The organism is Kitasatospora sp. NPDC090308, from assembly GCF_044769485.1.
Classification (GTDB): Bacteria; Actinomycetota; Actinomycetes; order Streptomycetales; family Streptomycetaceae; genus Kitasatospora; species Kitasatospora fiedleri.
In genome coordinates, this window is sequence record NZ_JBIVXY010000010.1 from 186233 (window position 1) to 242742 (window position 56510).

Below are 56510 nucleotides of genomic sequence, written 5' to 3' on the forward strand. Positions count from 1 at the left end.
AGTTCCGCGGCGGCGGCCCGGCCGCCCCCGGCGTCGGTCTCGCCGTGCACGTGCAGGGCGGGGTCGGGGGTGATGCCCGCTTCGGCCAGCACCTGCAGGTAGCCCTGGTGCCGCAGCCCCGAGGCGACCACGCCCGCGCCCCGCGGGGCGTCGAGGTAGGCGATCCGACGGTGCCCGGCGGCCACCAGCTCCCGGGTCGCCGCCACCCCGCCCTCCCGGTCGTCCGGCACCACGGCCGGCCAACTCCCCTGCGCGGGGCGGCAGTCCAGGAAGACGCTGCCCTCGGCGAGGCCGGGCGGGGCGTCGACGACCTGGTGCCACATCCGGGCGTAGATCATCGCGTCGACCCGCTGTCCGGTCAGCGCCTCGACCGCCTGCCGCTCCTGCGCCCGGTCGCCGTCGGTGTCCACCAGCACCACCAGGTGGCCGTGCTCCCGGGCCGCGTCGTTCGCTCCCGCGAGCATCCGGCCGGCGAACGGGGTGGTGGCGATGGTGTCCGAGATCAGGCCGATCATCCGGGTGCGCCGGGTGCGCAGGCTCCGGGCCACCGAGTTGGGCGCGTAGCCGATCGCCTCGGCCGCCTCCCGGACCTTCGCCTGGGTCAGGGCCGAGATGCGGTCGCTGCCCGCCCCGCTGAGCACCATCGACACCGTCGCCGTCGACACGCCCGCCGCGGCGGCGACATCGGACATCCGCACCCGCGTCATCGCCGCTCCCACCTCGCTCCCCGCTCTGTTTAATCGATTAACCGCCGGGAAGCGAGTATGCAATCACGCCGTTACCCGGTCAAGGGGTGGCCGCGGCAGCGTTACCTCACCGCAATGCGGGCCGGACCTGCGCCGGAGCGCGGGGGCGGTGCGCGGCGCGCGCGGGGGCGGTGGCGGCGGGGGGTGCGCGGATCTGGGAGGGTGGCGGGTGCCGGCACACGTGCCCGTGTGCGTACCAGACACCAGAGGAGCAGCCGTGATCTTCATCGCTGTGAAGTTCACCATCCGGCCCGAGCACAGCGCGGACTGGACCGAGCGGGTCGGGGAGTTCACCTCCGCCACCCGCGCCGAGGAGGGCAACGTCTTCTTCGAGTGGTCCCGCAGCGTCGACGACCCGCACCAGTACGTGCTGCTGGAGGCGTTCCGGGACGGCGAGGCGGGTGCCCGGCACGTCGAGTCGGAGCACTTCAAGACCGCGATGGCCTGGATGCCGGACTCGATCGCCCGGACCCCGGAGATCATCAACGTGGAGGTCCCCGGCAGCGGCTGGAGCGCGATGGCGGAACTCAGCCCGCGCGGCTGAGCCCGTCGCCGCCGGGCGGCCGGGCGGGCGGTGTCCGACGAGCGGTCAGGCGCCGGCCGCCCGGTCCCGTCGGCGGGAAGCCAACAGGCTGGCCGCGGTGGTGACGACCAGCACCACCACGATGAAGCCCAGCGAGAACGCGATGCCGATCTCCGGGACGTGCACGCCGCTCTCGTGCAGCGCGTGCAGGATCAGCTTGACGCCGATGAAGCCGAGGATCACCGACAGCCCGTAGGACAGGTAGACCAGCCTGGTCAGCAGGCCGCCGATCAGGAAGTACAGCTGGCGCAGGCCCATCAGCGCGAAGGCGTTGGCGGTGAAGACGATGTAGGCGTCCTGGGTCAGGCCGAAGATCGCCGGGATGGAGTCCAGGGCGAACAGCACGTCGGTGGTACCGATCGCCAGCATGACGGTCATCATCGGGGTCATCAGCCGACGGCCGTCCACCCGGACGAACAGCCTGGTGCCGTGGTACTCGTCCGTGGACGGGACGCGCCTCTTGATCAGCCGCAGCAGCCGCCCCTCGTGGTACTCCTCCGCCTCCTTGTCCTGCCCGGCCTCCAGCAGCAGCTTGACGGCCGTCCAGACCAGGAACGCGCCGAACAGGTAGAACACCCAGGAGAACCGCTCGACCAGCGCCGCGCCGCCCGCGATGAAGACCGCCCGCAGCACCAGGGCGACCACCACCCCGAACATCAGCACCCACTGCTGGTAGATCCTCGGCACCGCGAACTTGCCCATGATCAGGATGAACACGAACAGGTTGTCGACGCTCAGCGACTTCTCCGTGACGTACCCGGCGAAGAACTCCACCGCCGACCGCGACCCGGCGTACCCCCACACGAAGCAGCCGAACAGCCCCGCCAGCACCACCCACACGGCGGTCCAGACCCCGGCCTCCTTGATCGAGACCTCGTGCGGCTTGCGCCCCCCGATGAAGAAGTCGGCCACGATCAGGGCGATCAGCACCGCGATGGTGCCGGCCCACAGACCCGCGGACACGTCCAAGGCTGCTCCTCGAGGTCCCGTCGAAAGCACCATCCTGACCGGCCGGAACCGCCCCGCCCGCACGACACACCCGGACGCCCCGGACGGAGGGCGGGTGGGGACCGGGGGCGGGAACTGCGGACGGGAAGTGCGGACGGGAAGTGACCGGTGCGGTCCGTAGCGTGGCGGTAGGCGAGCCATTCGACGGGAGAACCCGGGCGGGTGGACCTGGGGCCGCTGCTCGCGGACGGGCGGCTGGTGCGCTCCCTGTCGCTGCGCGGCACCCGGCACCTTGTCCGGCGGGGCGGACCTGCCGCAGTGGCGGACGCTGCTCCGGCCGGTGCTGGAGCGCCTCTCCCGGGCCCGGTGCTTCGCGGTGGCGACGGAGGGCCTCGACCCGGACGGGATCGCCCTGGCGGCAAGGGAGCTGCTGGCCGCCGGGCCCCTCCCCCGGCGGGCCCTCGGGCAGGCGCCAGCGCGGCGCCGTCCGGGGCGGGACGGGCGGCTGCCGGCGGGCGTGGCGGAGCTGCGGGTGCCGATGGCGCACGGGCCGGAGTCCTCCGCCTGGGGTCCTGGGGCACCCGTCCGAACGTCGCCCTGGCGCTCGCCGGGGAGCCGGCCGGCGAGCTGCCGGGGGCCGCGGCGGTGCTGCGCCACCTGGCCGCGTTCGGGCCGGCGGGGGTGCGGGACTTCCAGAGCTGGTCCGGGCCGACCCGGACCCGCGCGGCGTTCGAGGCGCTGCGGCCCGGGCTGCGGGTGTACCGCGACGAGCGGGGCACCGAGCTGTTCGACCTGCCGGACGCGCCGCTCGCCGACCCGGAGCGGCCCGTCCCGGTGCGCTTCCTGCCCGCCTACGACAACCTGCTGCTCGGGCACGCCGACCGGACCCGGGTGGTCGCCGACGCCCACCGCCCCCTGGTGATGCCGGGCCGGGCCCTGGTCCGCCCGACCTTCCTGCTGGACGGCTCCGTCGCGGGCACCTGGGCGGTCGCGGGAGCGGAACTGCGGATCTCCCCGTTCGCCCCGCTCCCCGCCTCCCGGGCCCGGGCGGTGACGGCGGAGGCCGAACGGCTGGCCGCCTTCCTCGGGCCGGAGTGGCGGGTGGCGTTCGCGGCGGAGTGACGGTGCGTCAGGTGCGCCCTGCGGTCCGGGCGCGCCGGTGGCCACCGCACCCCGTCCGCCGACGGGGTGCGGTGGCGCTCGTGGCGGACCGTCAGAGGCCGGTGTTGTAGTAGCCGCCGACGGTGCGGCGGTACTCGGGGTCCAGGGCGTGCGACTCGTGGTGGTACTCGGGGGCGTTCTTGATCTCGTCCTTGGTGCTGCCCACCCAGACGGTGCGGGCCTCCTCGTCGATGCGGCGGATGGTGCCCGCCGGGAGGAGGACGCTGCGGCCGAAGATCCACGGGCCGGTGTCGACGACGATGTGGCCGTCCTCGGCCTCGTAGGAGTGCTTGTCGACCTTGCCGATGTGGCCGTCGGCGGCCTCGACCCGGAAGCCGGTCAGATCGACGCCCGGGTTGTAGCCCTCCGCCTTCTCGTAGCCCCACATGCCGTTGCTCACAACTGCCTCCTTGGTGAGGGGAGTTCGTCGTTCTGCCGGTTCGGCTGCCCGGTTTCCGGGCGGGCATGCGCGGCTTTTCGGCGGATTTGGCGGCTTACGCGCGACGGGGGACGGCGGCGTCGGCGGGACCGGCGGCGGGGCGGGTGGCGGGGCGGGTGGCGGCGGGGCCGGTGGCGGCGGGACGGGTGGCGGCGGGGCCAGCGGTCTCGGCGGGTTCGAGGCGGGCGAGCCGGCCGGTGCGCGGGGTTTCGGCGGTCGGCCGCGGGTGCGCGTTTCCGGGTGTGCCGACGGGGCGTCAACTCGCGTTCATGACAGGTGGATGACAGTTCCGTGGCGGGGCGCGCGGGACCCCTACCGGGGGGTCACCGCGCGGACTAGCGTGCGCCCGGATTCCGATACCCGCTGTCAGGAAGAGGCCCAGGTGCCCGCTGCCCCCGTTCCCCGCCGACTGCGTTCGGCGGCCCTCGCCGTGCTCACCTCCGCCGCGCTGCTGTTCGGCGCGCTCACCGCCCAGCCGGCCGCCGGGGCCGCCGCCGGGCCCGCCCCCGCCGCCGGGGACCCGTGCCTGGGGCAGTGCCAGGACATCCTGACGGCGGGCGAGAACGGCCACGCCACGCTGGCCGGGATCCTGCTGCACCAGACCGTGGGGACCCGTCCGGCGCACTCCGCCGACCAGGTCGACGCGTACGACGCGCTGCTGCACGACTACAGCGGCCTGACGCCCGACCAGCTGTCGAGCTACTTCGACGACGCCTCGTTCGGGGTGCCCGCCGGGCAGGTGGAGAGCACCACCACGCCGCGCGCCGGGGTGACCATCACCCGGGACAAGGCGACCGGCACGCCGCACGTGAAGGGCGTGACCCGCTCGGACACCGAGTTCGGCGCGGGCTACGCGGCCGGGCAGGACCGGCTGTGGCTGATCGACGTGCTGCGGCACGTGGGGCGCGGGCAGCTGTCCTCGTTCGCGGGCGGCGCGGCGGGCAACCGGGCGCTGGAGCAGAGCCTGTGGGCGGTGGCCCCGTACACCGAGGCGGACCTCCAGCAGCAGGTGGACCGGGTGAAGGCGGCCGGCCCGCGCGGGGCGCAGGCCTGGCAGGACATCCAGGACTACGTGGCGGGCCTGAACGCCTTCGCGGCGGCCGACGTCGCCGCGAACACCTACCCGGGCGAGTACGTGCTGACCGGCCACGGTTCGACCATCGAGCCGTTCACGGCCACCGACGTGGTGGCGATCTCCTCGGTGATCGGGGCGATCTTCGGCGGCGGCGGGGGCGGCGAGGTCGGCAACGCGCTGGCCCGGCTCGCCTTCCGCCAGCAGCTCGGCACCGAGGCGGGCGACCGGGCGTACGCGGCCTGGCGGGCCGAGGACGACCCGGAGGCGACGCCCACCGTGCACGACGGCAGCAGCTTCCCGTACGCGGCCTCGCCCGCCGCGCCGGTGGGCACCGCGCTGCCCGACCCGGGGTCGGTGACCGAGCTGCCGCACGCCGCCAACGGCACGGGCACCGGGGCGAGTTCGGCCGCACCCACCACCGCGTCCGCCACCACGCCCACCGCCGCCGCGTCCAGCGCCGAGGGCGTGCTGCCCGCCGACCTGATCACCGCGAAGAAGGGCATGTCGAACGCCCTGCTGGTGTCCGGCGCGCACACCGCCTCCGGGCACCCGATCGCGGTCTTCGGCCCGCAGACCGGCTACTACGCGCCGCAGATCCTGATGGTGCAGGAGCTGGACGGGCCCGGCCTGCGCAGCCGGGGCGCGTCCTTCCCGGGGCTGAGCTTCTACGTGGAGATCGGCCGCGGCCTGGACTACTCGTGGAGCGCGACCTCCGCCAACCAGGACATCACCGACACCTTCGCGGTCGACCTGTGCGAGCCGGGCGGCGGCACCCCGAGCACCGCCTCCACCGGCTACCTGCTGGACGGGACGTGCACCCCGTTCGAGCGGCTGACCCGGCACAACGCCTGGCAGCCGAGCACCGCGGACTCCACCGCGGCGGGCTCCTACGACCTGGTGACGCTGCGCTCGGCGTACGGGCTGGTCACCCACACCGGGACGGTCGGCGGGCGGCCGGTGGCGTACACCGCGCTGCGCTCCACCTACCGGCACGAGGCGGACTCGGTGATCGGCTTCCAGCAGTTCAACGACCCGGCGGCGATCACCTCGGCGGCGGCGCTCCAGCGCGCCGCGCAGGACATCGGCTACACCTTCAACTGGTTCTACGCGGACGCCGACCACACCGCGTACTACAACTCCGGCGCCGAGCCGCTGCGCGCGCCCGGCACCGACCCGGACCTGCCGATCCTGGCGCGGTCCGCCTACCTCTGGCAGGGCTGGGACCGGACCGCGAACACCTCCGCGGTCGAGCCGCCCGCCCGGCACGCCCAGTCCACCGACCAGGACTACTACGTCAGTTGGAACAACAAGCAGGCCCCGGGCTTCACCTCGGCCTGGGGCAACGGCGCGGTGCACCGGGCCGACCTGCTGGACTCCCGGGTGAAGGCGCTGACGCAGCGCGGCGGCGTCACCCGCACCGACCTGGTCAAGGCGATGGAGGACGCCGCCAACGTCGACCTGCGGGCCGAGCGGGTGCTGCCCGAGCTGCTCGCGGTGCTGGACTCCGCGCCGGTCACCGACCCGGCGGCGGCGGCCGCGGTCGCCGAGCTGCGGGCCTGGGCGGCGGGCGGCTCGCACCGCCGGGAGGCGAGCAAGGGCGCGGGCGTGTACACCGACGCGGAGGCGATCCGGGTGCTGGACGCCTGGTGGCCGCTGCTGGTGGAGGGCGAGTTCCGGCCCGGCCTGGGCGACGGGCCGTGGCGGGCGCTGACGGCCGTCGCGCCGATCAACGAGACGCCCTCGGGCGGGCAGTTGGGCGGGACGTCCGGCGGCAGCGACATCGCGGCGGGCGAGGCGCACAAGGGCTCGGCGTTCCAGCACGGCTGGTGGTCGTACGTCGACAAGGACCTGCGCACGGTGCTCGGCCGGTCCGTGACCGGCCCGCTGGACCGGGCGTACTGCGGCGGCGGCACGCTCGGCGCCTGCCGGCAGGTGCTGCTGACCACGCTCGCCCAGGCGGTGGCGACCCCCGCCGCCACCACCTACCCGGCCGACAAGTACTGCGCGGCGGGCGACCAGCTGTGCGCCGACTCGATCGTGCACCGGGCGATGGGCGGCATCACCGTGCCGCGGATCGCCTGGCAGAACCGGCCCACCTACCAGCAGGTGGTGGAGTTCCCGGCCCGGCGCACCGACGACCTGACCAACCTGGCCCGCGGCGCGACCGCGACCGCCTCCGACTACCAGGACGCGATCGTCGTCTCCTACCCGCCCAAGCAGGCCGTGGACGGCAACCCCGGCACCCGCTGGGCGTCCAAGACGGTGGCCACCGCCTGGCTGAACGTCGACCTGGGCGCGGTCCGCAAGGTCGGCCGGGTGGTGCTGGACTGGTCCGACCAGTACGCCACCTCCTACCGGATCGACGTCTCCACCGACGGCGCCGCCTGGCGCACCGTCTACTCCACCACCACCGACCGCGGCGGCCTGGAGAACCGCTCCTTCACCCCGGTGGACGCCCGGCACGTCCGGGTGGTGCTGCTGGCCCGCGGCACCGACAACCGCTACTCGCTCAACGAGGTCGGCGTGTACGGGAAGTGACCCGCCGCGCCGGGCCCCGGACGGACGGCGTCCGGGGCCCGGCGCGCGTTCAGTCCGGGTAGTGGCAGGCGGCGGTGTGGTCGGTGCCGGGGGCGGCCGGGACGGGGCGCGGCGGTTCGGTGGCGCAGCGGTCGCGCTGGGCGGGGGCGAGGGTGGGGTGGACGGGGCAGCGGGTGCGGAAGGGGCAGCCGAGGTGGCGTTCGGCGGGTGAGGGCGGGTCGCCGGCCAGCAGGCGGCGGGGGCGGGCGCGTTCGGCGGGCGGGTCGGGGAGCGGGACGGCGGCGAGCAGGGCCCGGGTGTAGGGGTGGCGGGGGTGGGTGAAGACGCGTTCGGCGGTGCCGGTCTCGACGGTGCGGCCGAGGTACATGACGGCGACCCGGTCGGCGAGGTGGCGCACCACCGACAGGTCGTGCGAGACGAACAGGTAGGCGAGGCCGAGTTCGGCCTTCAGCCGCTGGAGCAGGTTGAGCACCCCGGCCTGGACGGAGACGTCGAGGGCGGAGACCGGTTCGTCCAGGACCAGCAGGTCGGGGCGGACGGCGAGGGCGCGGGCGATGGAGATCCGCTGGCGCTGGCCGCCGGAGAACTCGTGCGGGTAGCGGTCGGCGTGCGCGGGGTCGAGGCCGACCTGGCGCAGCAGCTCGGGGACGCGGCGGCGGGCCTCCGCGGTGGGGGTGCGCTGGGCGAGCAGCGGTTCGGCGAGCACGTCGCCGACCGGCATCCGGGGGTCGAGGGAGGCGGCCGGGTCCTGGAAGACGATCTGGACCCGGGAGCGCAACCGCCGGACCGCGGCCCGGTCGAGGGTGGCGGTGTCCTGGCCGAGGAGTTCGATCCGGCCGCCCTGCGGGGCGGCCAGCCGGAGGATCTCGTACAGGGTGGTGGACTTGCCGGAGCCGGACTCGCCGACCAGGCCGAGCGTCTCGCCCCGCCGGATGTCGAGGTCGACGCCGTCGACGGCGTGCACCTCGCCGGCCCGGCGGCGCAGCAGGCCGCCGCGGTGGCGGGGGAAGCTGCGGGTGAGGCCGTGGACGGCGAGGACGGGCTCGCGTTCGGCGCGCGGGCGGGGGACGGTGGCGGCGGGCGGCAGCTCCGGGAGGGGGTAGACCTCGGCGGGGGCGGGCCGGGCGGCGGCGAGGTGGTCGGCGCGGACGCAGGCGGCGAGGTGGGCCGACGGGGGCCGGCCGGTGCCGGTGAGCGGCGGCTGCGCGGTGCGGCAGCGCTCCTCGACCAGCGGGCAGCGGTCGGCGAACGCGCAGCCGGGGCCGGTGAGTTCACCGGCGGCGGGCGGGGAGCCGGGGATCGGGACGAGTGGTCCGCCGCGGCCGTCGAGCCGGGGGACGGCGCCGATCAGGCCGAGCGTGTAGGGGTGCCGGGGGGCGGCGTACAGCTCGTCGACGGGGGCGGTCTCGACGATCCGTCCGGCGTACATGACGGCGACCCGGTCGGCGCTGCCGGCGATCACCCCGAGGTCGTGGCTGACCAGGACCAGGGCGGCGCCGCTCTCCCGCTGGGCGGTGCGCAGCACGTCGAGGACCTGGGCCTGGATGGTGACGTCGAGGGCGGTGGTGGGTTCGTCGGCGAGCAGCACGTCGGGGTCGTTGGCCACCGCCATGGCGATCATGGCGCGTTGGCGCATGCCGCCGGAGAACTCGTGCGGGAAGGCGTCCAGGGCGCGGGCCGGGTCGGGGATGCCGACCAGGTCGAGCAGGTCGGCGGCGCGCTTGCGGGCGGCGGTCCGGCCGAGGTCCTGGTGGATCCGGACGGCTTCGGCGATCTGGTCGCCGATCCGGTAGACCGGGGTGAAGGCGGACAGCGGGTCCTGGAAGACCATGGCGATCCGGCGGCCGCGGACCTCGGCGAGCTGCCGGGCGGGCAGGCCGACCAGTTCGCGGCCGTCCAGCCGGACCGAGCCGCCGGTGCGGGCGGTGGCGGGCAGCAGGCCGAGCACGGCGAGCGCGGTGACGGACTTGCCGGAGCCGGACTCGCCGACCAGGCCGAGCGTCTCGCCCCGGTGCAGGTCGAGGTCGACGCCGCGGACCGCCGGGCGGCCGTCGAAGTCGACGGTGAGGTCGCGGACGGTGAGCAGCGGCGCGGTCGGCGGCGTGGCGGTCGGCGGCGTGGCTGGCGGGGTGGTCACGGGGTGCTCCGGCGCGAGGGGGTGGTGGTCGGACGGCGGCGGCGGGGTCGCCGGGCGGGGCGGCGGCGTCCGGCGGCGGCCGTCGGGTCGAGGGCGTCGCGCAGGCCGTCGCCGACCAGGTTGACGGCGAGCACGAACAGCACCAGCAGTCCGGCGGCGAAGTAGAACAGCCAGGGGAAGACGGGGGCGTCGCCCGCGCCGGCGGCCAGCAGGGTGCCGAGCGAGACGTCGGGCGGGCGGACGCCGAAGCCGAAGTAGGAGAGCGCGGCCTCGCTCATCACGGCGCCGCCGACGGTCACGGTGGCGTCGATGATCAGGAACGAGGAGACGTTCGGCAGCACGTGCCGCCAGATGATCCGGAACGGCCCGACGCCCATGTACCGTGCGGCGGCGACGAATTCGCGCTCGCGCAGCGAGCGGGTCATCGAGCGGACCACCCGGGCGGTGATCATCCAGTTGAACACGGCGAGCAGCAGCACGAAGGCGATCCAGCCGCTGCCGCGCAGCCGGGGCGAGAGCACGGCGATCACCAGGAAGGCCGGGAAGATCAGCAGCAGGTCGACCAGGAAGGTCAGCACCCGGTCGGTCCAGCCGCCGAAGTACCCGGCGCAGGCCCCGACCAGCGAGGCCAGGCCGGTGGAGAGCACCGCCACCAGCAGCCCGATCACCAGCGACTTCTGCAGGCCCCGGACGGTCTGCGCGAACACGTCCTGACCGAGCCCGTTGGTGCCGAACCAGTGCGCGGCGGACGGGGGTTGGCGCAGGTTGGCGTAGTCGGGCGCGGCGTAGTCCCAGGGCGTGAGGTAGGGCCCGACGAAGGCCAGCAGGAACAGCAGCACCAGCACGACCGCCCCGGCCACCGCCCCGCGCGAGCCGGCCAGCCGGGCGGCGGCCAACCGCACCCGGCCGCGCGGCGCGAACGCCTCGGCGGAGGACGGCTGCTCGGCGGCGAGGACGAGTTCGGCGCTCATCCCGCCACCGCCCGAGCGGACGCGGCGAACGCGGCCGCCAGCCGGGGTGCGGGCGTCAACCGGGACGCAGCCGTCGACCGGGGTACCGCCGCCGACCGGGGTGCGTCCGCCGACCGGTCGGCGGGAGAGGCGAGTTCGGTGTTCATGCGGCCCTCACCCGGGGGTCGAGCGCGGCGTGCAGGGCGTCGGCGAGGAAGCCGGCGGCGAGGACGACCACGGCGGCGAACAGGTTGACGGCGACGACCGAGTTGACGTCCTGCTCGTTGACGGCCTGGATGAACCACTCCCCCATGCCGTGCCAGCCGAAGATGGTCTCGGTGAAGGCGGCGCCGGTGAACAGGCCGAGGAAGGCGTAGGCGAACATCGTGGTCATCGGGATGATCGCGGTGCGCAGGCCGTGCTTGAGCAGGGCCCGGCCGCGGGTGAGCCCCTTGGCCTCGGCGGTGCGCAGGTAGTCCGCGCCGAGGACGTCGAGCATGGTGGCGCGCTGGTAGCGGCTGTAGGTGGCCAGGCCGCCGAGGGCGAGCGAGAGGGTGGGCAGCAGCAGGTGCAGCCCCCAGTCGGCGAGGTGGGTGCCGAGGCCGCCGGCCAGGTTGGGCGTCTCGTAGCCGGTGAACGGGATGACGTCGTGTCCGGCGGCGTCCTTGGCGGCGATGGCGCCGTTCTTGAGCAGCAGGGCGAGCAGGAAGACGGGTGTGGAGAGCAGCACGAAGGAGAGCACGGTCAGCAGCCGGTCGGAGAGCCGGTACTGGCGCACCGCGCTCCAGGCCCCGGCGGCGACGCCGAGCAGCATGCCGAGCAGGCTGCCGACCAGCAGCAGCCGGAGCGAGACCCAGATCCGGCGGCCGAACTCGTCGTTGACGGCGGTGCCGTGGATGGTGCGGCCGAGGTCGCCGTGCAGCAGGCCGTCGGCCCAGGTGCCGAAGCGCTGGACCACGGGGGTGCGCTCGTTGAGGTTGAGCGCGGTGAGCTGCCGGTCCACGGACGCGGCGGAGGGCCGGGGCTGCTTGGCCTCGAAGTAGGCGCGGGGGCCGAGTGCGGTGGCGGTGAGGGCGTACGACAGGAACACCGCCGCGGTCAGCAGGGCGGCGTAGTAGCCGAGCCGTTGGGCGAGGTATCGCGTCACGGCCTGCCTCCGGTGTGGTTCGCACACCTGGGGAACATGGTCATTTGCCTTCGCTAGTACGGGTTTTGACGCACTTTCGGGCAGCAGTTGTACGCCACACCGGACGGTCCGTCCAGGGCCCGCCGCGCCGACGGGTCCACCCGGTCCGGGGAACCCGCTGGTCACAGCTGATCAGACGGGTACGGACGGCGTGTTGCCACAGTGTTGCCCCGCGTTTCACTTCGATCAGTTCTGCACGCCCACCCCTGGTGGGGTGGCTGACGGGCTGTTACGTTCGCCCCGTCGGCACCGACTTGGCTGCCCACCATCAAGTGCCGCCACACCTGGCGGCCCCCCACTCTTCGAAACCCGAGGACTCCCCCGATGCGCACACCGCCCGCCACCCGCCGGATCGGCCGCACCGCCGCGGCGGCCCTCGCCGCCCTCCTCGCCGCGACCGCCTGCAGCTCCACCGGCGGGTCGACGGGCGACGTGGCCAAGACCGTCTCCCCCACCGTGGACGCCGAGGACGACAACCCGCAGCCGCTGGACAACATCAAGGACGGCGGCGAGCTGCGCCTGCCGCTCCAGCAGTGGATCACCCAGTGGAACCCGTACCAGGTCGACGGCAGGTACGGGGACGCGGTGGAGATCATGTACTACACCGAGGCCAAGCTCTTCCAGGTCGACGCCAAGGGCGTCTACCACCCCGACCCCTCGTACCTGGTCTCCGCCGAGGTCACCTCCACCTCGCCGCAGGTGGTGACGTACAAGCTCAACCCGAAGGCGGTCTGGTCCGACGGCACCCCGATCGGCTACCGCGACTTCGAGGCCGTCTGGAAGGCGTCCAACGGCAAGGACCCGGCGTACAACCTCGCCGACTCCTCCGGCTACGAGCAGATCTCCGCCGTCGAGCAGGGCGCGGACGCCGGGGAGGTCAAGGTCACCTTCGCCCAGCCGTACGCCGACTGGCAGAACCTGTTCAACCCGCTGCTGCCCGCCTCCGGGATCTCCACCCCGCAGGACTTCAACGACGGCTGGGTGGAGAAGGTCCCGGTCTTCGGCGGCCCGTTCGTGGTCTCGAACGCCGACAAGACCGCGCAGACCATCACGCTCACCCCCAACCCGCACTGGTGGGGCCCGAAGCCCAAGCTGGACCGGATCACCTACCGGGTGCTGGACGCCGCCGCGATCACCCAGGCGTTCCTGAACAACGAGGTCGACCTCGCCTCCGCGGGCACCGCCACCGCGTACGGCCAGCTCAAGGACGCCGCCGGCGCGGCGATCCGCACCGGCACCCCCTGGGACGAGGTGCACATCTCCTTCGGCGGCAACGGCCCGCTCGCCGACCAGAAGGTCCGCCAGGCGCTCGGCCGGGCGATCGACCGCGCCTCGCTGATCAAGATCGCCAACAAGGGCGTCCCGGTGGAGTTCAAGCCGCTCGACAACCACCTGTTCATGACCAACCAGAACGGCTACCGGAACAACGCCGGGGACTGGGCCTCCTACGACCCGGCCACCGCGAAGAAGTGGCTGGACGAGGCCGGCTGGAAGGACGCGGGCGGCACCCGCAGCAAGGACGGGCAGCCGCTGGAACTGCACTACGTGCTGAGCGACGGCTCCACCCAGGCCCAGACCGACCTGGCCACCGCCGTGCAGAACATGCTCCAGCAGGTCGGCGTCAAGCTGACCCTCGACAAGGTCTCCAGCAAGGAGTACTTCACCAAGTACATCAACCTGGGCAAGTTCGACCTGGCCAGCTGGCGCAACACCGACTCCTTCCCGCTCTCCCAGACGGTGGCGATCTACCGCGCCCCGCAGGGCGACAACGTGTTCGGCAACTACTCGAAGCTCAGCACCCCCGAGATCGACGGCCTGCTGCGCAAGGCCGCCGCCACCCTCGACCCGGCGCAGGCCGACGAGCTGTACAACCAGGCCGACGCGAAGATCTGGGAGCTCGGCCACACCCTGGAGCTCTACCAGCGCCCCAGCATCGTCGCCGTCCGCAAGGGCCTGGCCAACTACGGCGCCGGCAGCCTGGCCAGCACCGTGATCACCTCGGTCGGCTGGCAGAAGTAGCCCGCCCGGTCCGGTGCCCCCGCCCCGGGCGGCACCGGGCCGCCGACACCGGACCGCCGGCCCCGGCCCGCCGGCCTCGACTCGGCGGCCCGGTTCAGCGGCCCCGGCTCAGCGGTCCTTGAACTCCTCCAGGGCCTCGAACACCGTCCGCCGCATCGCCTCGCCGCCGACGTGCCCGGAGTCGTCGAAGACGTGCAGCCGGGCGTCCGGCCACGCCTTCGCCAGCTCCCAGGCCGTCCGCACCGGGCAGCCCAGGTCGTACCTGCCGTGCACCAGCACGCCCGGGATGCCAGCCAACTTCCCGGCCTCGCGCAGCAGTTGGTCCTCCGCCAGCCAGGCGCCGTTGCTGAAGAAGTGCGCGCAGATCCGGACGAACGCGATCCGGTCGTCCGCCGCCCGGGCGCTGTACATGCCGGGGATGCCATGGGGCTCGTCCGAGATCACCGCGTCCTCCCAGGCCAGCCAGGCGTCGGCGGCGGCGGCCCGGACCGCCCGGTCGGGGTGCTCCGTCCGCCGCGCGTAGGCGGCCAGCAGGGCGTACACGTCGCCGTCCCAGGCGTGCTCGGGGGCGGCGGCCAGGAAGCGGTCCCACGCCTCGGGCTTGAAGGCGGACACCCCGTGGTAGAGCCAGTCGGTCTCGGCCCGGCGGGTGGTGGTCACCGCCTGGAGGACGATCTCGCTGACCCGCTCCGGGTGCTGCTGCGCGTACGCCAGGATCAGCGTCGAGCCCCAGGAGGCGCCGTCCAGCAGCCAGCGCTCGATGCCGAGGTGCGCGCGCAGCCGTTCCATGTCGTCGATCAGGTGCTGCGTGGTGTTCAGCGCCATGTCCGCCGCCGGGTCGCTCGCGTGCGGGGTGCTGCGCCCGCAGTTGCGCTGGTCGTAGCGGACCACCCGGTAGCGCGCCGGGTCCCACGCCCGGGTGGGCCGGTCCGGCGTGCCCGCGCCGGGCCCGCCGTGCACGTACAGGGCGGGCTTGCCGGCGGGGTTGCCGAGCTGCTCGTAGTAGATCCGGTTGCCGTCGCCGGTGTCGAGGAACCCGCGGTCGTAGGGGACGGTCGGCGGGTGGAGGAGGTCGTCCAGGGGGGTCGGAGGCATGACGGACGATCCTAACCGCCCTCCTCCGTGCGGCAACTGAATAACCGTCACCCCCGGCGGGCCGCCGGGGGTGACGGTCCGCGCCGCGCCTACTGCTGCCAGAGCTGGAGTTCGGAGAGCTGCCCGGCGGGCCAGCCGGTGTTGCCGGTGACCTGGACCCGGACGTAGCGGACCTGGGCGGCGGGGAAGGCCAGGGTGACGGTGTTGTCGGCCGCCGGGTCGAAGAGGTAGGCGGAGGAGGACTTCAGCGGGGTGAAGGCGGTGCCGTCGGTGGAGCCGAGCAGGGTGAGGGTCTGGGTGCGGGCGCCCCAGCCGGCGGGCAGCCGGAGCACCGCGCGGGAGACCTGCCGGGCGGTGCCGAGGTCGACCTGGGCCCACTGCGGGAGGGCGTTGTTGGCGCTCTCCCAGTAGCTGTTCCGGTTGCCGTCGGTGAGGTTGCCGGAGCCGTAGACGTCGGCGTGCGAGGACTCGGCGGTGGGCCGACCGGCCGCCAGGTCGGTGGCGGGCGGGGTGGAGGTGCCGGCGAAGCGCAGGTGGTTGAGGTTCCAGCCGCCGGTGTCCTGGACCAGGGTGAGCACCTGGCGTCCGGCGGGCAGGGTGAGGCGGGCGGTGGCGTCGCCCCAGGTCTGCCAGTCGCCGGTGGCGGGCAGGGTGACGGCGCCGGTCAGGTCGGCCCCGGTGCCGTTCGCCAGGTGCAGGGCGCCGGTGACGGCGGCGGGCGCGGCGTACCGCAGGGTGACGGTGTACGTCCCGGCGGTGGCGACGTCCACGGTGTAGCGCTGCCACTGGCCGCCCGAGGTCCAGCCGAGGCCGTAGCCGCCGCCGGTGTCGGTGACGACCTCCAGGTCGACGCCGTCGGCCCGGTAGCCGTTGGCGGTGCCGTTGACGGTGTTGACGAAGTAGCCGGTGCCGGGGCCGCCGGTGTCGTAGTCCTCGGCCTGCACGGTGCCGGGGATCGCGGCGGGCGAACCGCCGTACGGGGCTTCGGGGTTGCCGGTGCCGCTGCCCCAGCTGTTGCCGCTCGCGGTGACGGTGAAGGCCGGCGAGTTGTTGCGGTACGCGGTGGCTCCGGCGGCGCTCAGGCCGGTGACGGTGTTGTCGGTGAGGGTGGCCGAGCCGGTGGGCGCCGGGTAGAACGGCGGGGCGACCACGAAGCCGTTGCGGCCGGGCGCGGTGACGGTGTTGCCGCGCATCAGGGTGTTGGTGGACGCGGAGAGGCCGACGCCGTCGTACAGCGCGTTCAGCACGGTGTTGCCGGTGACGGTGACGTGGTCGACCACACCGGTGTTCTGGCCGTCGCCGCCGTTGCCGACGTGCAGCGCGGGCTGGCCCTGGCCGTAGCCGTTGCCGCCGGAGCGGACCACGGTGTTGGCGTTCAGGGTGGCGCCGAGCAGGTCGCTGCCGTTGACGCCGAAGCGGCCCGCGCCGAGGCCGATGTAGCGGGCGGTGTCGGAGACCAGGTTGTGCTCGATCAGGTGGCCGCTGCCGCCGTAGACGCCGATGCCCTTGCCGCCCCAGGGCGCGACGATGGTGTTGTGCGTCATGGTGATCCGGGCCATCGGCGTGTAGTACGTCCGGTTGCCGTTGCCGTCGGTGTTGTAGTTCACCGAGTTGACGGCCATGCCGTCGTCGCCGGTGCCCCGGACGAAGTTGTTGTCGGCGGTGATGTCGCTGCCCACCGAGTTGCCGAGCGAGACGTTGTTGACGTTGATGCCGTCGGCCCAGACCGCGGTGACCCGGGCGTTGCGGACGCTGCCGCCGGTGCCCGAGGCCCAGTAGCCGGACTCGACGTGCTGGCTCCAGATGCCGTCGGCGCTCCAGTTGGTGCCGGTGGTGTCCATCGCCCCGCCGCCGCCGTCGACCGTCTCCCGGCTGGTGGAGTTGGAGTCCAGGTGGAAGCCCTGGACGTGGGTGGAGGTGAGGTTGAACAGGGCGGCCAGCGGGGTGCGGTTGGGCAGCGGGATGTCGCGGTAGACCGTCGAGTACCACTGGCCGGCGCCGACGATGGTGATGTCCCGGGCGGTCAGGCCGGTGGTGCCGCGCAGGTAGAAGGTGCCGGGCGGGATCCACAGCGTGCGCTGTTGGGCCTGCGCCTGGTCGATGCAGGACTGGATCGCGGCCGTGGAGTCGACGGCGTCGGGCACGGCCGAGCCGTTGGTCGGGGCGGTGCTCGCGACGGCCCCGCAGTCGGTGATCGACAGCGACCCGGCGGGCCGGGCGGCGGGCGGCGGCGGGTTCTCCGCGTCCAGTACGTCGATGTCGTAGTACGCGGCGGTGTTGGCGGCGTCCTTGCGCAGTTCGACGGTGCTGCCGGGGGCGATCGGCGCGCCGGTGACGAAGGTGTGCGCCTCGTCGAAGAAGTCCCGCGGGTCGCCGTCGGCGGCGTTCTGGTTGCTGCCGTTGTAGTGGCCGTCGCCGCCCTCGTAGAACCAGCTCTGCCGGGAGTTCAGGTTCAGCGCCTGGCGGAACACCCCGTCCACGTACAGGTTCAGGGTCGCGGTGGTGCCGCCGCCGGTGGCGGAGTCCGGGATGCTCTCGCGCACGTTGATCGCGCTGACCGGCCCGCCGGTGCCGTTGGTCCAGCGCACGCCCTGCCCGGTGGCGGCCAGGTGGACGTACGCGTGCCCGGACGCCTCCAGCGCGGCGCTGGAGTACGGCGTGGTCGGCGCGGCGGTCAGCGCGACGACGGCCGCGCCGCCGGTGGGCGTGCCCGCCTCGGCCTCCCACGGGGCGAACGGGAGGGTGGCGCCGGCGGTTCCGGCGTCCGCGGCTCGGGCGCCCGCCGCGCCGCGGGTGTCCGCCGCGGTGGCGACGGTGGCGGCCGCGGGTGCGGCGAGCGCGGCGGCCAGCAGCGCGGTGGTGGCGAGCAGGGCGGTCCGGGCGCGCGGGCCGGCGCCGGGCAGAGGTCGTCTCATCGAGTCCCTTCCTGGGCGTGCGCGAGGCGCGCTCCGCGGAGGCGCGGGCGCGCTGAGCGAGGAGCGGGGAGCGGTGGAGCGCGGGCGGGGCAGCAGCGAACGTAACCTCGTTGACATGAATCCGCAATGCCTGCACCGGATCGCGCAAAATCCCAACTCCACTCGCGCACACCGCAGTCAGGGACTCGGGCGGGACGGAGGGCGGGCCCGTGGGGCCGCGACGGGACGGGGTCGACGGGTGTCGACGGGCCAGGGGCGGGGGCGGGGGCGGCGGCACCGTCCCGGTGGTCGGCCCGGACGGCCGCCGCCCGCCGCTACCCCAGGCCGAGGGCGGCGCGCAGCCGTCCCCGGGTGGCCGCGGCGGCCTCCCGGGTGACGGGGTCGTCGCTGCCGAGGGCGTCGCCCAGCAGCAGGTCGGCGGCGGCGACCACGGCGGCGGGGAGGACGATCTCGCGCAGGCCGAGCAGCTGGGCGGCGGCCTGGTGCCCGATCGTCGGGGGGCCGGAGGGCCGGTCGTGGGGTTCCGCCGGTTCGGGGACGCGCGGGGGCGTCGCCATGGGGTGCCCGCCCTGCGGGCGGCGCGGTTCGTTGATCACGGGCATGCTCCGTTCAACGGGCCACGGCCCACGACGGTTACGCGGTCCGCGACGTTCGAGTGGCCCGCCACCGCCCGGCCCGGCTCCGTCGCCTGCCGCCGTGGGCCGTTGTGGGCCGCCGTGGGCCGCTACCGCCCGGTCAGGAGGCGTGCCGGTCCGCGACGGCGGCGGGCCCGGACCCCGGCGCGGGCGCAGCCCTGGCCCCGGGCCCGGAGGCGGGCGCGGAGGCAGAGGCGGAGGCGGACGTGGACGTGCCGAGAGCGGGCCGTTCGGGGCGCGGGGCGAGCGTACGGACCCCCGCCGGCAGCGGGGCGGTGGCGGCGGCGGTGTGCGCGGCCCGGATCCACCGGGCCAGGGCGTGGGCGAACTCGGGGCCGATCGCGGCGGCGTGCTGCAACTGGTCCAGATCGCCCGGTCGGAGCGGGACACCGGCCTCCGAGAGGGCGGCCAGCAGGGGTTGCAGCAGCGTCCACTGGAGGCGGACGGCGGGCAGCGGGCTGGTATGCGCAGGCTCTGTCACGTCCGGTCCAACTACCCGTCCCCGACGGGGACACGGCCCGTTCCCCCGGTTCCACCCCAGGGTGCAACCCGGCTCCGGACCGCGTGCCGCACCCCGCCGGAAGGCCCGTCCGGTGGTACCGGCGGGGGGACCGAGAGGGGACCGACGGCGTCGGCGGGGGGGCTCAGTCGAGGCGCAGCCGTGCCAGTCGGCGCAGGGCGAGGGCGGCCAGCAGGGCGGTCGCGGCGGCGAGCAGGGCGGCGGCGAGGGGGTGGGGCCCGCCCGCGCCGGCCCACAGGGCGCCGACGGCGGTCGCGGTGGCGAGCAGGGCGACGGCCGCGACCAGCAGGACGGGGCGGTGGCCCAGGCGGGCGGCGGGGCCGGGCGGGCGGTCGAGCCGGCGGTCCAGACGGGGGTCGGTCCGGCGCAGGTGCTGTTCGATCTCCGCGAGCAGGAGGCGTTCCTGCGGGGTCAGTCGGGTGTCCATGGGTCTGCCGCCTCTCGGGGAGGGGGGTGCGGGTGTCGTCGGGCGGGCACGGCGGTGGCGGCCGGTGCGCCGCGCGGGTCGGATCGCCGTCCTCCTCTCGGTGCGGCGGGCCGCGACCATCGCGGGTACCCCTTTCCGGGAAAAAGTCCCGCCGCCGGGCGGTCGGTGCCCACCCGCAGCGCTGGTGCAGCGTTTCGGCCCGGGGCGTCCGGGGCGTCCGGAGCGTCCGGGGCTTCGGGGCGGCCGGGGTCTCCGGGGTCTCCGGGGTCTCCGGGGTCTCCGGGAGATCCGCACCCGGCGGCGCGCCGCTCCGCGCCCCCGCACCCATCCGGATCGGGCCCGGCTCCGAACCCCGTGGACACTCCATGGACGTCCCTGTCGACGTCCCGACGGCCGAGGAGGCAGCGATGATCGAGGTGGTGCGGGAGATCCCGGTCCGCCGTCCGGCGGGTGAGGTGCTGGACTACCTGGCGGATTTCGCGCACGCCGCCGAGTGGGACCCGGGCACCGAGCAGTGCGTCCGGATCGACGCGAGCGGGAGTGCGGGTACCGGCGGGAGCACGGGCGCGCCGGGGCCGGGGGCGCGGTGGCGGAACGTCTCGGTGTTCCGGGGGCGGCGCACCGAGCTGGTGTACGAGCTGGTGGACCGCGGGCCGGACCAGGTGCTGTTCGTGGGGCGCAACCGCACCGTCACGGCCTCGGACGAGATCACCGTCAGCCCGGGTCCGGGCGGGGCGGGGTCGGTGGTCCGGTACCGGGCGCGGCTGCGGTTCCACGGGCTGGCGCGGCTGGCGGAGCCGTTCCTGCGGCGGGACTTCGAGCGGCTGGCGGACGCGGCCCGGCAGCGGATGCCCGAGGTGCTGGACGGCGGCTGAGCGCCCGGCCGGGCCGATCCCCCGTTCGGAGCAATCCGCGGACCCGGTGCCTCCGAATGAGGGGCGCAAGGGCCGCCGCGGGCGGCCGGGACCAGTGGGGAGGATCGACGTGACGACACTCGGCACCGTTTCCGCCGGAGGGTTCGTCCCGCCGTCGCGCGAGGGGCGGCCCGTGCGGCGGGTGGCCGTGGTGGGTGCGGGGGTGGCGGGGCTGAGCGCGGCGTACGCGCTGGCGCGGGCCGGGGCGGCGGTCGAGCTGTTCGAGGCGGCGGACCGGCTCGGCGGGCACGCGCACACCCAGCGGATCACGGCGGCGGACGGCCGGGAGTTGGCGCTGGACACCGGCTTCCTGGTCCACAACACCCGGACGTACCCGGAACTGGTGGGCCTGTTCGACGAGTTGGGCGTACGGACGCAGGACAGCGACATGAGCATGTCGGTGCACTGCGAGGGCTGCGGCCTGGAGTACGCGGGGGCCCGCGGCCTCTCGGGGCTGCTGGCCACCCCGGGCAACCTGGTCCGGGGCCGGTACCTGCGGATGCTCGGCGAGGTGCCGCGCTTCCACCGCCTGGCCCGCCAGCTGCTGGCCGCGCCGGAGCCGGCCGACCCGGAGCCGGGCGCCGCCGCGGCCGGGGCGGACGCGGACGCGGCGGACGCGGCCGACCCGAGCCTGCGCGCGTTCCTGGCCCGGCACGGCTTCTCGCCGTACTTCACGCAGCACTTCATCACGCCGCTGGTCTCCGCGGTGTGGTCCTGCGCGCCCGACCTGGCCGGGGACTACCCGGCCCGCTACCTGTTCGCGTTCCTGGCCAACCACGGCCTGCTGAGCGTCACCGGCTCGCCGACCTGGCGCACCGTGGTCGGCGGCTCGGCCGCGTACGTGGAGCGGATCGCCGCGCACCTCACCGCGCACTCCGGCACCGTGCACCGCTCCGCGCCGGTGCGCGCGGTGCGGCGGCACCCGGACGGCGTCACGGTGGCCACCGAGGACGGGCGGTGGACCCGGGCGGACGCCGTGGTGGTGGCCGTCCACCCCGACCAGGCGCTGCGGCTGCTCGCCGACCCGACGCCCGCCGAGCGGGAGGTGCTGGGCGCGTTCGCGTACTCCCGCAACCCGACGGTGCTGCACCGGGACGCCTCGGTGCTGCCCCGGGCCGCCTGGGCGCGCGCCTCCTGGAACTACCGGATGCCGGACTGCGACGCGCCCTCCGACCGGGTCCGGGTCAGCTACCACCTGAACCGGCTGCTGCGGCTGGGCGGCGCGGAGGACTACCTGGTCACCCTGAACGAGGACGACCGGCAGCCGGTCCCCGAGCCGCTGGTGGTCTCCCGCACCGTGTACGAGCACCCCGTGTACACCGCCCGCACGGTCGCCGCCCAGCGCCGACTGCCCGAACTGGCCGGTCCCCGCACCACGTTCGCCGGGGCGTACCACGGCTGGGGGTTCCACGAGGACGGCTGCCGCTCCGGCCTGGCCGCCGCCCGCCACCTGCTCGCGACGGTCGCGCCGTGAGTGCCGTCCGCGCGGCGGGCGCGCCGGGCGCCGCGCCGCCCGTGCCGCGCGTGCTGCCCGGCCCGTGGGGCGCGGTGCTGTACGAGACCCGCACCACGCACGTCCGGGCCGAGCCGCGCCGGGTGTTCCGCCACCGCGGCTACCTGTGGCTGGTCGACCTCGACCACCTGCCCCGGCTGCCCCGGGCGCTGCGTCCGCTGGCCCGCTTCCTGCCCCGCGACCACGCCCTCGCCCCCGGCTCCGGCTCCGACCCCGCGAGCATCCGGGAGGACCTGGCCCGCGAGCTGGCCGCGCACGGCCTGCGCCCGGACCCGGCCGGGCGGGTGCTGATGCTGACCCAGGCCCGCTCGCTGGGGTACGTGTTCAACCCGCTGACGGTGTACTGGTGCCGGGACGCGGCGGGCGCGCCGCTGTGCACCGTCGCCGAGGTGCACAACACCTACGGCGAGCGGCACCGCTACCTGCTGTTCCCGGACGGGGCCGGGCACGCGCGGACGGCGAAGGAGTTCTACGTCTCGCCGTTCCTGCCGGTCGACGGCCACTACCGGATGCTGCTGCCGGAGCCGGACGCCCGGCTGCACCTGACCGTGCAACTGGAGCTGCCGGGCGGGCGGGCGTTCACCGCCACGGTGGCCGGCACCGGCCGCCCGGCGGGCCCGGCCGCGCTGCTGCGGGCGGTGCTGCGGCACCCGTTCGCGACCTTCGCCGTCAGTGTGCGGATCCGCTCCCAGGGCATCCGCCTGTGGCTGCGCGGCCTGCCCGTCCACCCGCGCCCGCGCCCGGGAGTCGAGCCCGAGGCCGCCGCCGGCCCGTGCCCCCGCCCGGAGGCCGACCCGGGAGCCGGGTCCACCGCCGGCCCGTGCCCCCACGGGCGGCCGGGACCCGGCCCCCGCACCGGCCCGGAGACCGTCGCCGCCCGTCCCCTCCCCCTTCCCCGCACCCGCCACCGTTCCCGTTCCCGTTCCCGTTCCCGTTCCGGAGAGGCACCCCGTCGATGACCACCACCGTCCCGTTCCCGACCGCCGTCGACCCGCTGCGCTGGCCGGACGTCGCCCGGGTGCCGCACGCCCCGCTGCGGGCCGCGGCGGCCGGGCGGCTGCTGCGCCGGGCGGCGGCCCACCGCGGCCTGCGGGTCGAACTCCCGGGCGGGCGCCCGCTGCTGGCCGGCCCGCCGCAGGCCCCGGTGCTGCGGCTGCACCGCCCGGAGGCGTTCCTGCACCGGGTCGGCGCGGGCGGCCTGATCGGCTTCGGCGAGTCCTACCAGGCGGGCGACTGGGACAGTCCGGACCTGGCCCGCCTGCTGACCGCGCTGGCCGCCCGCCCCGAGACCCTGGTGCCGCCCGGCACCGGGTGGCTGCGCCGGCTGTACGTGCGGCGGCCCCCGGCGGCGGAGCTGTCCACGGCCGCCAACGCCCGGCGCAACATCCACCGGCACTACGACCTGTCGAACGAGCTGTTCGGGCTGTTCCTCGACCCGACCATGTCGTACTCCTCGGCGGTGTTCTCCGCCCCCTCCCCCGCCACCCGCTGGGCGGACCTCGTCCCGGCCCAGCACCGCAAGATCGACCGGCTGCTCGACCTGGCCGCCGTCGGCCCCGGCACCCGGCTGCTGGAGATCGGCACCGGCTGGGGCGAACTCGCCCTGCGCGCCGCCGCCCGGGGCGCCCGGGTGGTCACCCTCACGCTCTCCGCCGAGCAGCTCGCGCTGGCCCGCCGCCGGATCGCCGACGCCGGGCAGTCCGAGCGGGTCGAGGTCCGGCTCTGCGACTACCGCGAGGCCCGGGGCGAGTTCGACGCGATCGTCAGCTGCGAGATGATCGAGGCCGTCGGACGCCCGTTCTGGCCCGCCTACTTCGGCGCGCTGGACCGGCTGCTCGCCCCCGGCGGCCGGGTCGCCCTACAGGCCATCACCATGCCGCACGCCCGGATGCTGGCCAGCAGCAGCACGTACACCTGGATCCTCAAGTACGTGTTCCCCGGCGGGCAGATCCCCTCGCTGCGGGCGATCGCGGACACCGCCGCCGCGCACACCCGGCTGCGGGTGGACAGCGCGGACGCGTACGGGCCGCACTACGCCGAGACGCTGCGGCTGTGGCGGGAGCGGTTCACCGCCCGGGCCGGGGAGGTCGCGGAGCTGGGCTTCGACGAGGTGTTCCGCCGGATGTGGGAGCTGTACCTGGCGTACTCGGAGGCCGGGTTCCGCACCGGCTACCTGAACGTCCACCAGGTGCTGCTGAGCCGGGACGGCCTGCGGTGAACGCCGCCGCGTTCGGCGTCGGCGCGGCCTGCACCGCCGGCGCGGCCCTGGCCGTGATGCTGCTCGCGTTCGCGGTCGGGGTCCGCACCGGCCGCCACCGGGGCGTCGACGTGGCCTGGGGCCTGGCGTTCACCGCCGTCGCGCTGACCGGCTACGGGCTGTCCGCCGGGTACGGCGACGGCGGGCGGCGGGCGCTGGCCACCGTCCTGGTGGCGGTCTGGGGCCTGCGGCTGACCGCCCACCTGTGGTGGCGGGCCCGCGGCCTGCCCGAGGACCCGCGCTACGCCCGGATGCTGTCCCGCGCCCCGGAGGGCCCGGCCCGCGCCCGGTACGCGCTGCGGACCGTCTACCTGCTCCAAGCCGTCCTGGTCTGGTTCGTCTCGCTGCCGGTGCTGGCCGCCCAGTACCTGCCCGACCGGCTCGGGCCGACCGCCTGGGCGGGCGCGGCCCTGTGGGCGGTCGGCCTGTTCTTCGAGGCGGTCGGCGACGCCCAGCTGGCCCGCTTCAAGGCCGACCCGGCCCACCGCGGCCGGGTGATGGACCGGGGCCTGTGGCGCTACACCCGGCACCCCAACTACTTCGGCGACGCCTGCGTCTGGTGGGGCCTGTTCCTGCTGGTCGCGCACGCCCCGATCGGGTGGGCCTTCGTCGCCAGCCCGCTGCTGATGACCTGGCTGCTGGCCTTCGGCAGCGGCAAGCCCATGCTGGAGAAGCACCTCTCCTCCGGCGAACGCCCCGGCTGGGCCGAGTACACCGCCCGCACCAGCTCCTTCTTCCCGCTCCCGCCGCGCCGCCGCTCCCCGCCGGCGGGCGGCTGAGGCCCGGGCGCTCCCCCGAGCGGCGGTCCGGAATCCGGCCGCCGCTCAGGCCCGGCCGTGCGGTTCGGCGGTGGCGTCCGGGTAGCCCGCCGCCTGCATCACCGCCTCGGCCACCAGCCGGGCCTGTTCGGGCGTCAGGCCCTCGATCGCGTGGCGCAGCGGGCCGGTCCGGACCCCGGCCAGGCCGGCGGCGACGGTGAGGACGGCCTTGGCGGGCTCGCCGAGGCCGTCCCGGGCGGAGGTCCGTCCGGCCTGCCGGGGCCGGCCGAGGCGGTCCATCGCGTGGCGGAAGTCCACGGCGGCGGACGGGCCGTCCGGGCCGTCGGCGGTCGGCACGAAGCCGTTGCGGACCAGCCAGTCGCGGACCTCCGCGACCTGGAAGGCCAGCCGGACGGCCGCCTGCACCGGCGGCTGCCCGGACGCGCCGCGCAGCGCCAGTGCGTACAGCCGGGCCCGGTCCTCGTCCCGGAACGGCACCTCGGTCGGCATCGCGCTCTCCCCTCCCCCGCGGGGGCCCGCCCCGTTCCCCCTGCGGAACCTACCCGCGGGAGCGCCCCGTTCCCCCTCGACCCGCCCGGCCGGAGCCGGGCGGGTGTCCGGCCCGGTTCAGCTGAACGGCAGCAGCAGGACCGGGGCGGCGGTCGGGTGCGGGGAGCCGCCGGCCGGTTCGAGGGTGACGCCGACGCCGGCCGCGCCGTTCAGGGCGCCGGTGAGCAGCAGGGTGCCGTCGCCGGTGGGGAGCAGGCCGGCCGGGCGCATGGTGCCGGCGTCGTCGTACCAGAGCTGGTAGGTGCGGCCGGGGCCCGGGTCGGGCAGGCCGGCGGCGAGGAAGCCGGCCCGGTCGCGGGCGGCCGACCAGACCACGGTGGCCGTGCCGCCGTCGGTGGCGGTGGTCGCGGTGCGGGCGTCCGGTGCGGTGAGCAGCGCGGTGACGGACTCCTGCTGCCGGGTGAGCGCAGCAACCCGGTCGCGGGCCCGTTCGGCCTCGCGGTGCTGCTGGACGGCGAGGCCGCCCGCGCCGACGGCCAGGGCGAGGCAGGCGGCGAGCGCCAGCTTCGGGGCGCGGCGGGCGAACCGGGCCCGCGGCGGGGCCGGGCGGGCGACCCGCGGCGCCTCCTGCCGGACGCCCGGCAGCGCGGCCATGACCCGGGACTTCAGCTCCGGGGGCGGGGCCGCGGCCTCGGCCGCCCCGAGCCGGGCCAGGGTGGCGGCGAACTCGGCCGTCTCCTGGGCGCACGACGGGCAGTGGTCGAGGTGGCGCTCGAAGGCATCGTTCTCCTCGGGACTCAGCGCGTGCGCGGCGTACGCGCCGGTCAGGGTGTGCGGGTCGGGGGCGTGCCGGTCGCGGGTGCGCGGGTCGGTGGTGTTCACGCGCCCACCCCCAGGCAGTCGCGCATCCGGATCAGGGCGTCGCGCATCCGGGTCTTGACGGTGCCGAGCGGTGCGCCGAGCACCTGGGCGACCTCGGGGTAGCTGTAGCCGCGGTAGTAGGCCAGGGTGAGCGACTCGCGCTGGAGTTCGGTCAGGGTGCGCAGGCAGCGCCGCACCTGTTCGCGCTCCAGCCGTCCCTCGACCTGTTCGGCGACCTCGTCGTAGGGCGAGCCGCCGTGCGAGGCCGCCGCGGCCTTCCGGTCGCGGTCGGCGGCGGCCTGCGCGGAGCGGACCCGGTCGACGGCCCGCCGGTGCGCGATGGTCAGCACCCAGGGCAGCACCTCGCCGCGGTCGGCCTGGTAGCGGGCGGCGGTGCGCCACACCTCCAGCAGCACCTCCTGGGCGACCTCCTCGGACTGCGCGACGTCCCGCACCACCCGCCGCACCAGCCCGAACACCGGGCCGGAGACGGCGTCGTAGAGCGCGGCGAACGCCTCCTGGTCGCCCCGCACCACCCGGGCCAGCAACTCCCGCAGTTCCGGTCCCGGCCGCCGTGGCGGGGCCAGTGACACGACGTGGCTCACCCGTCCACCCCGCCCACGACGTTCCTGCGCTGCACCACCGGCACGGGGGCCTCCCTACGGCGGCCGGAACCCCCGACCGCGACGACTCGACAACACGACTCACCCGCTCTTCGTCACGGCCCGCCGTCCGGATTGCCGCCGGACCCGGGCAGTTGTGCGGGTCCCGTCGCCGAGGCCCCCGGCCCGCCCTACTCGGCCCGCAGCCGGGCGATCAGGCCGTCGACGTCGAGGTGCTCGTGCTCGTGGCCGGTCGGGACCAGCGCGTAGCACTCCAGCAGGAAGCCGGTGACGACCTCCGCCGGGATGTTGACCACCGCCGCCCCCGTGCCGCCGTGCAGCGTGATCAGCACCTCGCCGTCGGCGCCGGGCCGGACGGTGACGTCGCCGTGCCCGGCGGGCGCGAGACGGCCCTCGTTGAGCAGGTCGCGCCCGAACACCCATTCCACCGCGTCGATCCGCCCGACCGGCGGGAACACCAGCCGGACCGCGTACGGAACTGAGGAGTCGAAGTGCAGCCCGGCCTCCACCGCCAGGTCCGGGTGCGGGCTGTGCGGAAGCGTGACGGCGGTGGACCAGCAGGTGGCGACGGCCATGCGGTGCGGCCTTCCTTCCAGATGGCGACGGCGAACGGTGCCGAAAGCTGACGGCATGGCCCCGACTACCCGCCCGACCCGGAGATGCGCGGATCCACGCAGAACCTTCACCGATGCCCTCCGGTCACCACACGAACGGCCGAATCCGCGGTGACAGTGGGCCGTGCTGGAGTGGTGGGAGCACCCGGCCGTCCGGACCGGGACGACGGAGACGGGGTGGACGTGGACCGGGTGCGGTGGCGGGAGTTCCTCTAGCGGTGGAGCACCGGGTAGCGGTGGAGCACCGGGCGGGCCGGCGGCGCGCGGCGTGCTGTCGGTGGTGGGCGCTAGTTTCGGGCGACAGCCCGGGTCCGTCTGTCGGGTGGGCGGGCCCGTGGTCCCCCGAGCTCTGGAGCAGGTGTGCCGACCGCCGATGAACTGATCAGTGCCGAGACCGTCCGCGAGTTGGCGGGTGTCCTGGAGGCCGCGGCCCCGTGTGCGTCCGGGTGGCGGGGGGTGGCGGGCTGTGCGGCGGGGTTGGGCGGGCTGGGGCTGAGTGACCGGGCGCGGCTGGTGGGGGGTGCGGTGGTCGCGGAGGCGGGGGGCGGGTACCGGGAGGTGGCGGGGGCGGTGCGGGCCGCGCTGGGGCGGCCGGAGTTGACGGGGTGGATGGTGTGGCCGGTGTCGGAGGCGGTGGCCGCCGCCGCGACGGCCTCCGGCGAGCCGGGTGACTTCGCCGACGGCCTGGAGCTGCTGGCGGCGCTGACGCCCCGGTTGACCTCGGAGTTCGCGCTGCGCGCCTTCCTGAACGCCGACCTGCCGCGCACCCTGGCCGCCGCGCTGGCCTGGACGTCCTCGCCGGACCCGGCGGTGCGCCGGCTGGCCGGCGAGGGGACCAGGGCGCGGCTGCCGTGGGCCCGGCGGGTCCCGGCGCTGACGGCCGATCCGGGGGTGACCGTCCCGGTCCTGGACGCGCTCTACCGGGACGCGGACCCGAGCGTGCGCCGTTCGGTGGCCAACCACCTCAACGACCTGTCCCGGCTCGACCCGGCGCTGGCCGCCGCGACGGCGGCCCGCTGGGCGGCGGCGCCCGCGCCGAGCACGCCGGGCGTGGTGCGGCACGCGATGCGCACGCTGGTGAAGGAGGGCGATCCGGCGGCGCTGGCGCTGGTGGGCTTCCACGGCGGGCGGGCGGACGTCGAGGTGGTCGGCCCGGTCCTGGAGCGGGACGAGGTGCCGGTGGGCGGCGCGCTGGCGTTCACGGCGCGGGTCACCAACGTCTCGGACGCGCCGGTCTCGCTGGTGATCGACTACGTGGTGCACCACCGGAAGGCGAACGGCCGCACCACCCCGAAGGTGTTCAAGCTGGCCCGCCGCACCCTGGCGCCGGGGGCGGGCGCCGAGCTGTCCCGGGTCCACTCCTTCCGCCCGATCAGCACCCGGGTCTACCACCCGGGCGGGCACGCCGTGCAGTTGCAGGTGAACGGGCACCGTTTCGACCCGGCGCCGTTCACCCTGCTCCCGGCCGGGGAGCGCTCCCCGCGCGCGCCGGAGGGCCGAACGGGCGACTTCCCGTCCGGAACCGCGTAAGTTCGCTGCTGGGCGACGGCGCCCGCGCCGAACGAACCGGGTGCCGTCGCGGACCGAGTGCCGAGCAGAGGACGGGTACGGAAGATGGCTCAGGTTGTCCGGGGTGTGATCGCGCGTGCGAAGGGGGCGCCGGTGGAGGTGGTGCCCGTCGTGGTGCCGGATCCGGGGCCGGGTGAGGCGGTGGTGCGGGTGCAGGCGTGCGGGGTGTGCCACACCGACCTGCACTACCGGGAGGGCGGGATCAACGACGAGTTCCCGTTCCTGCTGGGGCACGAGGCGGCGGGCGTGGTGGAGTCGGTCGGCGCGGGCGTGACGGAGGTCGCCCCGGGCGACTTCGTGATCCTCAACTGGCGTGCGGTGTGCGGCCGTTGCCGGGCCTGCAAGCGCGGTCGGCCGTGGTACTGCTTCGCCACCCACAACGCGCGGCAGAAGATGACGCTGGAGGACGGCACCGAGCTGTCCCCGGCGCTGGGCATCGGCGCGTTCGCGGAGAAGACGCTGGTCGCCGCCGGGCAGTGCACCAAGGTCGACCCGGCGGCGTCCCCGGCGACGGCCGGTCTGCTGGGCTGCGGGGTGATGGCGGGCCTGGGCGCGGCGATCAACACCGGGCAGGTGGGCCGGGGCGACAGCGTCGCGGTGATCGGCTGCGGCGGCGTGGGCAACGCGGCGGTGGTCGGCTCCCGGCTGGCCGGCGCGGGCACGATCATCGCGGTGGACGTGGACGACCGCAAGCTCGCCACCGCGCAGCGCCTGGGCGCGACCCACACCGTCAACTCCCGCGCGGTGGACCCGGTGGAGGCGATCCGCAGGCTGACCGGCGGCAACGGCGCGGACGTGGTGATCGAGGCGGTCGGCCGCCCGGAGACGTACCGGCAGGCGTTCTACGCCCGCGACCTGGCGGGCACGGTGGTGCTGGTGGGCGTGCCGACGCCGGAGATGAAGCTCGAACTGCCGCTGCTGGACGTGTTCGGGCGCGGGGGCGCGCTCAAGTCGTCCTGGTACGGGGACTGCCTGCCGGAGCGGGACTTCCCGATGCTGATCGACCTGTACCTGCAGGGCCGCCTCGACCTGGACGCGTTCGTCAGCGAGACCGTCCCGCTGGACGGCGTGGAGGAGGCGTTCGCCCGGATGCAGCGCGGCGAGGTGCTGCGCTCGGTGGTGGTGTTCTGATGGCGGCCCGGATCGAACGGCTGGTCACCTCGGGCGAGTTCAGCCTGGACGGCGGCACCTGGCAGGTCGACAACAACGTCTGGATCGTCGGGGACGACACCGAGGCGGTGGTGATCGACGCGGCGCACGACGCGAAGGCGATCGCGGCGGCGCTGGGCGGCCGGCGGCTGCTGGCGGTGGTCTCCACCCACGCCCACAACGACCACGTGGACGCGGCGCCGGAGCTGTCGGAGCTGACCGGCGCGCCGGTGCTGCTGCACCCGGCGGACGAGGTGCTGTGGCGGCAGACCCACCCGGACCGCGCGCCGGACGCCCCGCTCGCCGACGGGCAGCGGCTGGCCGTCGCGGGCACCGTGCTGACCGTCCTGCACACCCCGGGCCACAGCCCGGGCGCGGTCAGCCTGTACGCCCCGGAGCTGGGCACCGTCTTCACCGGCGACACCCTGTTCGCGGGCGGCCCGGGCGCCACCGGCCGGTCCTTCTCGGACTTCCCGACCATCATCGCCTCGATCCGCGAGCGGCTGCTGACCCTGCCGCCGGAGACGGTGGTGCACACCGGCCACGGCGATTCGACCACCGTCGGCGCGGAGGCCCCGCAGGTGGAGGAGTGGATCGCCCGGGGTCACTGACCGGGCGTCAGCTCCCGGAGCCCACGGAGCCCACGGGGTCCACGGACCCCCCTGGGCCCCGGGAGTCCCCGAACCGGACGCCGGCCAGCCGTTCGCGCGCGGGCGCGTCGGCCAGCAGCACCGACCGGGCGCCGGGGAACGCCGCCAGCCCGCGCCGTTCGAGCCGGTCCAGCAGCCGGGCGGTGCGCCGCACGTGCAGCCGGAAGGTGCGCGGCGCGGCGGTGCGGGCCCGGGCGTGCTGCCCGGCCAGGGCCTCGGCGGGGCGGACGGCGAGCAGCACCACGTGCAGCTCGCGCCCGTACCGCCGGGCCCAGTGGGCGAGCGCCCGGCGCATCCACCAGCGGCTGGCGCAGTCGTGCACCAGCAGCGGGCCGGGGCGGCGGAACGCGGCCCGGGTGCGCAGCAGGTGCAGCAGGCGCACGGCGGGGCGGTAGACGGGGTAGGGCAGGGCGGCGGGCATCCGGGCCCGGCAGGCGAGCCGGGTGGTGCGCGGGTCGATCAGCCCGGCGGGGGCGTCCCAGCGCCGCAGCAGGGTGCTCTTGCCGCTGCCGGGGACGCCGCCGACCACCACGACCGCGTCCGGCCCGTAGTGCAGCGCCAGCGGCGGGCCGGAGCGGCCGCGCAGGTCGGCGACCCCGCGCGGGGCGTACCCGGTGACCTGCACGTGCTCGCTCCTCCCCCGCGGCGCGCTCCTCCCCCGCGGTCCGCCGGGCAGCCTACCGGGGCGCCCCCTCCTCCAGCCGGATCGCCCCCGCCGGGCAGGCGGCGACGGCGTCGGCGACCTCCCGGACGAGCTCGGCGGGCGGCCGGGCGTCGAGCAGCACGACGGTGCCGTCCTCGTCGCTCTGGTCGAACACCTCGGGGGCGGCGAGGACGCACTGCCCGGCGCCGCAGCACCTGTCCCGGTCGACGTGGACGATCATGGTGGTTCCTCTCGCTTCGGTTCCGGGGTTCACCAGGCGACGGGCAGCGACTCGACGCCGTAGACGGTCATCTCGTGCCGGAAGCGGATCTCCTCGAAGGGCACGGCCAGCCGCAGGTCGGGCAGCCGGCGCAGCAGGGTGTCGAGGGCGATCTCCAGCTCCAGCCGGGCCAGCGGCTGGCCGAGGCACTGGTGGACGCCGAAGCCGAAGGCGAGGTGGCGGCGGGTGTCGCGGGTCAGGTCGAGCGCGTCGCCGTCGGGGTAGCGCTCGTGGTCGCGGTTGGCGGTGTTGAGCTGGCAGATGACGCCCTCGCCGGCCCGGATCAGCACGCCGCCGATCTCGGCGTCCTCGATCGCGACCCGGGTGACGCCGGTCTGCACGATGCTGAGCCAGCGCAGCAGTTCCTCGACGGCGGCGGGCGTGGCCTCGGGGTGGGCGCGCAGGTGGGCGAGCTGGTCGGGGTGGCGCAGCAGGGCGAGGACGGAGAGCGCGGTCATGTTGGCGGTGGTCTCGTGGCCGGCGATCAGCAGCAGGCGGCCCATGGCGCCGATGTCCTGGGTGGAGAGTTCGCCGCGGGCGACCAGGCGGCTGAGGATGCCGTCGTCGGGGTGGGCGCGCTTGCTGTCGGTGAGGGCGTCGAGGTAGTCGACCAGGCTCTGCTGGGCGGCGGTGGCCTGTTCGGTGCTGGTGCTGCGGTCCAGCAGGGTGCGGCTGCAGTGCTGGAAGAACTCGTGGTCCTCGTAGGGGACGCCGAGCAGCAGGCAGATCACCAGGGAGGGCAGCGGGAGGGCGAACTCGGCGACCAGGTCGGCGGCGGTGCGGCCGGTGGTCATCCGGTCGAACAGGTCGTCGGCGACCTGCTGGATGGCGGGGCGCAGCGCGGCGGTCTTGCGGAGGGTGAAGTCGCCGGTGAGCATCCGGCGCAGGTGGCCGTGCTCGGGGTCGTCCATCCGGATGAACGAGGTGTTGCCGGTGCCGAGTTGGCGGGCGGCGGCGCTGAGGAAGGGGAAGCCGGGGCGGGTGGCGTCGGCGCTGAAGCGGGGGTCGGCGAGGACGGTGCGGGCGTCCTGGTGGCGGGTGATCAGCCAGCAGGGGGTGTCGTCCCAGAGGGCGACCCGGGTGACGGGTTCGTCCTCCCGGGCCTGCTGGTAGACGGGCGGCGGCGCGAACGGGCAGGCGCCGCGCGGGGCGGGGTGGGAGGTGGTGGCGGCAGTGGCCATGCTGGGGTCCCTTCCCGGGGCCGGGGGCTGCCGTCCGGGCCCGGTGGGGGCGGGGCGCGGCAGGGCGGCCCGGCAATTGAGTGCCTAGGGCAACTAACTCACGGTCACGCTAACTCGCGTTCCGTGGCCACGGGAAGGACACCCGGCCGCCGGGGCGGATTCTGTCCGGATTCCGGCGTGTCCGAACCGCCGCCGCGGGCGGCCGCCCCCGCACCCACCAGGCGTGTCCATGCCGGACGGGGTGGGCGGGCGGCCGGGCGCGCGGTCGAGAACGGGCCACCGCCCGTCCGGGGGCGGTTTCCCCCCGGCCCCGTTGATCGCCTACACTCGGAGCAGCGAAGGGGAGTAGTCCCGAAACACCACCGGTCGACACACTGGACGGCGTGCCGTCCCGGCCCGTGGGTCGCGGCGCGCAAGCCGCCGCGACGGACGAGACCTTCGGCCCGTGCATGACCCTGCCGCGCCACCGCGCGGGAGGTCTCGTCGTGCCGGGCCGAGAGGTTCGCCCGTCGCCCGCCCGGTGCCGTTCGAGCCCGCGGCCCGGCCCCTTGCAGAAAGCACCGCGATGTCCTTCGACCCCCTGGCGATGCTCACCGCCTTCGGGCTGATCTTCCTGGCCGAACTTCCCGACAAGACGATGTTCGCCTCGCTGGCCATGGGCACCCGCATGCGCCCGCTCTACGTCTGGTTCGGCACCTCGGCGGCGTTCATCGTGCACGTGGCGATCGCCGTCGGCGCGGGCAGCCTGCTGGGTCTGCTGCCGGGCCTGGCCGTCAAACTGGTCTCCGCCGCGCTGTTCGCCTTCGGCGCGATCGTGCTGCTGCGCTCGGGCGGCGACGAGGACGGCGAGGAGGGCGGCCCGAAGACGGTCACCGGCTTCTGGCCGGTCTGGGCGACGGCGTTCACCACGGTGTTCATCGGCGAGTGGGGCGACCTGACCCAGATCACCACCGCCAACCTCGCCGCCACCAACGGCTGGCTGCCCACCGCGATCGGCTCCGCCGCCGCCCTGATGTCGGTCTCCGCCCTGGCCCTGCTGGTCGGCCGGGTCATCGCCAAGCGCGTCCCGCTGCGCACCATCCAGCGCGTCGGCGGCCTGTGCATGGCGGTCCTGGCCGTCTGGACCCTGATCGAGGCGTTCACCGGCTGACGGCCGCCTCCCCCGACGGCCCGGCCGCCCCGCCTCCACCCCGGCGGGACGGCCGGGCCGTCGTCGTCCTCCCGCGCAGTCCTCCCGCGCAGTCCTCCCGCGCCGCCCGCCGGGTCCGGCGGCGGGTCAGGAGACGGACACCGCGCTCCAGGCGGCGCCCACCGCCGCGTACTCGGCCGAGCCCGCGCCGTACAGGTCGCGGGCGGCGTTCAGCGAGGCGGTGCGGGCGCCCTTGTAGTCGGTGGTGGAGGTCATGTAGACGGTCAGCGCCCGGTACCAGATCGCGGCGGCCTTCCGGTTGCCGATGCCGGTGACGGTGGAGCCGTCGCAGGTTGGGCTGTTGTAGGCGACGCCGTTGACGGTCTTGGCGCCGCTGCCCTCGCTGACCAGGTAGAACCAGTGGTTGCCGACGCCGGAGGAGTAGTGGACGTCCAGCCGGGCGACCTTGCTGCTCCAGCAGTCCGCCGAGCCGCCGTCCAGCGAGGGCTTGTCGAAGCGGCGCAGCCAGGGCGGGGTGGACTGGTCGCTGAACAGGTAGTCGCCCCTGTCCACCGGGTTGTCGGCGTACCACTCGACCATGGTGCCGAAGATGTCGCTGGTGGACTCGTTCAGGCCGCCGGACTCGCCGCTGTAGCGCAGGTTGGCGGTGGCGCTGGTGACGCCGTGGGTCATCTCGTGGCCCATGGTGTCGAGGTCGACCTGCTCGGGGTCGGTGCTGCCGTCGCCGTCGCCGGTCATCATGCAGAAGCAGGCGTCCGACCACTGGGCATTGTCCCAGCGGGTGCCGACGTGGACGAAGACGGTGGCGCCCTTGCCGTCGTTCTTGATGCCGCTGCGGCCGAAGGTGTTCTTGTAGTAGTCGTACGTCCAGGCGGTGTTGGCGTGGGCGTCGACGGCGGCGGTGGCCCGGTCGGTGGAGAACTTCCGGCCGTCGCCCCACACGTTGTCCGTGTCGGCGTAGAGCGTCCCGGAGGTGGCCTTGACGCTGCTCGCGGAGAGGTTGTGGGCGTCCCTGGTGGTGTGGCCGCGGACGGGGTCGATCAGCGCGTAGCCGCCGCCGGCCTGCTGGGTGGTGCCGAGGGGGACGTCGCCGGTGTACTCGGAGTGGCCGGTGCCGGTCGCGGAGTGCTCGGCGTCGTAGCTGTCGATGGCGGCGCCGGTGGTGGCGTCGGTGACCACCACCCGGCCGGCGGGCTGGCCCTGCTTGCCGGCGCCGGTGACGGTGGTGCGCCAGGCCAGGCGGGCGGGGCCGTCGGCGGCCCAGACCACGAGTTCGGGGCTGGCGGCGGCGCCGGATATGCCCTGGACGTGGCCGAGCGCCTCGGTGGCGCTGCGCTGCGCGGGGACCGCCGGGCTGGTCGAGGGCACCGCCGGGTCGTGGCCCGCGGCCCGGGAGGAGTCGGTGAGCCGCCCGCGCGCGTCCTGGTGCACCACCAGGTCGCCGCCGACCACCGGCAGTCCGCGGTAGCTGCGGTCGAAGCGGACGTGCTGACCGCCGTCCGGGTCGAGCACCACGTCCTTGAGGACGAGGTCCTGCCCGGGGCCGTAGCCGAACAGCGCGGGGTGGTGGGCGACGTTCGCCCGGGCCCGGGCGACGGCCGCGTCCCGGCCGGACGGGCCGCCGGCGGCGTCGGCGGTGCCCGCGGTGACGGCGGTGAGCAGGAGGGCGGCGGTGGCGGCGAGGGCGGCCGCGCCGAGGGCGTGGCGGTGCGCGGAGGAGGGGCTCACGCGGGGCTCCAGTCGGGGTAGCTGGGAGGGGGCCGACCGTGAGCCTGACGATGAACAGACAAACACTTCTAGTAAACAGAACGGAACGTGATGCTTTCGTAGCGCTCCGCCCGCACGGCTACCCGGCGCGCTCCGGGCGGTAGCCGCGCGCCCACAGGGTGGCGAGCAGCAGCAGGAGCACCACCGGGCCGGCGGCGAGCGACACCGGCAGCAGGGCCAGCAGCAGCGGCAGCAGCACCGCCGGGGCGAAGTGCGCCAGGAGGCCGCGCGCCCGGCCCGGGGTGTCCAGGGTCGGCAGCACCGCCACCGCCGTCACCGCGAAGTAGCCGGCCAGGGCGGCGCACAGCAGCCGCCGGGTGTCGTCGGGCAGCGGGCCGCCGGCGTGCTCGACCGCCCGGCCGAGACCGGCCGCCAGCGCCGCCAGCGCGGCGGAGCCCAGCGCGTGGCAGAGCAGCACCCAGCGCGGCCGGCCGCCCGCGAGCAGCTGCGGGAAGGCGACCGCGCCGCGCCGCACGCTCAGCACCGACAGCGCGGCCAGCAGCGTCATCGCGGCCAGCCCGGTCCAGGCCAGCCGGGCGTCCCAGTGCTCCCGGTCGGACGCGGCGCGGATCACCTGGATCACGCCCTCGCCGAGCACGATCACCATGAACAGGCCCAGCCGCTCCCCCAGGTGCGCGGCGTCCACCTCCGCCTCGCGCAGCTCCGGCAGCGGCCGGTCCGCCCCCGGCGCGCCCGGGTGCCGCCGCTGCCGGGCCCGCCAGCGCGCGGCGATCCGCTCCCGGTCGTCGCCCCTGGCGGCGGCCAGCAGCAGCGCGTCCACCAGCAGGCCGGCGCCCCACAGCCAGTAGCGCCAGCCCTCCGGCGCGAAGAGCGACACCACCCACGGCACCGAGCCCGCCGCGTACTGCGCGATCGGCCAGTCCGGCACCACCAGCAGGCTCCGGCCCTGCCGCCACAGCCGCCCCGCGTACCAGCGCAGCAGCACGTAGGCGAGCGCGAAGGCGTTCGCCCGGGTGCTCTCGTGCACGCCCTCGACGGCCGCCGCCATCACCGCCATCCCGGCCATCGCCACGAACAGCGCGAACGAGCTGGTCCTCTCCGCGGCCACGTCCCCGTACACCGTGAAGCACGCCCAGGTCAGCCAGAACGCCCCGAACAGCAGCCCGTACAGCCCGACCGCGCCCCAGTCCGGCCCGGCGTGCAGCAGGTGCGCCAGCTGCCCGACCCCGGCCACCGCGATCAGGTCGAAGAACAGCTCGTTCCACCCCGCGTGCCGCTCGGCCGCCGCGCCCGTCCCGTCCTCCGCGTCCACCTCCCCATGATCGGCACCGCCCGGCCGGGGACGGCTCCGGCGCGCCGCACGCGCCCCGCGCGCCGCATCCGCCTCAGCGCAGGACGCCCGCCCGGCGGGCCGCGGCCACCCACTGCGGGAACTCGGACAGCAGGCGGTCGTAGAGCTCCGGGTCCGGGAGGGTGCTGATGTCGTCGACCGTGAAGAAGCCGACGTTGTCGACCCGGCGGCCGGGCAGCGTGTCGAAGCGCTCCAGGACGCCGTAGTCGCCGTGGCCGAGGCCGACAAACTGCCAGAACAGCGGCTCCTCGACGGCCGCCCGCAGCTCGCGCTCGATCTCGCTGTTGCGGTGGATGCCGCCGTCGGAGAAGAACAGCACCAGGGTCGGCTCGTCCGCCGGGTTCTCCCGGACGTGGTCGCGGACCTGCGCGATCACCCGCGGCTCGTCGTTGCTGATGCCGACCGCCTTCATGTCGATCCGCCCGTCGGGCAGCGGCGGACGGAGCTTGCGGCGGCCGAACAGCGACACCTCACCGACCCGGACGTGCCGGCCCAGCCACTGCGGCAGCTCGGACAGCCGCAGGTCGGGCAGCCGGGCGGGCCAGGTGGCGAAGGTCCACGCCTGCATGGTGCGGTCCGCGTCCAACTGGGCGGCGACGGCGGCCATCCGCTCCACCACGTCGGCGACCACGCCCCGCTGGTAGAGCCCGGCCATCGAACCGGAGGCGTCCAGCACCAGGACCACCCGCGCGGTGAGGTGCTGGGCGCCGTGCTTGCGCAGGCTGACCGCGACCTGCCGCTTGCGCAGGCTCAGCCGCTCGCGCATGTCGACGGGCAGCGCCAGCTCGTCATGAACCGAAGCCTCCTGACGATCTGTCACCTCCGGCACCGTCACAGGCGCGGGCTCCGGCTCCGGCTCCGGCTCCGGCTCCGGCTCCGGCTCCGGGAGGGTGAACCCGTGCGCGACGGCGAGGCCCGCCAGGCCGTCCGCCCAGCCCTGGCCGACGGCGCGGAACTTCCAGCGGCCCTCGCGCCGGTACAGCTCGCCGCAGACCAGCGCGGTCTCCGCGCCCGCGCCGGGGTCGAAGCGCGCCAACTCGGCCCCGCCGCGGGCGTCGTCGAGCAGCAGCGACAGCCCGGGGACGGCGCCGAGCCCGGCCCCGTCCGAGAGCGCCAGCAGCAGCACCCGCTGCACGGCGGGCGCCAGCGCGGCCAGGTCGACGTCGATCCCGTCCGGCCGCACCAGGACGCCGGGGGCCTGCGCCCGGACCAGCCGCGGGCCGTCGTCCGGCCCGATCAGCAGCGCGGCGGTGCCGACCGCGGGGACGCCGGGCCCGGCGCGCCAGGTGAGCCGGGCCCGGACGGCGGCGGCGTCGACCGGCAGGTTGCCGCCCTTGGGGAGTGGAGTCGCTGTCACCTCCCCAGTCTGCCCGCCGCGACCGCGCCGGGCACCGTCCGGTCCCGGTCGGCCGCGCGTGCGCGGGTTACGGTGGGACGGGAGCGAGGTGGTCCGGGTGCGGACGGTGACCGACTGGCTGGGCGGCCTGTCCGGGCCGGTGGTGTACGCGGTGGTGGCGGCGCTGGTGTTCGCCGAGGACGCGCTGTTCTTCGGCTTCGTGCTGCCCGGCGAGACCGCGGCGGTGCTCGGCGGGGTGCTGGCCCACCAGGGCGGTGTCTCGCTGGGCTGGATCCTGGTGACGGTGGTGGGCGCGGCGGTGCTCGGCGACTCGGTCGGCTACGAGGTGGGCCGGCGGCTGGGCCCGCGGGTGCTGGAGACCAAGTCGCTGCGCCGGCACGCCGACCGGATCGGCCGCGCCCAGGACCTGATCCGCCGCCGGGGCCCGGCGGCCGTCCTGCTGGGCCGGTTCGTGGCCTTCTTCCGCGCCCTGATGCCCGCCCTGGCGGGGGTGTCCCGGATGCCGTACCGCCGGTTCCTGCTCTTCAACGCACTCGGCGGCCTGCTGTGGGGCGTCGGCTTCGTCCTGCTCGGCTACTTCGCGGGCGCGGCCTACACCAGGGTGGAGGGGACGGTCGGCCGGACCGCCGCGCTGGTGGTGGCGGGCGTGCTGGTGCTGGCGGTGCTGGTCCACTACGTCCGCGGCCACTGCAGGGAGCACGCCCGGGAGCAGGAGCAGGAGCACGCGGACGGGGACGGGGACGACTGACCCGACCGGAGGGGACCGTTCGGCCCTCGGCCCGGCCCCGGTGCGCGGCGCACAGTGGGGGGCGTCGGGAAAGGAGTGCTGATGGACCGTCTGGAGACCCGCCCCGGGGCCGGGGTGCCGGTGGAGACCCGCGGCGCGGTGTCGGCCGGTGCGCCGGACTACGCGCGGGTGAAGGTGCGGGCCGGGTCGGAACGGCTGGAGGAGCCGGTGCTCGGGGTGCGGGTGCGGCTGGTCCAGGAGCCGCACCGCGCGGTGGCCCGGCCGTCGCCGGCCCAGGTGGTGGTGGACCTGGACGGCCGCCCGGTGCGGGCGCACGTCGCGGCGCGGACCGTGCGCGAGGCCGTCGACCTGCTCCAGGACCGGCTGGTCTCCCGGCTGCGCCGGCAGCGGCAGCACCCGCGCGAGCCGCTGGGCCTCCCGGCCGACGGCGGCGAGCACCGTCCCGGGTACCGGGTCCGCCCGCCCGAGGAGCGCCGGGCGGTGCGGCACGGGAGCTACGGCCCGGCCCGCTGCACGCCGCTCGCCGCGGTGCGCGAACTGGAGGCGCTGGACCACGACTTCCACCTGTTCACGGACGCGGGCAGCGGCCTGGAGGGCGTGGTGTACCGGGGCGCCGCGGGCGGCTACCGGCCGGCCTCGGCCGGGCCGCTGTCCGCGCCGGTGCCGGGGCTGGTGACCAGTCGGCCGGCCGTGCCGCGGCTGCCCCTCGCCGGGGCCCGGGAGCGGCTGGACCTGAGCGGTCTGCCGTTCGTCTTCTTCACCGGCGCCGGGACCGGCCGCGGCCACGTCCCGTACCGCCGCCACGACGGCCACTGCGGGCTGGTCGCGCCCGCCGGGTAGCGGACCGGCTCCCGGCGGCCGTGGGGGTCCGGCCGGGAGCAGCGGGGCCCGGGGGCCGGGAGCAGCGGGGCCCGGGGGCGGTGTGGGGCCGTCCCCGGCTCCCCGCGCGTCCGCTGCGGGGGACGACGGGGCGCTCCGCGGCGGGGCGCGGCGGCCGGTTCAGCGCGCCGTCTCGCGGATGTTCGGGACGGCCCGGACCAGGGTGACCACGCCGCCGGCCACCAGGGCGACGGCGAGGAGTTCGGGGACCAGCAGCAGGCCGGTGCGGACCTCCTCGTCGAACAGGACGACGCCGAGCAGCAGGCTGACCGAGGCGTCGCCGATGGTCAGCGCGGGCTGGGAGGCGAGCAGCGGGCCGGCCTGGAGGGCGTTCTCCAGCAGCAGGACGGCGGCGATGCCGGTGAGCGCGAAGCCGTACGTCTGCCAGGCGGTCAGGAAGGCGGCCGGGCCGTGGTCGGAGAAGGTGCCGGTGGCGGACTTCAGCAGGGCCGCGGTCAGCGCGTTGCCGATCGCGGCGGCGGTGCCCAGGGCCCCGGCCCGGAAGACCGGGCCCCGGCCGCGGGCGGCGGCCACGCAGAGCGCCATCGCCCCGAGGCAGCCGGTCAGGACGGGCGTCCACCGGCTCATCGGCGCGTGGTCCTCGGCCCCGGAGGGCGCGGCGCACCCGAGGAACACCGCGAGGCCGCCGACCACGGCCGCGACGCCCGCCCATCCGGCGGGCGGGATCCGCCGGTGCAGCAGCGGCGCGGCGATCAGCAGCGCGAACGGCAGTTCCAGCACGAAGACCGGCTGCACCAGCGCGAGCGGCCCGAACACCAGGGCCAGGGCCTGGAACAGCGCCGCCCCGGCCACCCCGAGGATGCCCAGCACCCAGGCCGGGTCCCGGGCCAGCACCGCCAGGAAGCGCAGTCCCCCGCCCCGCGCCACCCGGGACGCCGCCTTCCGCTGGAAGGCGGTCCCGGCCGCGTTGGAGGCGGCCCCGAGCACGGCGAACACCACTGCGAGCACGTCCACCCGAGACCGGTTCCCCCCTCCGCGCCCCCGAACCCCCGCTTCCCCCGGACGGCCGAAGCCCCTTCCCCGGGAGGGGAAGGGGCTTCGGAGCGGCGGTTACCGCTGGCCGGTCCAGGAGGAGCGGGGCTGGGTCTTCACGCCGCGGAGGGAGGCCGGGTCGATGTCGACGTCGGCGTAGAAGACGCCGAGGTTGTAGCCGTCGCCCTGGGTGTTGACGGTGATGTTGATGTCGCTGTCGGCGTTGCGCAGGTACGGGGAGACGTCCCAGCGGTTGGCGTCGTAGCCGAAGGAGTTGGGGTAGGCGGGGTTGCGCGGGAAGCGCTGGGCCGGGTCGGCGTTGTCGAGGTTGGAGGTGAAGGCGTCGTCCGCCGGGTGCAGGGCGTCGGAGAAGCGGGTGAGCGGGCCGTTGGTGGACTTCATGTCCATCGTGTCGCCGGTCCACTTGTGGTCGCCGTCGTAGACGACCCAGCCGAGGTGGCCGGTGACGGGGCCGCTGGCGGGGGTCTTGATGCCGCTCAGGACGCCGGTGAGGGCGGGACTGTTGGGCAGTTCGGGCTGGAAGCCGTCCCAGACGTGCAGGTGGCGCAGGGGCTCGCACTCGCGCTCGTAGGCGACGACGACCGTCCAGCCGCCCCAGCTGTGGGCCTTGACGACGGAGTCCATGTCGGCGGCCTCGTAGGTGCCGGAGCCGTGGTTGCGGACCTGCTCGGTGATGTCGGCGGAGGCCTGGTAGCTGCTCTCGTCGTCGGTGGTGATGTAGCCGATGGAGGGCTGCTGGTTGGCGATGTTGGTGTACTGGGCGTCGCCGGGGAACTTGAAGTAGATCTCGTCGATCTGGCTCTCGGGCAGGACGGTGCTGCCGATGCCGCGGGTGCCGCCCCAGTAGAGGCGGGCGAACTTGACGGTGGCGTCCTCGGGGATCTGGAGGTCGGCGGAGCTGGAGGAGTAGATCGGGTCGCCGAGCGGGCCGATGTGGCCGGGGCCGTCGATGTTGATGTACTTCATCTGGAAGTTGTTGTTGATCGGGCGCGACCCGTCCCCGTTGCGGGCCTGCTCGCAGGGGGCCTGGGCCGGGTCGACGGGGGGCTGGGTCTCGTCGCAGGTCATCAGGGTGTTGCTGATGTGGGTGATGCCGCCGTGGAAGTCGCCCTCGAAACGGGTGGTGAAGGGCAGCCGGTTCTCGTTGATGGTGGTCGCGGCCGTGACCCGCTGGTGGGGGGCGGGACGGCTGTCGGTGGAGTACGCGGCCGGGACGGCCAGGGTGCTCGCGGCGGCCACGAAGGCGGAGGTGGCGATCAGGGCGCGCCGGGTGGGACGGGGACGAGACAAGGCGGGGTCTCCTCTGACGAACGGTCGGTTGCCTTCTTGCGAAGACACGCCAACCTGACCACCCGTCAGGCCGGAGATCGGCGTATTGGGCCGAACGACGGCATTCCTGAGTGTTTCCTGGGAACGCCGCCGTCCGGAGGTGGCGGCCGGGCCGCCGGCGTCCGTGGTGCGGCCCGCCGCGCGCTCGGGCCGGAGTGCGCGGCGGGCCGTGTCCGGGGGTGGCCGGTCAGTGGGGCGGGCGGGCGGCGGGGGGCCGGTCAGTGGGGCGGGCGGTCAGCGGGTCGTCACGGGTAGGAGACGACGTTGCTGGGGCCGCCGAAGGTGGGGTCGACGGCGCGGCCGGTGCCGTTGATCACCGAGTCGATGCCGCCGGAGCCGTTCAGGAAGACGGTCAGCAGGTCGTGGAACCTGACGCCCGGGGTGCTCGGGGCCTGGAAGGCCGTGGAGTTGCGGATGTCGACGCCCTGGTTGAAGTAGGAGTAGCTGCCCATGCCCCAGCCCTCGAAGGTCTTCACCTTCGGGCCGACGGCGAACGCCGGGTAGCCCTTCTGCTTCCTGCTCGCCATCCAGGCGGCCTGGTTCGGCACGTCGTAGGGGTTCTCGTTCTGGAAGAACACCACCTTGCCGTGCTCGCCGTTCCACTCGACCTCGGTCTTCTGGAAGTGCTCGACGGCGAGGCCGGTGGCGGTGACCCGGTCGCCGTTGACGACCAGTCCGGTGTCGCTGCGGGCGCCGGTCCAACTGCCGCCGCCGGCGCCGTGGTCGGCGCGCCAGATCCAGGCGTCGTCGATCAGGGTGTCGTCGCTGTTGACCTCCAGCGCGGTGTCGGCCGCGCCGTTCAGCGCGCCGCCGACCCGGAAGAACACGTCGGACAGGGCGATCGGGTCGTTGCGGTGCGAGTCGCCGCTCCCCCGGTCGCCGACCTGCATCAGGACCTTGGACTTCTTCTCCCCCGCGTCGATGATCAGGCCGGAGACGTTGACGCCGTCCACGTCGTCGACCTTGACGGCGGCGTTGCCCCCGGTCGGGACGAGGGTGGCGAAGCCGAGGCCGATCACCTGGGTGCCGGGACGGGTCACCTTGATCGCGTCGGGCAGTCGGTGGACGCCGGGGGTGAGCAGCAGGTGGCGGCCGGCCTTGAGGGCGGCGTTGATCTGCTTGACGTCGGCGCCGGGGCGGACCACGTAGAAGTCGTCCAGGGAGATCGAGCGGCCGGGGGTGGCGCCGTCCGCCCAGCTGGTGCCGCGCGCGTCGCGTCGCACGGCGGGCACGAACACCCGGTACCGGCCGCGGTCGTCCAGGTAGAGGTAGGGGGCCTCGCGGGTGACCGGGCAGGTGTCCAGGGTGGTGTAGGGGGCGGCGGCCGGGTCGGTGGAGAAGGACTGCGCGGGGGCGCCCTCGGTACCGCAGAACACCTGGTTCCAGACGCCGTTGCTCCAGCCGTCCAGGCTGCTGGTGCGGGTGAAGAACTGCTGCTGGGAGCCGTTGACCACGGTGGCGCCGGTGAACTCGGAGTCGGCGATGAAGCCGCCGCTGGCCCAGGAGGGCGAGCCGGTGCAGTAGTCCATCAGCGTCACGTTGCCGTTCAGCCGGACCCGGCGCAGCGGCGCGGCCTGGGAGACCGCCCAGAAGTCGGTGTTGCCGTAACAGCCGCTCTGGCCCGCGACGTTGACGGTGAGGTTGCTGAGCGAGCGCCAGAAGTTGGTGGTGGCGTAGCACTGCGACTGGTCGCCGCCGACGCACTGGTTGTACACGTTGACGGAGCCGTTGATCACCACGTCGCCGGGGTTGCGGCCGAGGCCGGCCACGCTCTCGTAGAAGCCGACCGGGAAGACCAGCGGGTCGGCGGCGGTGCCGTAGGTGCCGGGCTTGAACAGGACGGCGTAGCGCTGGGGGCCGAACTCGTTGCCGGCCTGGGCCTGGGCGAGGGCGTTCAGCCGGTCCTGGATCTGGGCCTTGGGCATGCTCGGGTCGAGCACGATCGCGTTCTCGCCGAGACTGCCGCCGCCGGGCGGCACGGGGGCCGCGGCGGCCTGGGTGGTGGGGGCGACGAGGGTCGCGACCAGGGCGGTCGCGGCGGCGGCCGCGAGGCCGTATCTGCGGTACCGGGGAGCTCGGTTCATGGGGGTGCACACCCGTCTGGTGGGATCCGGGGAGGACGACCGGGACCGGACGGCTCGCTGACGGGGTGTCAGCCACCGAACCGGCCCGCTTACTTCACGCCGAGATTTAACGTCTGAGAAAAGAGGGGCGTCAAGACCTGTGACGTGCCCGGTCCGGCCGGGCCCGGCGGAGGGCCGGGCCCGGGCGGGGTCCGGCCCTCGGTGCGGTGCCGGTCAGCGGTGGTCGGCGCCGGTCAGCGGTGGTCGGTGCCGGTCGGCGGTGGTCGGCGGCACCGGTCCGCGGTCGGTGGCGGCGGGGCTCAGCCGGCCAGGATCGCCGCCGCCAGCTCGCGCATCTCGACCTTGCGGACCTTGCCGGTGACCGTCATCGGGAACTCGTCGACCACGTGCACGTAGCGCGGGACCTTGAAGTGGGCCAGCCGTCCGGTGCAGAATGCGCGCACCGCCTCGGCCGTGAGCGGCGGCGCGCCCTCGCGCATCCGCACCCAGGCCATCAGCTCCTCGCCGTACTTGGCGTCGGGCACCCCGATCACCTGGACGTCGAGCACGTCCGGGTGGGTGTACAGGAACTCCTCGATCTCGCGCGGGTACACGTTCTCGCCGCCGCGGATCACCATGTCCTTGATCCGGCCGGTGATGGAGAGGTACCCCTCCGCGTCCATCACCGCCAGGTCGCCGGTGCGCATCCAGCGGGCGGCGTCGACCACCTCGGCGGTCCGCTCCGGCTCGGACCAGTAGCCGAGCATCACCGAGTAGCCGCGGGTGCACAGTTCGCCGGGCTCGCCGCGCGGGACGGTGCGGCCGGTGTCCGGATCGACCACCTTGACCTCCAGGTGCGGCCCGACCCGGCCGACGGTGGAGACCCGGCGCTCGACCGAGTCGTCGGCCCGGGTCTGGGTGGAGACCGGGGAGGTCTCCGTCATGCCGTAGCAGATCGACACCTCGGTCATGCCCATCCGGTCCATCACGCCCTTCATCACCTCGGTCGGGCACGGGGCGCCCGCCATGATGCCGGTGCGCAGGCTGGACAGGTCGTACCCGTCGAAGCCCGGGTCGGCCAGCTCGGCGATGAACATGGTCGGCACCCCGTACAGCGAGGTGCACCGCTCGGCGGCCACCGCGGCGAGCGTGGCGGCGGCGTCGAAGGCCGGGGCCGGGATCACCGTGCAGGCGCCGTGCGAGGTGGCGGCGAGGTTGCCCATCACCATGCCGAAGCAGTGGTAGAACGGCACCGGGAGGCAGATCCGGTCCCGCTCGGTGTAGTTGCACAGCTCGCCGACGAAGTAGCCGTTGTTCAGGATGTTGTGGTGCGAGAGCGTCGCGCCCTTGGGGAAGCCGGTGGTGCCCGAGGTGTACTGGATGTTGATCGGGTCGTCGGTGCTCAGTTCCCGCTCGATCGCCGCCAGTTCGGCCCGGTCGCCGGCCCGCCCGGCGGCCAGCAGGTCCGGCCAGTCCGGGCCGTCCAGCAGCACCACCCCGGCCAGCTCCGGACAGCGCGGGCGCACCTCGGCGATCATGCCCGCGTAGTCGGAGGACCGGAACCGCTCGGCGGCCACCAGCAGCCGCACCCCCGCCTGCACCAGCACGTACTCCAACTCGTGCGCGCGGTACGCCGGGTTGATCGTCACCAGGATCGCGCCGAGCCGGGCGGTGGCGTACTGGGTGAGCGTCCACTCGGCCCGGTTCGGCGCCCAGATGCCCACCCGGTCGCCCCGGCCCACGCCCCGCGCGCGCAGCCCGAGCGCCACCGCGTCCACGTCGGCGGCGAACTCGGCGTACGTCCAGCGCCGGCCGGTGGCGCACTCGACCAGCGCCTCCCGCTCCGGGAAGGCCCGCACCGCCCGGTCGAGGTTGGCCCCGATGGTGTCGCCGAGCAGCGGCACCGCGGATGGGCCGGAGGAGTAGCTGAGCGGGAGCGGATCGCGCGACAAGGGGGCCTCCTGGGCGGGGTGTACCGACGGGTACCCATGCTGCGCAGCCGGAGGCCGCTTGACCAGCCCCTTCCCGGGATCCGGTCCGGCGTCCGGTCCGCGAGCGCGCGACCGGCGGGGGCGGGGTGACGGGCGGTCAGCCCGGCGTCGGGGCAGGGTGGTCGCGGGGCAGCTCAGGAAGCATGATTAGGCTAACCTAACCTAAGTGGGTCGGGGTCCTCCGATCCGCCGCATCCGTACACCCGGGAGCACCCCCATGCCGTTCACCACCCGCATACCCGCACCCGCCACCGCGGCCACCGCCACCGGCCCCGTCACCGGCCCCGCGCCCGGTGCCGTCCTCGGTGCCGGGGACAGCTTCGAGGGGCGGGTCGCGCTGGTCACCGGCGCCGCCCAGGGCATCGGCGCGGCCGTGGCCGCCCTGCTCGCCGCGCGCGGCGCCCGGGTGGTCGGCTGCGACCTGCGCGGCAGCGGCGGCGGTGAGGGCGGCGGTGACAGTGGTGCGGACGGCGGTGCGGACGGCGGTGCGGACGGCGGCGGCCTGGCGACCGGTCCGGACGCCGTCCAGCGGCTGGACGTCACCGACGGGGCCGCCGTCGAGGCGCTGGTGGAACGCGTGGAGCGCGAAGTCGGCCCGGTGGACGTGCTGGTGAACGTCGCGGGCGTGCTGCACGTGGCGCCCGCGCTGGAACTCACCGACGCCGACTGGCAGCACTCCTTCGACGTCAACACCACCGGCGTCTTCCACACCTGCCGCGCCGTCGGGCGCCGGATGGCCGAGCGCGGCCGGGGCAGCATCGTCACCGTCGGCTCCAACGCCGCCGGCGTCCCGCGCACCGGCATGGCCGCGTACGCCGCGTCCAAGGCCGCCACCACCATGTACGTCCGCTGCCTGGGCCTGGAGCTCGCCGCCGCCGGGGTGCGCTGCAACCTGGTCTCCCCCGGCTCCACCGACACCGCCATGCAGCGCTCGCTGTGGACCGACCCCGACGCCGAACGCCGCGTCCTGGAGGGCGACCCGGGCAGCTACCGGGTCGGCATCCCGCTCGGCCGGATCGCCGATCCCGAGGACGTCGCCGAGGCCGTCGCCTTCCTGGCCGGCGACCGCGCCCGGCACATCACCATGCACGACCTGTACGTCGACGGCGGCGCGACGCTGCGGGCCTGACCCGCCCGGCGCGCCCGGCGCGGCACACCCCGGCCCGGCCGACGGGCCCCGCGGGTCCGTGCGGCGGTCCCCCCGCGACCGCCCCGGGCCGCTCCGCCACGTCCTGCCCCGACCCGGCCCGAACTCCCCTTCTCCTCCCCCCTCCGCCATCCTCCCGCCCTCGCAGTGCCGGCGCGCGCCCCGCGTCGGCGGAACGGAGCAGCAGCATGACCACGGCCTCCGAGCTCCGGCCGCCCGCCACCAGTACCGCCTCCGGCGGCGCCGGTCCGCTACCCGGCGACCTGCCCGGCAGCGACCTGCTGGCCGCGTACCGTCCCGGACCGGACCGGGCCCTGCTCGCCACGCCCACCCGCACCCTGCTCGCCGAGGGCGTGCACCGCACGGTCGACGACCCGGCGGCGGCCGGGCGGGTGCTCGCCGAGGCCCGGCCCGACGGCGGGGAGCGGCTGCTGATCGGCGCGATCCCGTTCGACCCGGCCGCGCCCGCCCGGCTGTTCGTCCCCGGCCGGGTCCGCCGGGCCGGGCCGGTACCGCCGCCGTCCGGGGTCCCGCTGGCCACCGACCGCACCGGCGAAGGGCGTTGGCACAGCCGCCCGGTGCCGGAACCGGACGGGTACCGGGCGGCGGTCGCGGAGGCCGTGCGCCGGCTGGCCGGCGACTCGCCGCTGGAGAAGGTGGTCCTGGCCCGCACCCTGGAGCTGACCACGCCCGGCGGGAGCGACCTGGCCGCGATGGCCGCCCGGCTGGTGCACCGCGACCCGCACGGCTACACCTTCGCGGTGCCGGCCGGCGGCACCGCCACCCTGATCGGCGCCAGCCCGGAGCTGCTGGTGTCGCGGCGCGGCACCCGGGTGGTCTCCAACCCGCTGGCCGGTTCGGCCGCCCGCAGCGCCGACCCGGTGGAGGACCGGCGGCGCGCCGAGGCGCTGCTGGAGTCCGCCAAGGACCTCGCCGAGCACGCCTTCGTGGTCGACGCGGTCCGCGCCGCGCTCGCCCCGTTCTGCACCGAGCTGGTCGCGCCGGAACGGCCGTCCCTGCTGCGCACCGCCGCGATGTGGCACCTGTCCTCCACCGTCACCGGCGTCCTGCGCGAACCCGCCACCAGCGCGCTGGAGCTGGCCCTCGCCCTGCACCCGACCCCGGCGGTCTGCGGCACCCCCACCGCGCACGCCCGGGCCGCGATCGGCGAACTGGAGCCCTTCGACCGGGGCCTGTACACGGGCGTGGTCGGCTGGGGCGACGCCTCCGGCGACGGCGAGTGGGTGGTCACCCTGCGCTGCGCCGAGGCCGACGGCGACCGGCTGCGCCTGTTCGCGGGCGCGGGCGTGGTCGCCGCCTCCGACCCGGAGCTCGAACTCGCCGAGACCGCCGCCAAGTTCCGCACCTTCCTGCACGCGGTGGGCCTGGCGGACACCCGATGAGCCCCCACCCCGACGAGGCCGTCACCCGCCGCTGGAACGGCCGCCTGCTGGACGCCGGCCTGCGCCAGCACGACACCGGGTCCGAGACCGGCTCCCGGGCCGGAGCCGAGACCCGCGCCGACGCCGAGTACGGCACCCGGGCCGAGTACGGCACCCGGGCCGGGACCGAGACCCGCGCCGACGCCGGATCGGGTGTCGCAGCCGGTGCCGAGGCTCCCGCCGAGACCGGCACCCCGGCCGGCGCCGGAGCCGGAATTCACGCCGGGGTCGGGGCCAGTGCCGGGGCCTGGGCCGACGTCCAGGCCGGGACGACCCGCACCGCCGCCGGGTCGGGTGCCGGAGCCGACGCCGGGCCCGGTACCGTCGCGGCGGCCGATTCCCCGCCCATCCAGTCGAGTTGCCCGCCGGAGGACGTCCGATGAACCTGTACCCGCCCGAGGCCGCCGCCCGTCACCGTGCCGCCGGGTACTGGACCGGCGAGCTGCTGGACGCGATGATCCGGCGGCACGCCGCCGCGACGCCGGAGCGGACCGCGGTCACCGACCGGGACCGGCGGTGGAGTTACGCCGAACTGGACGCCCGGGCGGACCGGCTGGCGGCCGGGCTGGCGGCCCGCGGGCTGCGCCGGGGCGACCGGGTGGTGCTGCAACTGCCGAACGTGGCGGAGTTCTTCGAGGTGTTCTTCGGCGCGCTGCGGGCCGGGGTGGTGCCGGTGATGGCGCTGCCCGCGCACCGGCGCTCCGAGATCGGGTACTTCTGCGAGTTCGCCGAGGCCCGGGCGCTGTTCGTGCCCGACCGCCACGAGGGCTTCGACCACCGGGAGCTGGCGGCCGAGGTGCGGGCGGCGGTGCCGCAGCCGCTGGAGGTGTTCGTGGTGGGCGAGCCGGGGCCGTTCTCCCCGCTGGCCGAGCTGCGGGCCCCCGCGGACGCGCCGCTGCCCGCCCCGCCGGACTCCGGCGACCTGGCCTTCCTCCAGCTGTCCGGCGGCTCGACCGGCCTGCCGAAGCTGATCCCGCGCTGCCACGACGACTACCTGTACAGCGTCCGGGCGTCCGCCGAGATCTGCGGGCTCTCACCGGAGTCGGTGTACCTGTGCGCGCTCCCGGCGGCGCACAACTTCCCGCTGTCCTCGCCCGGCACGCTCGGCACCTTCTTCGCGGGCGGCCGGGTGGTGCTGGCCCCCGACCCGAGCCCGGCCACCGCGCTCGGCCTGATCGCCCGCGAGCGGGTCACGCTGACCGGTGTGGTGCCGCCGCTCGCGCTGGCCTGGGCGGGCGCCGCCGAGGCCGCCGGGCCGGACGGGCCGGACCTGTCCAGCCTGGAGCTGCTCCAGGTCGGCGGGGCCAAGCTCAGCGAGGAGGCCGCGCGCCGGCTCGGCCCGGCGCTGGGCTGCCGCCTCCAGCAGGTGTTCGGGATGGCGGAGGGCCTGGTCAACTACACCCGTCCCGAGGACGACGAGCACACCGTGCTGACCACCCAGGGCCGTCCGATCTCCCCGGACGACGAGGTCCGGGTGGTCGACGACGAGGACCGCGACCTGCCCGACGGCACCGCCGGCCACCTGCTCACCCGCGGCCCGTACACCATCCGCGGCTACTGGCGGGCCCCGGAGCACAACGCCCGCTCGTTCACCGCCGACGGCTTCTACCGCACCGGCGACATCGTCCGCCGCACCGCCACCGGGCACCTGGTGGTGGAGGGCCGGGCCAAGGACCAGATCAACCGGGGCGGCGAGAAGGTCGCCGCCGAGGAGGTGGAGAACGTGCTGCTGGCGCACCCGGCGGTGCACGACGCGTCGGTGGTGGCCGAGCCCGACGAGTTCCTCGGCGAGCGGTCCTGCGCGTACGTGATCCTCCGCCCGGGCGCCGAGCGGCCCCGGCCGGTCGAGCTGAAGTCGTTCGTGCGGGCCGCCGGGCTGGCCGGGTACAAGGTGCCGGACCGGGTCGAGTTCGTCACGGCCTTCCCGTCCACCGGCATCGGCAAGGTCAGCAAGAAGGACCTGCGCGCCCACCAGAACTGACCGTCCGCCGGACGCGTCAGGCCCGTCAGAAAGGACCCTCCCCGTGGCGCTTCCCGCCATCGCCCCCTACGAGCTGCCCGCCGAGCTGCCGCCGAGCCGCGTCCCGTGGCGGGTCGACCCGGCCCGGGCGGCCGTCCTGGTGCACGACCTCCAGCACTACTTCCTGGGGGCCTTCCCGGCCGCCGGGCCGCCGCTGGAGCCCGTGCTGGCCCACACCGCGCGCATCCTCGCCGCCGCCCGGGCCGCCGGGCTGCCGGTGTTCTACTCGCACCAGCGCGGCGGCCAGACGCCCGAACAGCGCGGCCTGCAACTGGACTTCTGGGGCCCCGGCCTGCCCGCCGACGAGCACGCCCAGGCGATGCCCGCCGCCGTCGCGCCCGAGCCCGGCGACCGGCTGGTGCTGAAGTGGAAGTACAGCGCGTTCGTCCGCACCGACCTGGCCGAGCAGTTGGCCGAGCTGGGCCGCGACCAGCTGGTCATCGTCGGCGTGTACGCCCACATCGGGGTGCAGATGACCGCCGCCGACGCCTGGCAGCGCGACCTCCAGGCGTTCGTGGTCGCCGACGCCGTCGCGGACTTCTCCGCCGAGCAGCACCGCGAGGCGCTGCGCTGGACGGCCGGGAAGTGCGCCGTCGTCCTGGACACCGCGCAGCTGCTGGCCCGGGTGGGAGCGGCGGAGCCGGCCCCGGAGGGGGTCTCGTGACGCTCCCCGCCGCCCGGCTGCTGGCCGCCGGGGTCACCCTGCGGTACGGCGACCGGCCGGTCGCCACCGACCTGACGGTGGGCGTCCCGGACGGCTCGTTCACCGTGATCGTCGGGCCGAACGCCTGCGGCAAGTCCACCCTGCTGCGGGCCTTCGCCCGGCTGCTGCGGCCGACCGCCGGGCAGGTGCTGCTCGACGGCGAGCGGATCGCCACCCTGCCGGCCCGGCAGCTGGCCCGCCGGATGGGCCTGCTGCCGCAGAGCTCGACCGCGCCCGAGGGCATCACCGTCGCCGACCTGGTCGCCCGCGGCCGGTACCCGCACCAGGGGCTGCTGCGCCAGTGGTCGCCCGAGGACCGGCGGATCGTCTGCGACGCGATGACCGCCACCAACGTCGAGGCGCTCGCCGACCGCTTCGTCGACGAGCTGTCCGGCGGGCAGCGCCAGCGGGTCTGGCTGGCCATGGCGATCGCCCAGCAGACCCCGCTGCTGCTGCTCGACGAACCCACCACCTTCCTCGACATCGCGCACCAGGTCGAGGTCCTCGACCTGTGCGCCCGGCTGCGCCGCGAGCAGGGCCGCACCCTGGTCGCCGTGCTGCACGACCTCAACCAGGCCGCCCGGTACGCCACCCACCTGATCGCGCTGCGCGACGGCGCGGTGGTCGCCGAGGGGCCGCCCGGCGAGATCGTCACCGCCGACCTGGTCCGGCGGGTGTTCGACCTGCCCTGCCAGGTCGTCCCCGACCCGCAGACCGGCACCCCGCTGGTCGTCCCGCTCGCGCCGCGATGACCGCCGCCGCCCTCTCCCCCGTCGCGGTGCGCACCGACTTCCGCGACGCCCGCGCCCTGTACGAGCTGTCGCTGCCGTTCATCCGCTCCGGGGCGCTGCGCGCCCGCACCCCCGCCGACTACCGGCACGCCGCGGACACCTTCCTGGTCGTCCGCGGCGCCGCCGCCCCGGACGCCTGCGCCGCGCTGCGCGTCCTCGACCCCGACCCCGGCCACCCGCCCACCGGCGTCCTGCACAACCTCTGCGTGCGCGCCGACCGGCAGGGCCTGGGGCTGGGCGGCCTGCTGATCACCGCCGTCCTCGCGCACGCCCGCCGCACCGCGCTGACCGCCGTGGTCACCGCCACCACCGGCGACGGCACGGTCTTCCGGCACCACGGCTTCGCCGAGATCCCCGCCTCCGCCGCGCCCCCGTCCTGGTCCGCCGCGCTCGACCCCGCCCGCGGCTCCCGGGTCTACCGCCGCCTGCTCTGACCCCGCGGCCCCGGGCCTGGCCCCGGGCGCGTACGGTCGGAGCGGTGTCCCGCGGGCGCGGCGGGCGGAGAGGAGTCCCGATGGGTACGCCGCAGCAGGCCTCCGGCGCGGAGGCGGCCGGGGCCGTCCAGACCGCAGGGGCCGCCGAAGCCGCCGAAGTGCGGCGGTTCTGGGGCGGGTTGGGGCTGCCCGGGCTGATCGACGTGCACACGCACTTCATGCCGGAGCGGGTGCTGCGGAAGGTCTGGGCGTACTTCGACGCCAACGGGCCGCTGATCGGCGCCCGCGGCTGGCCGATCACCTACCGCCGCGCGGAGGACGAACGCACCGCGCTGCTGCGGGAGTTCGGGGTCCGGGCGTTCACCTCGCTGCTGTACCCGCACAAGCCGGGCATGGCGGGCTGGCTGAACGGCTGGGCGGCGGAGTTCGCGGGGCGGACGCCCGACTGCCTGCACACCGCGACGCTGTACCCGGAGCCGGGCGTGGCGGGGTACGTCCGGGAGGCGCTGGAGGCCGGGGCGCGGGTGTTCAAGGCGCACGTGCAGGTCGGCGGCTACGACCCGGCCGACGCGCGGCTGGACGCCGTGTGGGGCCTGCTCGCGGAGGCCGGCACGCCGGTGGTGATCCACTGCGGTTCGGGCCCGGCGCCCGGCGCGCACACCGGGCCGGAGCCGGTCGCCCGGGTGCTGGCCCGGCACCCCCGACTGACCCTGGTGGTCGCCCACCTGGGGATGCCCGAGTACCGGGAGTTCCTCGACCTGGCCGACCGCCACGAGCGCGTCCACCTGGACACCACCATGGCGTTCACCGACTTCACCGAGGACCTGATGCCCTTCCCCCGCGAGCTGCTCCCCCGCCTCGCCGACCGCGGCGACCGCGTCCTGCTCGGCACCGACTTCCCCAACATCCCCTACCCGTACCTGCACCAGCTCCGCGCCCTGGAGCGCCTCGGCCTGGGCACCGCCTGGCTGCGCGCGGTCTGCCACGACAACGCGGCCCGGCTGTTCGGCCGGTGAGACGGCGGCCGGGGCGGGAATGAACGGCGGGGCGGGGGTGCTGCGGGCCGGTATGGATCTTTCGCTGCCGCCCGTCGCCCCCGTCCCCTCGCCGTCCGGGGGCCTGACCCGGCACGGCGTCAGTTACGCGCTGCGCAGCGGCTTCCGGCCGCTGCTGCTGGACCTGCACGTGCCGGCCGGGGCGGGGCCGTTCCCAGTGGTGGTGTGGCTGCACGGCGGCGCGTTCCGGGCCGGCGACCGCCGCTACCTGCCGGACACGGTGCGGCCCGGCGCGGTGTTCGAGGCGCTGGTGGCGGCGGGCGTCGCGGTCGCGACGGTCGACTACCGGCTCTCCGGCGAGGCCGTCTTCCCGGCCCCGCTGGACGACGTGACGGCCGCGTTGGGCTACCTGCGGTCGTACGCCGGGGAGTTGGGTCTGGACGTCGACCGGCTCGGGGTGTGGGGCGAGTCCGCGGGCGCGACGCTGGGGGCGCTGGCGGCGCTCACCACGGACGCGGTGGCGGCCGCGGTCTGCTGGTACCCGCCCACCGACCTGGCCGCCCTCGGCCACGACGGGCCGGACTCCCCGATCACCCGGCTGCTGGGCGGCCCGGCCGCCGAGCTGCCGGAGGCCGCCGCACTGGCCAGCCCGGCCCGACGGGTCGCGCCGGGCGCGCCGCCGTTCCTGCTGGTGCACGGGGTGCGGGACGAGCAGGTGCCGTTCGCCCAGTCCGAGGCGCTGCACGAGCGGCTGCGCGCGGCGGGCGCCCGCTCGGTGCTGGTGCCGGTCGAGGGCGCCGGGCACTGCTTCGCCGGGTACCCGGACGTGCCGGGCCTGGTCGCGCAGGCGGTGGCGTTCCTGTCCCGCGAGCTGGCCGCCCGCCCCGCGGGCTGAGCGGGCGCGGGGCGGTCCGGGGCCGGGTCCGGCGCGGGGCGGGCGGTGGCGGTGCCGGCTCAGGCGGTGCGCCGCCACTGACGGACGATCAGCCAGAGCAGGTAGCCGCCGCCGACCACGCCGGTCAGCACGCCGACCGGCAGCTGGGTGGGGGCGAGCAGCCGCTGCGCGGCCAGGTCGGAGAGGGCCAGCAGCAGGGCGCCCAGCAGGGCCGAGCCGAGCAGGTTGGGGCCGGTGGCGCGGGTGAGGCGGCGGACGGCCTGCGGGGCCATCAGCGCGACGAACGGGACCGGCCCGGCGGCGGCGGTCGCCGCGGCGGTGAGCGCGACGCCGATCAGCACCAGCCGGACCTGGACGGCCTCGGTGCGCACGCCCAGCGAGGCGGCGGTGTCGTCGCCCATCTCCAGCATCCGCAGCGGGCGGCCGAGCAGCACCGCGGCGGGCAGCAGGACCAGCAGGGCGAGCGCCATCGGCGTGCAGTGCTCCCAGCCGCGGGCGTTGAGGCTGCCGGTGAGCCAGACCGCGGCGCTCTGGGCGTCGCTGAACGAGGCCCGGGCGATCAGGTAGGCGTTGAGCGAGGCGAGCAGCGAGGAGACGCCGATGCCGACCAGGACCAGCCGGTAGCCCTGGGTGCCGCCGCGCCGGGCCAGCAGGTAGACCAGCACCGAGGTGGCCAGCCCGCCGACCACCGCCCCGCCCGCGACGGTGGCCGCGCCGCCGCCGATCAGCAGGATGACGACGAGCGCGCCGGTCGCCGAGCCGACGGTGAAGCCGATGACGTCGGGGCTGCCCAGCGGGTTGCGGGCCAGGGTCTGGAACAGCGACCCGGCGAGCCCGAGCGCCGCGCCGACCAGCAGCGCGGTGAGCAGCCGGGGCAGCCGCACCTCCATGACGATGTAGCGGTCGGCGCGCCGTCCGTCGCCGCCGAGGATGTCGAGCACGTCCCGGACCGGCAGCGGGTAGTCGCCGGCGGTGAGGGTCCACGCGGCGGTGCCGAGCAGGGCGAGCAGCAGCAGTCCGGCCACCAGGGCGGCGCGCGGGTGCCAGCGCAGCGAGCGCCCGCCGGGCAGCGGCAGCGACCGGATCGGCAGCGGGCGGGCCGGGGGCGTGGCGGGCGGGGCGTCGATGACGGGGGTGGGGTTCACAGGCGGGCGATCCTCCGGCCGCGCACCAGCGCGATGAAGAGCGGGGCGCCGAGGAAGGCGGTGACCACGCCGACCTGGAGTTCGGCGGGGCGGAGCAGGAGCCGGCCGAGGATGTCGGAGGCGAGCAGCAGGACGGGGGCGAGGGCCGCCGAGAGCAGCATGATCCAGCGCTGGTCGGGGCCGCAGAGGCGGCGGGCCAGGTGCGGGACGGCGAGGCCGACGAAGGCGATCGGGCCGACGGCGGCGGTGGCGGCGCCGCACAGCAGGGTGATGGCGAGCAGGCTGAGGGCGCGGGTGCGGCCGGGGTGGGCGCCGAGGGCGTGGCCGGTGTCGTCGCCGAGGGCGAGCGCGTTGAGCGGGCGGCCGAGCAGCAGCGCGAGCACCCCGCCGACCAGCAGGAACGGCAGCACCTGGCCGACGGCGGCGGAGTCG

The 56510-nt window shown here is 75.6% G+C and carries 50 protein-coding genes and 1 pseudogene (2 of these 51 running past the window's edge); 24 read left to right on the forward strand and 27 right to left on the reverse strand.

The features are described 5' to 3' along the window. On the reverse strand, positions 1–692 hold the 5' portion of the coding sequence (locus ACIQVD_RS23040; protein WP_400680354.1) for a LacI family DNA-binding transcriptional regulator. Its footprint begins 328 nt before the window's first position; 692 of the gene's 1020 nt are visible here — the first part of the coding sequence; the start codon lies at positions 690–692; its stop codon lies off the left edge, out of view. Positions 693–963: 271 nt separating this feature from the next. Here ACIQVD_RS23040 and ACIQVD_RS23045 point away from each other — a divergent pair, with 271 nt between their 5' ends. Beyond that, positions 964–1290, forward strand: a complete 327-nt coding sequence (locus ACIQVD_RS23045) for a putative quinol monooxygenase (protein WP_400680353.1) — start codon at positions 964–966, stop codon at positions 1288–1290. A gap of 45 nt (positions 1291–1335) precedes the next feature. Here ACIQVD_RS23045 and ACIQVD_RS23050 read toward each other — a convergent pair whose 3' ends face one another. After that, on the reverse strand, positions 1336–2298 hold the full coding sequence (locus tag ACIQVD_RS23050; RefSeq protein ID WP_400680351.1) for a TerC family protein: 963 nt from the start codon (positions 2296–2298) through the stop codon (positions 1336–1338). A gap of 201 nt (positions 2299–2499) precedes the next feature. On the opposite strand from ACIQVD_RS23050, the gene ACIQVD_RS23055 reads away from it, so the two are divergent. Then, complete coding sequence (locus tag ACIQVD_RS23055) at positions 2500–3399, forward strand: DNA glycosylase AlkZ-like family protein (RefSeq protein ID WP_402291457.1); 900 nt, start codon at positions 2500–2502, stop codon at positions 3397–3399. 91 nt (positions 3400–3490) lie between these two features. On the opposite strand, the gene ACIQVD_RS23060 is transcribed toward ACIQVD_RS23055, so the two are convergent. Further along, the gene (locus ACIQVD_RS23060) at positions 3491–3838 is read right to left on the reverse strand and encodes a PRC domain containing protein (RefSeq protein WP_100834799.1); all 348 of its coding nucleotides are present in this window, start codon (positions 3836–3838) and stop codon (positions 3491–3493) included. Between the two features lie 421 nt (positions 3839–4259). Between ACIQVD_RS23060 and ACIQVD_RS23065 the strand changes: the two genes are divergently transcribed. Beyond that, complete coding sequence (locus tag ACIQVD_RS23065) at positions 4260–7490, forward strand: penicillin acylase family protein (RefSeq protein ID WP_402291459.1); 3231 nt, start codon at positions 4260–4262, stop codon at positions 7488–7490. A gap of 49 nt (positions 7491–7539) precedes the next feature. Here ACIQVD_RS23065 and ACIQVD_RS23070 read toward each other — a convergent pair whose 3' ends face one another. From ACIQVD_RS23070 to ACIQVD_RS23080, 3 genes are all read right to left on the reverse strand, one after another. Beyond that, positions 7540–9627 (reverse strand): dipeptide ABC transporter ATP-binding protein, encoded by a 2088-nt coding sequence (locus ACIQVD_RS23070; RefSeq protein WP_402291461.1) that lies wholly within the window; start codon positions 9625–9627, stop codon positions 7540–7542. After that, on the reverse strand, positions 9624–10598 hold the full coding sequence (locus ACIQVD_RS23075; protein ID WP_400680344.1) for an ABC transporter permease: 975 nt from the start codon (positions 10596–10598) through the stop codon (positions 9624–9626). The genes ACIQVD_RS23070 and ACIQVD_RS23075 overlap by 4 nt, the downstream gene beginning before the upstream one ends. Positions 10599–10740: 142 nt before the next feature. Further along, complete coding sequence (locus ACIQVD_RS23080) at positions 10741–11724, reverse strand: ABC transporter permease (protein WP_100834802.1); 984 nt, start codon at positions 11722–11724, stop codon at positions 10741–10743. Positions 11725–12087: 363 nt separating this feature from the next. Here ACIQVD_RS23080 and ACIQVD_RS23085 point away from each other — a divergent pair, with 363 nt between their 5' ends. Continuing rightward, positions 12088–13782: an ABC transporter family substrate-binding protein gene (locus ACIQVD_RS23085; RefSeq protein WP_400680341.1), complete on the forward strand. Its 1695-nt coding sequence runs from the start codon at positions 12088–12090 to the stop codon at positions 13780–13782. Positions 13783–13890: 108 nt separating this feature from the next. Here the strand turns inward: ACIQVD_RS23085 and pip are convergent, their stop codons facing one another. The 5 genes from pip to ACIQVD_RS23110 form a co-directional block, all read right to left on the reverse strand. Further along, positions 13891–14877, reverse strand: a complete 987-nt coding sequence (gene pip, locus ACIQVD_RS23090) for a prolyl aminopeptidase (protein WP_402291464.1) — start codon at positions 14875–14877, stop codon at positions 13891–13893. A gap of 89 nt (positions 14878–14966) precedes the next feature. After that, positions 14967–17792 carry a discoidin domain-containing protein gene (locus tag ACIQVD_RS23095; protein WP_402291466.1) on the reverse strand — a complete coding sequence of 942 codons (2826 nt, stop codon included), beginning with the start codon at positions 17790–17792 and terminating at the stop codon, positions 14967–14969. A 314-nt stretch (positions 17793–18106) separates the two neighbouring features. Next, positions 18107–18388, reverse strand: coding sequence for a hypothetical protein (locus ACIQVD_RS23100; RefSeq protein ID WP_100834806.1), 282 nt, complete (start codon positions 18386–18388; stop codon positions 18107–18109). 139 nt (positions 18389–18527) lie between these two features. Beyond that, positions 18528–18908 (reverse strand): hypothetical protein, encoded by a 381-nt coding sequence (locus ACIQVD_RS23105; RefSeq protein ID WP_402291468.1) that lies wholly within the window; start codon positions 18906–18908, stop codon positions 18528–18530. 163 nt (positions 18909–19071) lie between these two features. Next, positions 19072–19374, reverse strand: a complete 303-nt coding sequence (locus tag ACIQVD_RS23110) for a DUF3040 domain-containing protein (RefSeq protein ID WP_402291470.1) — start codon at positions 19372–19374, stop codon at positions 19072–19074. A 365-nt stretch (positions 19375–19739) separates the two neighbouring features. On the opposite strand from ACIQVD_RS23110, the gene ACIQVD_RS23115 reads away from it, so the two are divergent. The 5 genes and pseudogenes from ACIQVD_RS23115 (at position 19740) to ACIQVD_RS23135 (ending at position 24837) form a co-directional block, all read left to right on the forward strand. Beyond that, positions 19740–20249 carry an SRPBCC family protein gene (locus ACIQVD_RS23115; protein ID WP_400680327.1) on the forward strand — a complete coding sequence of 170 codons (510 nt, stop codon included), beginning with the start codon at positions 19740–19742 and terminating at the stop codon, positions 20247–20249. Between the two features lie 181 nt (positions 20250–20430). Continuing rightward, the gene (locus ACIQVD_RS23120) at positions 20431–21762 is read left to right on the forward strand and encodes an NAD(P)/FAD-dependent oxidoreductase (RefSeq protein WP_402291527.1); all 1332 of its coding nucleotides are present in this window, start codon (positions 20431–20433) and stop codon (positions 21760–21762) included. Positions 21763–21815: 53 nt separating this feature from the next. Beyond that, positions 21816–22541: pseudogene (locus tag ACIQVD_RS23125) on the forward strand (DUF1365 domain-containing protein); the annotation flags it as partial. 215 nt (positions 22542–22756) lie between these two features. Beyond that, on the forward strand, positions 22757–24019 hold the full coding sequence (locus tag ACIQVD_RS23130) for a class I SAM-dependent methyltransferase (protein ID WP_400680325.1): 1263 nt from the start codon (positions 22757–22759) through the stop codon (positions 24017–24019). A 56-nt stretch (positions 24020–24075) separates the two neighbouring features. Then, the gene (locus ACIQVD_RS23135; protein ID WP_402291529.1) at positions 24076–24837 is read left to right on the forward strand and encodes a DUF1295 domain-containing protein; all 762 of its coding nucleotides are present in this window, start codon (positions 24076–24078) and stop codon (positions 24835–24837) included. Between the two features lie 45 nt (positions 24838–24882). Here the strand turns inward: ACIQVD_RS23135 and ACIQVD_RS23140 are convergent, their stop codons facing one another. The 4 genes from ACIQVD_RS23140 to ACIQVD_RS23155 form a co-directional block, all read right to left on the reverse strand. Beyond that, entirely contained in the window at positions 24883–25326 is a 444-nt protein-coding gene (locus ACIQVD_RS23140) for a hypothetical protein (protein ID WP_402291472.1), read from the reverse strand. A 117-nt stretch (positions 25327–25443) separates the two neighbouring features. Then, positions 25444–26208 (reverse strand): anti-sigma factor domain-containing protein, encoded by a 765-nt coding sequence (locus tag ACIQVD_RS23145; RefSeq protein ID WP_400680321.1) that lies wholly within the window; start codon positions 26206–26208, stop codon positions 25444–25446. Then, positions 26205–26792, reverse strand: coding sequence for an ECF RNA polymerase sigma factor SigK (gene sigK / locus ACIQVD_RS23150; protein ID WP_100834814.1), 588 nt, complete (start codon positions 26790–26792; stop codon positions 26205–26207). The genes ACIQVD_RS23145 and sigK overlap by 4 nt, the downstream gene beginning before the upstream one ends. Positions 26793–26980: 188 nt before the next feature. Further along, positions 26981–27385, reverse strand: coding sequence for an SsgA family sporulation/cell division regulator (locus ACIQVD_RS23155; protein ID WP_400680318.1), 405 nt, complete (start codon positions 27383–27385; stop codon positions 26981–26983). A 399-nt stretch (positions 27386–27784) separates the two neighbouring features. On the opposite strand from ACIQVD_RS23155, the gene ACIQVD_RS23160 reads away from it, so the two are divergent. The 3 genes from ACIQVD_RS23160 to ACIQVD_RS23170 all read left to right on the forward strand — a co-directional run bounded on the left by ACIQVD_RS23160 (position 27785) and on the right by ACIQVD_RS23170 (position 30753). After that, complete coding sequence (locus tag ACIQVD_RS23160; RefSeq protein WP_402291475.1) at positions 27785–28954, forward strand: DNA alkylation repair protein; 1170 nt, start codon at positions 27785–27787, stop codon at positions 28952–28954. 84 nt (positions 28955–29038) lie between these two features. Then, positions 29039–30124 carry an S-(hydroxymethyl)mycothiol dehydrogenase gene (locus ACIQVD_RS23165; protein WP_402291477.1) on the forward strand — a complete coding sequence of 362 codons (1086 nt, stop codon included), beginning with the start codon at positions 29039–29041 and terminating at the stop codon, positions 30122–30124. Further along, a complete protein-coding gene (locus tag ACIQVD_RS23170) occupies positions 30124–30753 on the forward strand; it encodes an MBL fold metallo-hydrolase (RefSeq protein ID WP_400680312.1) in 630 nt (209 codons plus the stop codon). The genes ACIQVD_RS23165 and ACIQVD_RS23170 overlap by 1 nt, the downstream gene beginning before the upstream one ends. Positions 30754–30760: 7 nt before the next feature. On the opposite strand, the gene ACIQVD_RS23175 is transcribed toward ACIQVD_RS23170, so the two are convergent. The 3 genes from ACIQVD_RS23175 to ACIQVD_RS23185 are packed head-to-tail and all read right to left on the reverse strand — an operon-like array spanning position 30761 to position 32896. Then, positions 30761–31417, reverse strand: coding sequence for an AAA family ATPase (locus ACIQVD_RS23175; RefSeq protein WP_402291479.1), 657 nt, complete (start codon positions 31415–31417; stop codon positions 30761–30763). Between the two features lie 52 nt (positions 31418–31469). After that, positions 31470–31676, reverse strand: coding sequence for a ferredoxin (locus ACIQVD_RS23180; protein ID WP_100834821.1), 207 nt, complete (start codon positions 31674–31676; stop codon positions 31470–31472). A 29-nt stretch (positions 31677–31705) separates the two neighbouring features. Further along, positions 31706–32896, reverse strand: coding sequence for a cytochrome P450 (locus ACIQVD_RS23185; RefSeq protein ID WP_400680306.1), 1191 nt, complete (start codon positions 32894–32896; stop codon positions 31706–31708). Between the two features lie 565 nt (positions 32897–33461). Here ACIQVD_RS23185 and ACIQVD_RS23190 point away from each other — a divergent pair. Further along, entirely contained in the window at positions 33462–34046 is a 585-nt protein-coding gene (locus ACIQVD_RS23190) for a TMEM165/GDT1 family protein (RefSeq protein WP_400680303.1), read from the forward strand. Positions 34047–34172: 126 nt separating this feature from the next. Here the strand turns inward: ACIQVD_RS23190 and ACIQVD_RS23195 are convergent, their stop codons facing one another. From ACIQVD_RS23195 to ACIQVD_RS23205, 3 genes are all read right to left on the reverse strand, one after another. Next, positions 34173–35774, reverse strand: coding sequence for a M4 family metallopeptidase (locus ACIQVD_RS23195; protein ID WP_402291482.1), 1602 nt, complete (start codon positions 35772–35774; stop codon positions 34173–34175). Between the two features lie 118 nt (positions 35775–35892). Then, on the reverse strand, positions 35893–37086 hold the full coding sequence (locus tag ACIQVD_RS23200; protein WP_400680299.1) for a low temperature requirement protein A: 1194 nt from the start codon (positions 37084–37086) through the stop codon (positions 35893–35895). Positions 37087–37159: 73 nt separating this feature from the next. Continuing rightward, on the reverse strand, positions 37160–38482 hold the full coding sequence (locus ACIQVD_RS23205) for a VWA domain-containing protein (protein ID WP_402291484.1): 1323 nt from the start codon (positions 38480–38482) through the stop codon (positions 37160–37162). A gap of 97 nt (positions 38483–38579) precedes the next feature. Between ACIQVD_RS23205 and ACIQVD_RS23210 the strand changes: the two genes are divergently transcribed. Both ACIQVD_RS23210 and ACIQVD_RS23215 read left to right on the forward strand, forming a co-directional pair. Next, on the forward strand, positions 38580–39230 hold the full coding sequence (locus ACIQVD_RS23210) for a DedA family protein (RefSeq protein WP_402291486.1): 651 nt from the start codon (positions 38580–38582) through the stop codon (positions 39228–39230). 81 nt (positions 39231–39311) lie between these two features. After that, positions 39312–40070, forward strand: a complete 759-nt coding sequence (locus ACIQVD_RS23215; protein ID WP_402291488.1) for a sigma 54 modulation/S30EA ribosomal C-terminal domain-containing protein — start codon at positions 39312–39314, stop codon at positions 40068–40070. A 159-nt stretch (positions 40071–40229) separates the two neighbouring features. On the opposite strand, the gene ACIQVD_RS23220 is transcribed toward ACIQVD_RS23215, so the two are convergent. From ACIQVD_RS23220 to ACIQVD_RS23235, 4 genes are all read right to left on the reverse strand, one after another. Further along, complete coding sequence (locus tag ACIQVD_RS23220; RefSeq protein ID WP_400680295.1) at positions 40230–41084, reverse strand: DMT family transporter; 855 nt, start codon at positions 41082–41084, stop codon at positions 40230–40232. A 96-nt stretch (positions 41085–41180) separates the two neighbouring features. Next, a complete protein-coding gene (locus tag ACIQVD_RS23225; RefSeq protein ID WP_402291490.1) occupies positions 41181–42413 on the reverse strand; it encodes a hypothetical protein in 1233 nt (410 codons plus the stop codon). A 284-nt stretch (positions 42414–42697) separates the two neighbouring features. Further along, positions 42698–44536 (reverse strand): hypothetical protein, encoded by a 1839-nt coding sequence (locus ACIQVD_RS23230; protein WP_400680290.1) that lies wholly within the window; start codon positions 44534–44536, stop codon positions 42698–42700. 299 nt (positions 44537–44835) lie between these two features. Continuing rightward, on the reverse strand, positions 44836–46467 hold the full coding sequence (locus ACIQVD_RS23235; RefSeq protein WP_402291492.1) for an AMP-binding protein: 1632 nt from the start codon (positions 46465–46467) through the stop codon (positions 44836–44838). Between the two features lie 256 nt (positions 46468–46723). Here ACIQVD_RS23235 and dhbA point away from each other — a divergent pair, with 256 nt between their 5' ends. From dhbA to ACIQVD_RS23280, 9 genes are all read left to right on the forward strand, one after another. Then, complete coding sequence (gene dhbA, locus ACIQVD_RS23240; RefSeq protein WP_402291494.1) at positions 46724–47635, forward strand: 2,3-dihydro-2,3-dihydroxybenzoate dehydrogenase; 912 nt, start codon at positions 46724–46726, stop codon at positions 47633–47635. A 206-nt stretch (positions 47636–47841) separates the two neighbouring features. Next, positions 47842–49056, forward strand: a complete 1215-nt coding sequence (locus ACIQVD_RS23245) for an isochorismate synthase (RefSeq protein WP_402291496.1) — start codon at positions 47842–47844, stop codon at positions 49054–49056. Beyond that, positions 49053–49478 (forward strand): hypothetical protein, encoded by a 426-nt coding sequence (locus tag ACIQVD_RS23250; RefSeq protein ID WP_402291498.1) that lies wholly within the window; start codon positions 49053–49055, stop codon positions 49476–49478. The genes ACIQVD_RS23245 and ACIQVD_RS23250 overlap by 4 nt, the downstream gene beginning before the upstream one ends. Beyond that, a complete protein-coding gene (locus tag ACIQVD_RS23255; RefSeq protein ID WP_402291500.1) occupies positions 49475–51076 on the forward strand; it encodes a (2,3-dihydroxybenzoyl)adenylate synthase in 1602 nt (533 codons plus the stop codon). Before ACIQVD_RS23250 ends, ACIQVD_RS23255 begins: the two co-directional genes overlap by 4 nt. 43 nt (positions 51077–51119) lie before the next feature. Continuing rightward, positions 51120–51779, forward strand: coding sequence for an isochorismatase family protein (locus ACIQVD_RS23260; RefSeq protein ID WP_400680278.1), 660 nt, complete (start codon positions 51120–51122; stop codon positions 51777–51779). Next, positions 51776–52570, forward strand: a complete 795-nt coding sequence (locus ACIQVD_RS23265) for an ABC transporter ATP-binding protein (protein ID WP_400680276.1) — start codon at positions 51776–51778, stop codon at positions 52568–52570. The genes ACIQVD_RS23260 and ACIQVD_RS23265 overlap by 4 nt, the downstream gene beginning before the upstream one ends. Next, positions 52567–53043, forward strand: a complete 477-nt coding sequence (locus ACIQVD_RS23270) for a GNAT family N-acetyltransferase (protein ID WP_402291503.1) — start codon at positions 52567–52569, stop codon at positions 53041–53043. The genes ACIQVD_RS23265 and ACIQVD_RS23270 overlap by 4 nt, the downstream gene beginning before the upstream one ends. A gap of 80 nt (positions 53044–53123) precedes the next feature. Next, the gene (locus ACIQVD_RS23275) at positions 53124–54059 is read left to right on the forward strand and encodes an amidohydrolase family protein (protein ID WP_402291505.1); all 936 of its coding nucleotides are present in this window, start codon (positions 53124–53126) and stop codon (positions 54057–54059) included. A gap of 52 nt (positions 54060–54111) precedes the next feature. Next, positions 54112–54933, forward strand: coding sequence for an alpha/beta hydrolase fold domain-containing protein (locus tag ACIQVD_RS23280; RefSeq protein WP_402291507.1), 822 nt, complete (start codon positions 54112–54114; stop codon positions 54931–54933). A gap of 59 nt (positions 54934–54992) precedes the next feature. Here the strand turns inward: ACIQVD_RS23280 and ACIQVD_RS23285 are convergent, their stop codons facing one another. Continuing rightward, entirely contained in the window at positions 54993–56078 is a 1086-nt protein-coding gene (locus ACIQVD_RS23285; RefSeq protein WP_402291509.1) for a FecCD family ABC transporter permease, read from the reverse strand. Continuing rightward, positions 56075–56510, reverse strand: the 3' portion of a protein-coding gene (locus tag ACIQVD_RS23290) for a FecCD family ABC transporter permease (protein ID WP_402291511.1). It continues 617 nt past the right edge of the window; only the last 436 of its 1053 coding nucleotides appear in the window; the start codon falls outside the window, past its right edge — the gene reads right to left on this strand; its stop codon occupies positions 56075–56077. Before ACIQVD_RS23290 ends, ACIQVD_RS23285 begins: the two co-directional genes overlap by 4 nt.

Excerpts from the sequence above, each read along its gene's own strand:
- ACIQVD_RS23230 (WP_400680290.1), bottom strand. The coding sequence starts at position 44,536 with ATGAACCGAGCTCCCCGGTACCGCAGATACGGCCTCGCGGCCGCCGCC.
- ACIQVD_RS23140 (WP_402291472.1), bottom strand. The coding sequence starts at position 25,326 with ATGCCGACCGAGGTGCCGTTCCGGGACGAGGACCGGGCCCGGCTGTAC.
- ACIQVD_RS23250 (WP_402291498.1), top strand. The coding sequence starts at position 49,053 with ATGAGCCCCCACCCCGACGAGGCCGTCACCCGCCGCTGGAACGGCCGC.
- ACIQVD_RS23075 (WP_400680344.1), bottom strand. The coding sequence starts at position 10,598 with ATGAGCGCCGAACTCGTCCTCGCCGCCGAGCAGCCGTCCTCCGCCGAG.
- ACIQVD_RS23275 (WP_402291505.1), top strand. The coding sequence starts at position 53,124 with ATGGGTACGCCGCAGCAGGCCTCCGGCGCGGAGGCGGCCGGGGCCGTC.
- dhbA (WP_402291494.1), top strand. The coding sequence starts at position 46,724 with ATGCCGTTCACCACCCGCATACCCGCACCCGCCACCGCGGCCACCGCC.
- ACIQVD_RS23155 (WP_400680318.1), bottom strand. The coding sequence starts at position 27,385 with ATGGCCGTCGCCACCTGCTGGTCCACCGCCGTCACGCTTCCGCACAGC.
- ACIQVD_RS23185 (WP_400680306.1), bottom strand. The coding sequence starts at position 32,896 with ATGGCCACTGCCGCCACCACCTCCCACCCCGCCCCGCGCGGCGCCTGC.
- ACIQVD_RS23180 (WP_100834821.1), bottom strand. The coding sequence starts at position 31,676 with ATGATCGTCCACGTCGACCGGGACAGGTGCTGCGGCGCCGGGCAGTGC.
- ACIQVD_RS23255 (WP_402291500.1), top strand. The coding sequence starts at position 49,475 with ATGAACCTGTACCCGCCCGAGGCCGCCGCCCGTCACCGTGCCGCCGGG.
- ACIQVD_RS23245 (WP_402291496.1), top strand. The coding sequence starts at position 47,842 with ATGACCACGGCCTCCGAGCTCCGGCCGCCCGCCACCAGTACCGCCTCC.
- ACIQVD_RS23280 (WP_402291507.1), top strand. The coding sequence starts at position 54,112 with ATGGATCTTTCGCTGCCGCCCGTCGCCCCCGTCCCCTCGCCGTCCGGG.
- ACIQVD_RS23130 (WP_400680325.1), top strand. The coding sequence starts at position 22,757 with ATGACCACCACCGTCCCGTTCCCGACCGCCGTCGACCCGCTGCGCTGG.
- ACIQVD_RS23165 (WP_402291477.1), top strand. The coding sequence starts at position 29,039 with ATGGCTCAGGTTGTCCGGGGTGTGATCGCGCGTGCGAAGGGGGCGCCG.
- pip (WP_402291464.1), bottom strand. The coding sequence starts at position 14,877 with ATGCCTCCGACCCCCCTGGACGACCTCCTCCACCCGCCGACCGTCCCC.
- ACIQVD_RS23110 (WP_402291470.1), bottom strand. The coding sequence starts at position 19,374 with ATGGACACCCGACTGACCCCGCAGGAACGCCTCCTGCTCGCGGAGATC.
- ACIQVD_RS23170 (WP_400680312.1), top strand. The coding sequence starts at position 30,124 with ATGGCGGCCCGGATCGAACGGCTGGTCACCTCGGGCGAGTTCAGCCTG.
- ACIQVD_RS23095 (WP_402291466.1), bottom strand. The coding sequence starts at position 17,792 with ATGAGACGACCTCTGCCCGGCGCCGGCCCGCGCGCCCGGACCGCCCTG.
- ACIQVD_RS23115 (WP_400680327.1), top strand. The coding sequence starts at position 19,740 with ATGGACGTCCCTGTCGACGTCCCGACGGCCGAGGAGGCAGCGATGATC.
- ACIQVD_RS23135 (WP_402291529.1), top strand. The coding sequence starts at position 24,076 with ATGCTGCTCGCGTTCGCGGTCGGGGTCCGCACCGGCCGCCACCGGGGC.
- ACIQVD_RS23270 (WP_402291503.1), top strand. The coding sequence starts at position 52,567 with ATGACCGCCGCCGCCCTCTCCCCCGTCGCGGTGCGCACCGACTTCCGC.
- ACIQVD_RS23215 (WP_402291488.1), top strand. The coding sequence starts at position 39,312 with ATGGACCGTCTGGAGACCCGCCCCGGGGCCGGGGTGCCGGTGGAGACC.
- ACIQVD_RS23085 (WP_400680341.1), top strand. The coding sequence starts at position 12,088 with ATGCGCACACCGCCCGCCACCCGCCGGATCGGCCGCACCGCCGCGGCG.
- ACIQVD_RS23190 (WP_400680303.1), top strand. The coding sequence starts at position 33,462 with ATGTCCTTCGACCCCCTGGCGATGCTCACCGCCTTCGGGCTGATCTTC.